The organism is Methanobrevibacter boviskoreani JH1 (genome assembly GCF_000320505.1).
In the GTDB taxonomy this organism is placed as follows: domain Archaea; phylum Methanobacteriota; class Methanobacteria; order Methanobacteriales; family Methanobacteriaceae; genus Methanarmilla; species Methanarmilla boviskoreani.
Map to the genome: position 1 here is coordinate 1 of NZ_BAGX02000020.1, position 57671 is coordinate 57671.

General features: G+C 29.0%; 56 protein-coding genes and 2 tRNA genes (1 of these 58 running past the window's edge). 26 read left to right on the forward strand and 32 right to left on the reverse strand.

The genetic code is table 11. The features are described from left to right. Positions 1–184 precede the first annotated feature (184 nt). Together ON24_RS04020 and ON24_RS04025 are read right to left on the reverse strand one after the other, a co-directional pair. Positions 185–257, reverse strand: a tRNA-Thr gene (locus ON24_RS04020). 31 nt (positions 258–288) lie between these two features. Next, positions 289–371: transfer RNA gene (locus ON24_RS04025), tRNA-Leu, on the reverse strand. Positions 372–640: 269 nt separating this feature from the next. On the opposite strand from ON24_RS04025, the gene ON24_RS04030 reads away from it, so the two are divergent. The 3 genes from ON24_RS04030 to ON24_RS04040 are packed head-to-tail and all read left to right on the forward strand — an operon-like array spanning position 641 to position 2952. Next, a complete protein-coding gene (locus ON24_RS04030) occupies positions 641–817 on the forward strand; it encodes a 4Fe-4S binding protein (RefSeq protein WP_016359018.1) in 177 nt (58 codons plus the stop codon). Between the two features lie 11 nt (positions 818–828). After that, complete coding sequence (locus ON24_RS04035) at positions 829–1614, forward strand: hypothetical protein (protein ID WP_040682041.1); 786 nt, start codon at positions 829–831, stop codon at positions 1612–1614. 51 nt (positions 1615–1665) lie between these two features. After that, on the forward strand, positions 1666–2952 hold the full coding sequence (locus ON24_RS04040) for an oligosaccharide repeat unit polymerase family protein (protein ID WP_040682042.1): 1287 nt from the start codon (positions 1666–1668) through the stop codon (positions 2950–2952). A gap of 157 nt (positions 2953–3109) precedes the next feature. On the opposite strand, the gene ON24_RS04045 is transcribed toward ON24_RS04040, so the two are convergent. Then, on the reverse strand, positions 3110–4195 hold the full coding sequence (locus tag ON24_RS04045) for a metallophosphoesterase (RefSeq protein ID WP_040682043.1): 1086 nt from the start codon (positions 4193–4195) through the stop codon (positions 3110–3112). 257 nt (positions 4196–4452) lie between these two features. Here ON24_RS04045 and ON24_RS04050 point away from each other — a divergent pair, with 257 nt between their 5' ends. From ON24_RS04050 to ON24_RS09210, 4 genes are all read left to right on the forward strand, one after another. After that, positions 4453–5646 carry a pyridoxal phosphate-dependent aminotransferase gene (locus ON24_RS04050; RefSeq protein WP_016359022.1) on the forward strand — a complete coding sequence of 398 codons (1194 nt, stop codon included), beginning with the start codon at positions 4453–4455 and terminating at the stop codon, positions 5644–5646. Positions 5647–6011: 365 nt separating this feature from the next. Continuing rightward, positions 6012–6545: a YIP1 family protein gene (locus ON24_RS04055; protein ID WP_040682044.1), complete on the forward strand. Its 534-nt coding sequence runs from the start codon at positions 6012–6014 to the stop codon at positions 6543–6545. Beyond that, entirely contained in the window at positions 6542–7288 is a 747-nt protein-coding gene (locus ON24_RS04060) for a hypothetical protein (protein ID WP_040682045.1), read from the forward strand. Before ON24_RS04055 ends, ON24_RS04060 begins: the two co-directional genes overlap by 4 nt. A 258-nt stretch (positions 7289–7546) precedes the next feature. Then, entirely contained in the window at positions 7547–8281 is a 735-nt protein-coding gene (locus tag ON24_RS09210; protein ID WP_040682046.1) for a hypothetical protein, read from the forward strand. 219 nt (positions 8282–8500) lie between these two features. Here the strand turns inward: ON24_RS09210 and ON24_RS04070 are convergent, their stop codons facing one another. Then, entirely contained in the window at positions 8501–10276 is a 1776-nt protein-coding gene (locus ON24_RS04070; protein ID WP_040682047.1) for a ribosome biogenesis/translation initiation ATPase RLI, read from the reverse strand. A gap of 276 nt (positions 10277–10552) precedes the next feature. On the opposite strand from ON24_RS04070, the gene pth2 reads away from it, so the two are divergent. From pth2 to ON24_RS04095, 5 genes are all read left to right on the forward strand, one after another. Then, complete coding sequence (gene pth2, locus ON24_RS04075; protein ID WP_040682048.1) at positions 10553–10891, forward strand: aminoacyl-tRNA hydrolase; 339 nt, start codon at positions 10553–10555, stop codon at positions 10889–10891. Between the two features lie 26 nt (positions 10892–10917). Further along, positions 10918–11589 (forward strand): amino acid kinase family protein, encoded by a 672-nt coding sequence (locus ON24_RS04080; RefSeq protein WP_016359028.1) that lies wholly within the window; start codon positions 10918–10920, stop codon positions 11587–11589. 2 nt (positions 11590–11591) lie between these two features. Further along, entirely contained in the window at positions 11592–11753 is a 162-nt protein-coding gene (locus ON24_RS04085; RefSeq protein ID WP_016359029.1) for a zinc finger domain-containing protein, read from the forward strand. A 60-nt stretch (positions 11754–11813) separates the two neighbouring features. After that, the gene (locus tag ON24_RS04090) at positions 11814–12080 is read left to right on the forward strand and encodes an elongation factor 1-beta (RefSeq protein ID WP_016359030.1); all 267 of its coding nucleotides are present in this window, start codon (positions 11814–11816) and stop codon (positions 12078–12080) included. Positions 12081–12595: 515 nt separating this feature from the next. Beyond that, complete coding sequence (locus tag ON24_RS04095; RefSeq protein WP_016359031.1) at positions 12596–13384, forward strand: sulfide-dependent adenosine diphosphate thiazole synthase; 789 nt, start codon at positions 12596–12598, stop codon at positions 13382–13384. A 251-nt stretch (positions 13385–13635) separates the two neighbouring features. Here the strand turns inward: ON24_RS04095 and ON24_RS04100 are convergent, their stop codons facing one another. From ON24_RS04100 to ON24_RS04130, 7 genes are all read right to left on the reverse strand, one after another. After that, positions 13636–14391: a carboxymuconolactone decarboxylase family protein gene (locus ON24_RS04100; protein WP_040682049.1), complete on the reverse strand. Its 756-nt coding sequence runs from the start codon at positions 14389–14391 to the stop codon at positions 13636–13638. A gap of 21 nt (positions 14392–14412) precedes the next feature. Next, positions 14413–14946, reverse strand: a complete 534-nt coding sequence (locus ON24_RS04105; protein ID WP_040682050.1) for a flavodoxin family protein — start codon at positions 14944–14946, stop codon at positions 14413–14415. A gap of 124 nt (positions 14947–15070) precedes the next feature. After that, the gene (locus ON24_RS04110; RefSeq protein ID WP_040682051.1) at positions 15071–15607 is read right to left on the reverse strand and encodes a flavodoxin family protein; all 537 of its coding nucleotides are present in this window, start codon (positions 15605–15607) and stop codon (positions 15071–15073) included. Between the two features lie 173 nt (positions 15608–15780). Then, positions 15781–17166, reverse strand: a complete 1386-nt coding sequence (locus ON24_RS04115) for an MFS transporter (RefSeq protein ID WP_016359035.1) — start codon at positions 17164–17166, stop codon at positions 15781–15783. Positions 17167–17544: 378 nt separating this feature from the next. Next, positions 17545–18474: a CPBP family intramembrane glutamic endopeptidase gene (locus tag ON24_RS04120; protein ID WP_040682052.1), complete on the reverse strand. Its 930-nt coding sequence runs from the start codon at positions 18472–18474 to the stop codon at positions 17545–17547. Between the two features lie 298 nt (positions 18475–18772). Further along, the gene (locus tag ON24_RS04125; protein WP_016359037.1) at positions 18773–19228 is read right to left on the reverse strand and encodes a GyrI-like domain-containing protein; all 456 of its coding nucleotides are present in this window, start codon (positions 19226–19228) and stop codon (positions 18773–18775) included. Positions 19229–19246: 18 nt separating this feature from the next. Further along, positions 19247–20467 carry a molybdenum cofactor synthesis domain-containing protein gene (locus ON24_RS04130; protein WP_040682053.1) on the reverse strand — a complete coding sequence of 407 codons (1221 nt, stop codon included), beginning with the start codon at positions 20465–20467 and terminating at the stop codon, positions 19247–19249. Positions 20468–20783: 316 nt separating this feature from the next. Between ON24_RS04130 and eif1A the strand changes: the two genes are divergently transcribed. The 8 genes from eif1A (at position 20784) to ON24_RS04170 (ending at position 29957) form a co-directional block, all read left to right on the forward strand. Continuing rightward, on the forward strand, positions 20784–21098 hold the full coding sequence (gene eif1A, locus ON24_RS04135; RefSeq protein ID WP_016359039.1) for a translation initiation factor eIF-1A: 315 nt from the start codon (positions 20784–20786) through the stop codon (positions 21096–21098). Positions 21099–21168: 70 nt separating this feature from the next. Next, positions 21169–21963 (forward strand): serine protein kinase RIO, encoded by a 795-nt coding sequence (locus ON24_RS04140; protein WP_040682054.1) that lies wholly within the window; start codon positions 21169–21171, stop codon positions 21961–21963. Between the two features lie 265 nt (positions 21964–22228). Then, positions 22229–22828 carry a KH domain-containing protein gene (locus ON24_RS04145; protein ID WP_040682055.1) on the forward strand — a complete coding sequence of 200 codons (600 nt, stop codon included), beginning with the start codon at positions 22229–22231 and terminating at the stop codon, positions 22826–22828. A 555-nt stretch (positions 22829–23383) separates the two neighbouring features. After that, the gene (top6B, locus tag ON24_RS04150; protein WP_040682056.1) at positions 23384–25180 is read left to right on the forward strand and encodes a DNA topoisomerase VI subunit B; all 1797 of its coding nucleotides are present in this window, start codon (positions 23384–23386) and stop codon (positions 25178–25180) included. Between the two features lie 2 nt (positions 25181–25182). Continuing rightward, entirely contained in the window at positions 25183–26298 is a 1116-nt protein-coding gene (locus ON24_RS04155) for a DNA topoisomerase IV subunit A (protein WP_016359043.1), read from the forward strand. A 291-nt stretch (positions 26299–26589) separates the two neighbouring features. Further along, positions 26590–27603: a phosphorylating glyceraldehyde-3-phosphate dehydrogenase gene (locus ON24_RS04160; RefSeq protein WP_040682057.1), complete on the forward strand. Its 1014-nt coding sequence runs from the start codon at positions 26590–26592 to the stop codon at positions 27601–27603. A 66-nt stretch (positions 27604–27669) separates the two neighbouring features. Continuing rightward, a complete protein-coding gene (locus ON24_RS04165; RefSeq protein WP_040682058.1) occupies positions 27670–28503 on the forward strand; it encodes a TIM barrel protein in 834 nt (277 codons plus the stop codon). A 326-nt stretch (positions 28504–28829) separates the two neighbouring features. Then, on the forward strand, positions 28830–29957 hold the full coding sequence (locus ON24_RS04170; RefSeq protein WP_050553547.1) for an AAA family ATPase: 1128 nt from the start codon (positions 28830–28832) through the stop codon (positions 29955–29957). Between the two features lie 242 nt (positions 29958–30199). On the opposite strand, the gene hemA is transcribed toward ON24_RS04170, so the two are convergent. The 16 genes from hemA to ON24_RS04250 form a co-directional block, all read right to left on the reverse strand. Next, positions 30200–31438, reverse strand: coding sequence for a glutamyl-tRNA reductase (gene hemA / locus ON24_RS04175; RefSeq protein WP_040682059.1), 1239 nt, complete (start codon positions 31436–31438; stop codon positions 30200–30202). A 114-nt stretch (positions 31439–31552) separates the two neighbouring features. After that, positions 31553–32224 carry a precorrin-2 dehydrogenase/sirohydrochlorin ferrochelatase family protein gene (locus ON24_RS04180; protein WP_040682060.1) on the reverse strand — a complete coding sequence of 224 codons (672 nt, stop codon included), beginning with the start codon at positions 32222–32224 and terminating at the stop codon, positions 31553–31555. A 53-nt stretch (positions 32225–32277) separates the two neighbouring features. Beyond that, complete coding sequence (locus tag ON24_RS04185; RefSeq protein WP_016359049.1) at positions 32278–32769, reverse strand: methanogenesis marker 9 domain-containing protein; 492 nt, start codon at positions 32767–32769, stop codon at positions 32278–32280. A 320-nt stretch (positions 32770–33089) separates the two neighbouring features. Next, a complete protein-coding gene (atwA, locus tag ON24_RS04190) occupies positions 33090–34700 on the reverse strand; it encodes a methyl coenzyme M reductase system, component A2 (protein WP_016359050.1) in 1611 nt (536 codons plus the stop codon). Between the two features lie 502 nt (positions 34701–35202). Beyond that, positions 35203–35913 carry an MJ0144 family RNA dihydrouridine synthase-like protein gene (locus ON24_RS04195; protein WP_040682061.1) on the reverse strand — a complete coding sequence of 237 codons (711 nt, stop codon included), beginning with the start codon at positions 35911–35913 and terminating at the stop codon, positions 35203–35205. A 130-nt stretch (positions 35914–36043) separates the two neighbouring features. Continuing rightward, the gene (locus ON24_RS04200; protein WP_016359052.1) at positions 36044–36805 is read right to left on the reverse strand and encodes a GTP cyclohydrolase III; all 762 of its coding nucleotides are present in this window, start codon (positions 36803–36805) and stop codon (positions 36044–36046) included. A gap of 165 nt (positions 36806–36970) precedes the next feature. Then, a complete protein-coding gene (cofD, locus tag ON24_RS04205) occupies positions 36971–37882 on the reverse strand; it encodes a 2-phospho-L-lactate transferase (RefSeq protein ID WP_040682062.1) in 912 nt (303 codons plus the stop codon). Positions 37883–38019: 137 nt separating this feature from the next. Beyond that, the gene (locus ON24_RS04210; RefSeq protein WP_040682063.1) at positions 38020–38514 is read right to left on the reverse strand and encodes a hypothetical protein; all 495 of its coding nucleotides are present in this window, start codon (positions 38512–38514) and stop codon (positions 38020–38022) included. 27 nt (positions 38515–38541) lie between these two features. Further along, positions 38542–39012 (reverse strand): hypothetical protein, encoded by a 471-nt coding sequence (locus ON24_RS04215; RefSeq protein ID WP_040682064.1) that lies wholly within the window; start codon positions 39010–39012, stop codon positions 38542–38544. 146 nt (positions 39013–39158) lie between these two features. Beyond that, entirely contained in the window at positions 39159–39923 is a 765-nt protein-coding gene (locus ON24_RS04220; protein ID WP_040682065.1) for a coenzyme F420-0:L-glutamate ligase, read from the reverse strand. Positions 39924–40120: 197 nt separating this feature from the next. Then, on the reverse strand, positions 40121–40753 hold the full coding sequence (locus ON24_RS04225) for an IMP cyclohydrolase (RefSeq protein WP_040682066.1): 633 nt from the start codon (positions 40751–40753) through the stop codon (positions 40121–40123). Between the two features lie 260 nt (positions 40754–41013). Further along, entirely contained in the window at positions 41014–41442 is a 429-nt protein-coding gene (locus ON24_RS04230; RefSeq protein WP_040682067.1) for a biopolymer transporter ExbD, read from the reverse strand. A gap of 27 nt (positions 41443–41469) precedes the next feature. Further along, on the reverse strand, positions 41470–42309 hold the full coding sequence (locus ON24_RS04235; RefSeq protein WP_016359059.1) for a MotA/TolQ/ExbB proton channel family protein: 840 nt from the start codon (positions 42307–42309) through the stop codon (positions 41470–41472). A 291-nt stretch (positions 42310–42600) separates the two neighbouring features. Beyond that, positions 42601–43224, reverse strand: coding sequence for a ribonuclease HII (gene rnhB / locus ON24_RS04240; protein ID WP_040682068.1), 624 nt, complete (start codon positions 43222–43224; stop codon positions 42601–42603). Between the two features lie 122 nt (positions 43225–43346). Then, on the reverse strand, positions 43347–44420 hold the full coding sequence (locus ON24_RS04245) for a rod shape-determining protein (protein WP_016359061.1): 1074 nt from the start codon (positions 44418–44420) through the stop codon (positions 43347–43349). A gap of 1 nt (position 44421) precedes the next feature. Continuing rightward, positions 44422–45072, reverse strand: coding sequence for a hypothetical protein (locus ON24_RS04250; protein ID WP_040682069.1), 651 nt, complete (start codon positions 45070–45072; stop codon positions 44422–44424). 564 nt (positions 45073–45636) lie between these two features. Between ON24_RS04250 and ON24_RS04255 the strand changes: the two genes are divergently transcribed. From ON24_RS04255 to ON24_RS04270, 4 genes are all read left to right on the forward strand, one after another. Continuing rightward, positions 45637–46323, forward strand: coding sequence for an archaetidylserine synthase (locus tag ON24_RS04255; protein ID WP_040682070.1), 687 nt, complete (start codon positions 45637–45639; stop codon positions 46321–46323). A gap of 58 nt (positions 46324–46381) precedes the next feature. Then, positions 46382–48031, forward strand: coding sequence for a hypothetical protein (locus ON24_RS04260; protein WP_050553548.1), 1650 nt, complete (start codon positions 46382–46384; stop codon positions 48029–48031). A gap of 81 nt (positions 48032–48112) precedes the next feature. Next, positions 48113–48835: a class E sortase gene (locus ON24_RS04265; RefSeq protein WP_040682071.1), complete on the forward strand. Its 723-nt coding sequence runs from the start codon at positions 48113–48115 to the stop codon at positions 48833–48835. A gap of 4 nt (positions 48836–48839) precedes the next feature. Continuing rightward, complete coding sequence (locus ON24_RS04270) at positions 48840–49214, forward strand: dihydroneopterin aldolase family protein (protein WP_016359066.1); 375 nt, start codon at positions 48840–48842, stop codon at positions 49212–49214. Positions 49215–49514: 300 nt separating this feature from the next. On the opposite strand, the gene mfnA is transcribed toward ON24_RS04270, so the two are convergent. From mfnA to rplJ, 3 genes are all read right to left on the reverse strand, one after another. Further along, positions 49515–50678, reverse strand: a complete 1164-nt coding sequence (gene mfnA, locus ON24_RS04275) for a tyrosine decarboxylase MfnA (RefSeq protein ID WP_040682072.1) — start codon at positions 50676–50678, stop codon at positions 49515–49517. 210 nt (positions 50679–50888) lie between these two features. Next, positions 50889–53171: a phosphoenolpyruvate synthase gene (ppsA, locus tag ON24_RS04280; RefSeq protein WP_016359068.1), complete on the reverse strand. Its 2283-nt coding sequence runs from the start codon at positions 53169–53171 to the stop codon at positions 50889–50891. 170 nt (positions 53172–53341) lie between these two features. Beyond that, positions 53342–53830, reverse strand: coding sequence for a 50S ribosomal protein L16 (gene rplJ / locus ON24_RS04285; RefSeq protein WP_304412215.1), 489 nt, complete (start codon positions 53828–53830; stop codon positions 53342–53344). Positions 53831–54258: 428 nt separating this feature from the next. Between rplJ and ON24_RS04290 the strand changes: the two genes are divergently transcribed. Together ON24_RS04290 and ON24_RS04295 are read left to right on the forward strand one after the other, a co-directional pair. Further along, positions 54259–54492, forward strand: coding sequence for a KEOPS complex subunit Pcc1 (locus ON24_RS04290; RefSeq protein ID WP_016359070.1), 234 nt, complete (start codon positions 54259–54261; stop codon positions 54490–54492). A 380-nt stretch (positions 54493–54872) separates the two neighbouring features. Next, entirely contained in the window at positions 54873–55847 is a 975-nt protein-coding gene (locus ON24_RS04295) for an LIM domain-containing protein (protein ID WP_040682073.1), read from the forward strand. Positions 55848–56281: 434 nt separating this feature from the next. On the opposite strand, the gene ON24_RS04300 is transcribed toward ON24_RS04295, so the two are convergent. Then, on the reverse strand, positions 56282–57019 hold the full coding sequence (locus ON24_RS04300; RefSeq protein ID WP_016359072.1) for a peptidylprolyl isomerase: 738 nt from the start codon (positions 57017–57019) through the stop codon (positions 56282–56284). After that, positions 57010–57671, reverse strand: the 3' portion of a protein-coding gene (locus tag ON24_RS04305) for a nucleotidyltransferase family protein (protein ID WP_040682074.1). 478 nt of this gene lie beyond the right edge of the window; the window shows 662 of its 1140 coding nt (coding positions 479–1140); the start codon falls outside the window, past its right edge — the gene reads right to left on this strand; it ends in the stop codon at positions 57010–57012. The genes ON24_RS04300 and ON24_RS04305 overlap by 10 nt, the downstream gene beginning before the upstream one ends.

A 57671-nucleotide genomic window follows, 5' to 3' on the forward strand; every position in this document is an offset into this window, starting at 1 on the left:
ATTTTATTAATAATATTATTATTGTATAAAAATTTAACCTAACTAAAAACAAACCAAAATTTCTAAAAATAAAAAATTAAAATAAACTAAGACAGATGTTAATAAAATTAAAATCTAACAATACTTTTAAAAATAGACAATATGAACTAAATTTTATAAAAAACAAGAAAAATAGTATAGACAAAGCTTTAGGGGGGATTCGGACCCCCGACTTCCACCTTACCAAGGTGGCGCTCTACCAGCTGAGCCACTAAAGCATGAAAAAAAATAATAATATAAAATAGATAGTGCAGGGGAAGGGATTCGAACCCTCGAAGGCCTACACCAGAGGATCTTAAGTCCTCCCCCTTTGGCCACTCGGGCACCCCTGCATACAACATAATTATTTTTGTTTTCATAGTATATAAAGGTTACGGAAAAACTATGAAAAATTTTGAAAAAATTAAAAATTTTAAAAAATAATTCTTATAATAAAATATATTGTCAAAAACACTATATAAATTTAAAGATAATTTAATAAATATATTTTACAAATATTATATAATATATTATAATGTAATATTATTTAAAACTATAAGGAATAATAAAAACTCATTTTAAAAAGATTGATATGAGATTATGAATTAGTGGTAGTGTTAATTTGAAAATAGATTCTGAAGAGTGCGGAGTTTGCTTAGATTGTATTGATGTTTGCCCAAACGAGGCAATTGAAAAAATAGCATACACAATTAAAATCCATGAAGACTTATGTGATGATTGTGAAGAGTGTATGCTTGTATGCCCTACCGGTGCAATCTATAATGAAAAAGACGAATAAAGGTTATAAATATGAAAAAACCGGATTTTCTAAATAAGATAACTTGGATTGATATAATAATAATCATAGTTATTATATTAGTCGCATGTGTTGCAGTTCTACATATTTCACCAGGAACTAATCAGGAGGATTCCTCTTCATTTGATTCATCAACACTTGATAAGGTTTATCAAAAATATATTGATTTTTACAATGAAGGAGAAATTGTAAGTACTGACATACAAGGTACGAATGCTAGCACTGGAGAGAATGTAAGTATTTCAGGTAACGTTTTATGGTGTTATGATGATAATACTAAAAATCTGTTAGTGTTAGTTAATGATAGTGGAAATACACTACTTGCAGGAACATATAAAGACAATCCTAATGCAGAGATTTACATTGATCAAATGACCTTAAAAGTTGACGGACAAAAATATGGAAACGTTACAGAGCTTACTATAGACCCGATAGAGATTAATAGCTTCTCATCCCTATATAAAGGTCTTGAAAAATACAATAATTACGAGGTTTCCACAATTATATCTTTAAATAGCCTTGATGGTATTTCCCTTGAAAACATTAATAACGATTTATTTAAGATCACAAAAAGGCCATCTATAAAAATGGATGGAAATAAATTCCAAATCAAAGTTTCAAGGTCAAAATATGAGGATTTAAAAATAGCTAATCATGATTATAAATCTTTCAGTGGTAAAACAGAACCAATCAAAATAAGAATCTATAACTGTACCGATGACGAATTAAATATTATTAAGAACAATTACAATGTTACCAACATTAAACACATTAATTAAACAATATACAGAAGTAGTAATAAAGGATTATTTAAAGAATGAGGATTTGAAATGAGTTATATCTATTCTATCATATGTAAAATATGTAGAACAATTGAAAGGGAATTTAAAGAATCATTATTCTTTACAATTATCCATACCATTTTTTTATTTTTCGACAGACAATGGACCAATTCATATTTATTTAAATTCTATCCATCAAATCATAGGATTAATCTTAAAAGCAGAATCTTAAATGAGGATTTATTTAATCCAATGATTATAATCCTTTTGTTTAGTCTATTTTTAATATTTGGACTTAAAGCGGCATCTAATTCCCTAGTTATAACCATCATCATTGGTTTGATTGCATTTACAATAGGCGCACTTTATCTTCCGAAATTCTTTTTAAACAATCAAAACAACAATAAGAGGATTATTGATTTTAATCCCAAGGACATTTATTCTGTAGGGTTCACACTATTTTTAATTGGATTAATATTCTTTTTTATAAATATAGGATATGTTAAAGGAATTCCTTTATTTACCCCCTCATTAAGATATAAATTAATAGCTGCACTTACAATGCCTGTATTTTTAATGATACCTGGAATAGGAATTATGGAATCCTATTATGTTTGTTTAATGAAGAAAGGAAAATTAACAAGAAGCCAAGTAAGATTTAGATTCCTTTCATTAAGTTTAACTGGGATTGTTCTCTTATTGTTTTTAGCCTATAGAACTCCAATACTTGCAATATTACTTTTAATGATCATTATAGGTTATTATGGAGATAGTGTTTCTATTGGAGAGGTAATTGTCCTTGCGTTAATAGGTTTGGCAGGCATTATAGGAATCGGATATTTAAGATCAGTAAATGAGATGTTAATTACAACAAGTACAAATCCATTTTACACATTACAAAGTAGAGCGGATTTTACAATCCATGTTCTTGATTTATTAAATGCATTATCAGGAAATCTTGGATTAATGCATGGAGGATTTATACTTAAAAGTATTCCAGGTAGTGATTATGGTCCTAGAATGATGGTGGGAAAATTAATTTCATGGAGAAGCGGAGTTACAATTACACCGACAATAATCGGACCTATGTTAATAGACTTTGGAAGGATAGGTGTTGCAGTTGGCATGTGTTTAATTGGTTTTATTCTTGGAATAGGATATAAGCTATTAAAAATCACTGGAAATTATTTCTACATAGGCCTTTACAGTTTACTTTTAACTTACACAATCTTAGGAATTGAAACTGGAATATTGGATATTCAAGTATTGATATATTTCTTTGTAGGGGTTTTAGTTTATCTTGCAAATATCGTATATACTAGAAAAAATAGCTAATGATTATTAAATATTATAAAAAACAATGAAAAACCCCATTTTCTTTTTAAATCTTTAAAATAAATAAAATCATAATTTATCTTACAGATATCATGTATAATAGAAAAATAGCCAAAATTATTGAAATAGAAAAATATTGATTACTTCAAAAAAAAAATTAATTAGAATTTCTCAATTTTAATACAACTATTTCCGAGTCGGTTCCCCATCTTCCGGGATAATCCATTACACCGACACCAGTACTAACTGATAGATAATGATTACCTTGAGGAGTTTCTTTTGTAAATAAACCTTTATTATATTTAAAAATCAATTCAGCAGAGAGGATTATTGGATAGAATTGACCCCCATGGGTATGACCAGATAGTTGAATATCGAAACCTAGATTAGAAAATTCCTCAAAATAATAAGGGGTATGATAAACAATTAAATTAAGCTTATTAAGATTAATCATATTATCTAATTCCTCAAAAGTTAAATTAGGAATATCACCAAAACTAAATGAATTGCCTACAATATTTAAATCACCAATTTCAATATTTTCATTATCTAAGACAATTAAGCCTGCCTTATTAGCTGCCCTGTATACATTCTCAATTCCAGGATAATAATCATGATTACCTGGTGTAAATATTATTGGAATATTAACATCCTTTAATGGTAAAAAGTCATCTTCCTCAATTAAACAGGATCCATCTGCCAAATCACCAGAGATTATAACTAAATCACAGGTATTGGATAATTCTTTTAATTTGTCTGCAAGCTTATTTAAATATCCCTTATTATTTAAAAATCCAAAATGAATATCTGAAATATGTATAATATTTAAATCATGGGTTATCTTATTAACATCTAACTCATATTCTTTAACCTTAAGTTGATGGGCATGATAGTAAGCATATATTCCAATCATTGGCACCAATAAAATTAGGATACATTTAATTGTATAGGGAACCCTAATAAAAACACCTAAGAAATAAATGATTATAATATCCATCAGTAGGAACAATGAACAGAAAGCCCAAAAACCATAGAGTTTAGCCAATATCCTTACGGATTTTCTTGATTTTTTCTCCTCCAATAAAGTAGGCACACAAGCAAGCAAACCTAATATAACTGTAATAGACAAGGTATAAAAGTCATTTAATCCACCAAATAATAAAAATGTATATTTCAAAAGGAAAAAGTAAAATAACATGTAAAATGGTGTAAAAAACAACACTCTTCTAGTTCTAAAACTCAAAAAACATCACCATTTTCAAAAAGATATTAAAACTATCTTTGAGGTTCATATAATATAAATACAACTAAAAAAACAATAATTCCCAGATTTTTAACTTTAATTTTAATACTTTAAAAAACATAAGTTAATAGAAAAACCAATTTATAAATAATTTTATTAATAACTAAAAATAAATATTAAAAAGTTGAATTATATACTTTATAATTATTATTAAACTTATTCATAATTATTATTTAAAAAGCTAATTTTGTGGTAAAATGAGGAATAAAACAAAGATCAAAAAGGAACATAAGATTAATATTCCTGAGAAAAAATATAACAAGAGACCTAAAATCCCACCAAAAGGATTTAAATCATCAAATGATTTTTTTAACTACACCTTTGAAAATAAGGATCTTATTTGGATGGGCCAAAACACAAACCATTTACATGATGAGGACGACATTTCCGATGCAATGATAGAGTGTCTCAAGGAGAAAGAATATTGTAAATATCCTGCTCCAGATGGTTTTCCAGAATTAAAAGAACTTATCTTAAAGGATTTAGACCTTGAAGATATGTCTGTATATGTTACAGCAGGAGCAACCGAATCCTTACATTTATGTATGCACAGTATTTTAGAACCTAAAGACAATGTAATTACATGTGATCCTGGTTATTTAATCATTGGTTCATTTGCTGAAAGATTTGCAAAAGAAGTGAAATATGTTCCAATTTATAACAAAGAGTGTAACTATAAATTAACACCGGAACTTATTAGGGAAAACATCGATGAAAACACAAAAATCATTGTATTGATAGATCCGCTTAATCCACTTGGAACCGCATATACTGAAGAGGAAATTAAAGAAATTGCTCAAATTGCAATAGAAAATGATATCTATTTAATTCACGATGTAACCTATAAAGACTTTGCAAGAAAACACACACTTGTAGCTAAATATGCACCAAACAACACCTTAACAATATTTAGTTTCTCAAAAATATTTGGAATGGCAGGAGTTAGACTTGGGGCAGTAGTTGCACCGGAGCCACTTATTGCAACCATTAAAAATGTGGTTGTTAATGACTTAGGAGTAAACATTATTGCACAGAAAGGTGGAATAGCTGCACTTAAATCCAAACCAAAATGGATTAAGAAAATAAGAGAAACAACCTTCCATAATCAGGAATTAATTAAAGATATGGTTGATACTGTTGATGGTGTTTACCTACCTGTCTATCCTGTAGATGCGAATATGATGGTGATAGACTTAACCGGCGCAGGTATTAAAGCCAAGGACATGTCCAGTTATCTTCTAAAAAAGGACATATTCACAAGGGAGGGAAACTATACAAGTAAATTATATGGAGACGATTATTTACGTATAAGTTTCTCAATACCTACCGAAGAGATAGAAGTATTTTGCCAAGAGTTCCCAAAAGCGGTCGAAGCTTTAAGAACCAAATAAATACTTAAAACATACCAACAATAGGTGAAAACTTTTTATTCCTTTTTTTATACTTTTTTCAATTTTTAACATTTAATACCCTTTTTTTTACAACAATCAAATATCAAAGACCAGATTTTAAAAAACAGCTATTTCTAAATCAATCAGATAATATATCTACAATATTTTATTTTCAAAATATGGAACAAGCTCCAAAACAGTTATAACTAACTAATAACAATTGAAAATTCTATTTTTCAACTTTACAGATATATTTATCTAGAAAATTAAAAACAATCTCCCAATATTTGTTTGTTAATTTACTAATTAAGTTTAGCTAGAAAAAAATAGATAAACATAAATATAAAAGTGTTTAAAATAAGCATATGAAATCCAGAATTGAAAATTTTTTTATAAATTCTGCTAAAGTATTAATAGATCCAGATACTTTATTTAAAGAGAAAGAGGATGGACAAAAAGATTATGAGGGAATTGTCTCTTTAATCTTTTATGTGGCTATCTTGGGACTATTAATAGGAATGGAAACACAAAGTGCAGTGATAACAATATTGCTTATCCTGGTTTCCATAATAGGTTTGATGGTTTTTAAATTAATTCATTGTGGATTAACATATCTATTTGCAATGATTTTTAAAGGAAAAGGGAAATTCAGCACATTATACAATTTAATGTGTTATGGATATGTGACAGACATAATCCTAATTATTGGAATAGGACTCTTTGCTGCTACAGGTAAATTTTTAATATTAATACCTATTTTATTACTTGTATTTTTAATGAAAACAATCATTACAGTCTCTGCAGTAAACAATGTTTATAAATTTGGTTATGGTAAATCATTCCTAAGCGCATATGGTATTCTTATTCTAATTGGAATTGTAGTGGGGTTATTATTATGAACAACTATAAAATATTAGGTATAATCATAGTAATTGGGATAATTCTATCTATCTGTGCAGTTACGATTAGCGCAAACATTTCAAGTAATGATAATGATGACAATGAAAAATATAATATTGCCACATTAAATGCCAAAGATTTAAACCACAGTACAAACACCACACATATAGTGAATTTAAATATCAATCAAATCAGTGGTGGAACAAACATTAAATTTGCAAATACAGACAGTTATTACAACGTTTCAAGTAGCATGCAGAACAATACGAAAGTAAGTTATGACAACAACAATGATTCCGTTAATGTGAATGTTAGTTCAAACAACACCGATAACAGCATTGTGTTAAGTGACAAATACACTTATATCATTAACAGTAATATTACTGCAGGTGGAATTAATATTAATGCAACAGACGGAAACATTCTAAGATTTAATAATCACATAGTGGCTGGTGGAGCGAATATTGATTTGAATAATGGAAGTGTTTATCTAATAAACAATAATATAAACACTGGTGGAATGAATGTTATGGGAACACCTTCAGGTATCACAGATATCGATTCGAACATTAATGTAGGCGGATTAAATATCCAGACAGACAGTCTCGAGGTAAAATCCAATAATATTGAATTAGGCGGAACTAGTTTGAGAAACATAAGCTCCAATGACACACATAATAAAATTAGATTAAATAGTGATATTCAGGTAGGCGGAGCAAATTTAATATCCACCGATCATTAAACTATTCCCTTAAAATTAAACTTTCTTATTATAATTTTTAATTATGCTTCTACTTTTTTTTAACAGATTCAAACATGATAGTTATTTATACAATTTAAAACACTCTTTACCATTTATGAAACTAAATTTTAGGTTGAAAATAGTATAGATAATATTTTAAATAAAAAATAAATTATATGAAAGATATAGTAGTACTAATTGTGATAAGTAAATATTTAGATAATAAATTTTTTTAAAAGAATTTAAAGATCTGAGATTATGTTTGGAAACTTGAATATTGAAGATAAATCAGAAGTGGAAAATCCCGAAGGGTTTAAAAGTGAAATAAGCGACGAACTATTTGAAAAGTTTGATGAATATAGAAAAGAGTTAAATTTCAATGGAATCAGTTATGGCCTTATTCACTATAGACTTAAAGACAAATTTCCTGAAAATGCAAAGGATATAATTCTACTTAGAACACCAATGGACCCTGAATTTCTAAGATTAAATCCAGAATACTATGAATCTGAAGGTTTACTTGATAAATTTGACGAAATTATTACAAGGGTTTACAAATTATCCGATTTTTTAAGGAAAAACGGTTTCTTTAGTGAAGTGGTGGATCCATTAGAACTTGAGGAAGAGATCAAAAAATGTGCAGAGGATTCAAAAACCGGAAGGATTGGAAGAAATAAAGCGGTAATTTTCAAGGAAGGACCTGCACCTAAAATCTTTGCAATAGCTACCTCAATTACCAATTTTCCTAAAGTAAGAGCTGATGATTTTAAATGGATTGTGGAATACTGTCTAACCTGTGGTAAATGTAATATGCATTGTCCTGAGAAAGCATTTGACCATAAAGGCAATCTTATTGAGGAAAAGTGTACCGGATACCATGACGGCTGCGAAATATGTATTGAAAAATGTCCCTTCTTTAGTAAGGATTATTCAACCATTAAAAGAAAGTATGACTTAAAAATAGATAAGATGACTAGAAAATCCATTTTCTAAATAACATCCATTTTCAATCAATAAATAAACTATAATATAAAAATAGAAAATCTATTTTTATTAATTATTTTACTTAAAAATTTATAACATTTATTTAAAAAATACATAATTTTTAAAATCAGATAAATTATAAGACCCTTCTAAAAAAATAATTATTATTAAATTAAAAATTGAATTTTAATAAGTTTCAATAAATAAAAAAAAGAAGATTAAAGGCAATTAATCTTTTAAGTAATAATATTCCCCAGCTTCTTTTTGTTCACGGTCAAGATAACTGTCCAACTTATTAACACGTGGACGTTTAGTTTCCTTATCACGTCTAAATGTAATATTTAAATCGGATAGGAAGGTATTCATTGAAGTTCTTAAATCCGCAGGGGATGTTGCATGACCTTCAATACCCGGTTTTCCTTTAAATACCATAGCCCTATCAGATATATAATCAATAAATACAATATCGTGATCTATTATTAAACTTGCAGCATTTCTACTTTCCACTATTTTCCTTATAACTTTACCTGCAACCAGTCTTTGCTCCACATCCAAAAATGCAGTAGGCTCATCGAAAAGGTATAACTCTGCATCCTGTGCTAAAGTAGTTGCAATAGCTAAACGTTGGAGTTCCCCACCACTTAAGTTTTTAACATCCTTATCAAGTAAATCTTTTAATTGTAAAGGTTCACCAATTTCGCTTTCAAAGATATTTGAGCCAAAGTTAGGGGCATTCATATATAGATAATCCTGAACCCTACCTTCAAAGTCGGTTACAATATACTGTGGTTTATATGCAATTTCCACCTCGGTATCCACTTGACCCTCGGTAGGCTTAATTTCACCTGCAAGCATCTTTGCAAAGGTTGTTTTACCAATACCATTAGAACCAAATGCAGTTACAATCTCATCATTAAATATTTCACCTGCCTCTGCCTCTACTTTAAAACCACCATAATCCTTTTTAATAGTTTCATATCCTGTCAATACATCACCGTCGTCCTCAGGAGTAGGCGGACGAATTGTAAATTCGATAGGTGTTTTTCTCATTCTGACATTTTCTTCTTTCAAGTAACCATTAATATAGGCATTTATTCCGACCCTTACACCTTTCATACCAGATACAACACCATATCCTCCAGGTTTACCATATAAGATGTGGATATTATCAGATAATGCATCAAGTGTTGCTAAATCGTGTTCAATTACAAGAACGGATTTGCCCTCCTCTGCAAGTGAACGGATAACCTTAACAGCATTTAATCTTTGTCTTACATCCAACCATGATGTAGGTTCATCGAAATAATAGAAATCCCCTTCACGGAGTATTGACGCTGCAATAGCTACTCTTTGAAGTTCACCACCACTTAATTTAGACATTTCCCTATCAATAACAGATTCTAAATTAAGATTTTCAATTGCATAATCTAGTTTACCTCTCTCATCAACATTAGTAAGCAAATCGCGAACATTTCCCTTCACAACTTTAGGAAGTACATCTACGGCCTGAGGTTTATGGATAACCTTTATATCACCTGCAGCCAACTTCTTAAAATAGGATTGAAGTGCAGAACCACTATAATAATCAATGACCTTATCCCAACTTGCTTCACTTTCCCAGTCACCAAGGTTAGGAATAAGTTCACCAGATAGAATTCTCATTATTGTGGATTTTCCAATACCATTCTGTCCAAGTAAACCAACCACACTACCTTCCTTCAAGGTTGGAAGATGGAATAATTCGAACATGTTCTGACCATATCTGTGAATAGGATCATCTAATTTCTCAGGTAAATTGATTACTGAAATAGCATCAAATGGACATCTATTGGTACAAATTCCACATCCTTCACATAATTCCTCTGAAATAAGTGGTTTTTTAGTATCCTCATCAATAATTATAGTATCCTCTTCCATTCTTACTCCAGGACAATAATCAATACAAACATAATTACATTTTTTAGGTTGACATTTCTCCTTATCTAATATAGAAATACGGCTCATACTATCTCCTTAATATAAAAATAATTCTAAATAAAATAATAATCATTTAATCAAATAATTATAATTAGATTAATAAAAAAGATTTTAATAAATTAAAATTTTTTAAAATAATTTAAGAAACAACTTAAATATAATATATTATTTATATCAATCATCATATAAAAAATTTATAAAAGATAAATTAAAAGCACATTAAAAATTCATAAGATTAATTAAATAATAATTAAGATATATTATAATAACTATTTTTCAAATATAAGAATTGGACGAATATAAATGAAACAAGCAATTGTAGTTAGAAATGATTTAAAAATGGGAAAAGGAAAGATTGCCGCACAATGTTGCCATGCAGCAATTGGATCCTATAAAAAAACAGACAAAGAAAAGATTAGAAAATGGGAAAATTCCGGTAGTGCCAAGGTAGTTTTAAAGGTTCAATCCCTTGAGGAATTATATGAACTTAAGGAAATAGCTAAAATAAACAATATCCCAAATTGTTTAATTACCGATGCTGGAAGAACACAGATACCCTCCTCAACAATTACCTGTTTAGGCATCGGTCCTGATGAGGATGAGATAATTGATAAAATAACTGGAGATTTAAAACTACTTTAGATTTACTAATAAAATCAAAAAACAAGATGGGTGATATTATTATTGAATGGGTAGTGAAGATTGGGGGTAGCCTTTTTCCAACTGATGCCATAAAGGTTGCAGAAAAAATAAAGGGTACTAAATCACTTATTGTTACAGGTGGGGGAGAATTTGCCAATTTAATTCGAAGATATGATAAAAATAAAGGATTTTCTGCCGATGTAACCGATGAAACAGCTATAGAATGTATGACAATAATATCAAAATTATTAAACGATAAAATAGAACATACAGAAATTGCATACACTCTTGAGGAAGCTAACAAAATATCAGATTTAGGAAAAATCCCCATATTAATATGTAGTGAAATATTAAAAGAAAATGAACCATTCAAACACTCATGGGAAGTAACCTCCGACTCAATTTCAGCATACATATCACACCTTCTAAATGCAAAGCTTTTAATAGTTACAAATGTAAATGGTATATATACCCGAAAACCAAATACGAAAGGTTCAAAATTTATTAATGAAATTGATGCAAAAAAACTACTAACTTTTGATGAAACATCAGTTGACTTAATGCTGCCTTCGTTGCTTATAAAATTCGGGACTGATTGTTTTATTGTAAATGGGAAATATCCTAATAGAGTATACTCTATAATTCAAGATAAAGACCATAATTACAATTTTAAATATACATTAATTAAAGGTGTTTAAAGATGGAAAAAGTAATATGTCAATCTTGTAAACAAGAAATTCCACTTACTGAACCATATGTACAATTCAAATGTCCAGTATGTGGTAAAGTAATCGCAAGATGCGAAAAATGTCGTACCTTTGGTCACACTTACACATGTGATTGTGGTTTCCAAGGACCATAAGATTAAAATATTAAAAAATCAATACTAAAATTAAAATTTATTATTAAAGAGGAGATTATAATGGGAGAAGTTTTAGCAACTTTAAAAGTAATGCCTGAAAGTCCGGAAGTAGATTTAGAAGAATTAAAAACCAACATCACTAATGTTATTCCTAAAGAAGCAAAATTACATGCTATTGAAGAAGAACCAATTGCTTTTGGATTAGTAGCATTAAATGTAAAATTTATTGTTGATGATAGTGAAGGTGGAACTGAACCTACCGAAGAAGCTATCAGAAACCTTGACAATATTAACAGTGCTGAAATTACAGATGTTGGATTAATTTAAATTCCTTAACTGGAATTTAATTACTCTTTTTTAAATTTTATTTTTATTTTTAAAAGCTTTCTACTGTTTTTCAATGACATGATTTATTAAAAATACTGTTTTTTAAAAAATACCTTGTTTTAAAAAAAAAACTTATAGCTTATTGAACTAATTTAAGACTTGTTTTTCAGGATTTTATCAATCAATAACAAAAGTATTTTGAATTTTGATAAATGATAATTTAAAGTTTATTTTTAAAATAATCAGTTTCAAACTAATTTAAAGTTAATTATAATGAATTAAATTCGTTTTTTAAAAATCAATTTCTAAAAACATTTCAAAAAACCATTAAACAAAATAGAATTAATTGTTAAAATTAAATTAATTTAAAAAATTAAGGTTATTTTAGAGCGTAGATTTAAATTATTAAATAAATTCTAAGATAAAAAGGGAATAATAGAAAAAAGCTTTAACTATTAAAATTAAATAACTATTGTGAAACAATTGATTCACAAAAATTTAAAGGTTTTAAAAAAATGGTAAAACTAGATGATATAACAGTTACAAAAGGAATTGTTAAAGAATATATGGAAGATCTATTAGACTATACAGATATGGACGTAGCTATTGGTGGAGGAGGTCCATCAGGAATTGTAGCAGGATATTATCTTGCAAAAGCAGGATATAAAGTAGCATTATTCGAACGTAAGCTCAGCATTGGTGGCGGAATGTGGGGTGGCGGAATGATGTTCAACAAAGTCGTCGTTCAAGAAGAAGGAAAAAGAATCCTTGATGAATTTGGAATCAGATCCAAAGAATATGAGGAAGGATATTATATAGTAGATTCCATTGAATCAACCTCAACCCTAACATCAAAAGCTACACAAGCAGGTCTTAAAATATTTAACTTAATGTCTATTGAAGATGTTTTAATTAGAGAAAACGGAATCAATGGAGTAGTATTAAACTGGAGTTCTGTTGAAATGGCAGGATTACATATTGACCCATTGACCATGAGATCAAAAGCTTTAATTGATGCTACAGGACATCCAACCGAAGTAACTAAAATCGTTACCGAAAAATTAGGTAGGAAAATTAAAACCCAGACTGGAACCGTCATGGGAGAAGGTTCTATGTGGGCTGACCGTGCTGAGGGTAATATTTTAAAGAATGTTACTGAAATTTACCCTGGATTATATGTTACAGGAATGGCTGCAAATGCTGTACATGGTTCTCCACGTATGGGTCCAATATTTGGTGGAATGTTACTTTCAGGAGAATATGTAGCTAAAAAAGTTGCGGAGGATCTTGAAAATAGAGAATAGATAATAATATAGTTAAAGATAATCTCTTTAACTATTCTAAAATATCTATTAAAAAAAGAAAAAATATACCAATTTTTAAAATATACTATTTTAAGCCATTAAAAATAAAAAATAGTCAATAATAAAACTTATAAAATAAACTACTTTTAAAACAATTAATTAAAAATAAAAAAAGTATCATAAGATTTAATAAAATTAAGAATGTAAAAAAGAACTTTAAAAGCATACTTTTTTTATTAATCCGGAAAAGATTAATCTGAGCAAATCTCATTGACAATAGCTACAGCATTTAAAGTTCTTGGAAAACCTATAAATGGTAACATAATTGTTATAGCCGAAATTAATTTATCCTTATCATTACCAACAGCCAAATTACCAGCAGTATGACCTCTCAATTGATTTTCACAACCACGTAAATTGGCAATGAAAGTGAAGGTTATTAATTCCCTATCCTGATCTGATAAACCTTTACGGGTATAGAAATCTCCAAAACAGTAATCTGCTAAAAATTCATTAAAATGTTCTTGACCTTCAACAGCATTATTAAACATAGCATCAATGTTTTCCTTTCCAAAATAATCACATTGAATCCTATAACCTTCATCTCTTCTGTTTTCAAAATTAGTTGTTGATTGACTTTCTAAGGGCAAGCTAATATTTTCATCTTTAAATATTTTATTGGTCAAATCTAAAAAATCATAGACTTTTGACATACCTATATACGCGGTGGATTGATATAACACTTCTTTAATTTCAACAGGTTTAATTCCATTATTCAATGCTGTTTTAACTACTTTCAAATAAAGTTTATATGATTGGTTTGTAATAAGTGTAGCAAGTATTACAAGAAATTTACTTCTTTTATCCAATTTACTTTCAACATTAGCCTCACCAAATAAAAAATTTCTAAAAAGTTCAATGAATTCCGGATCTGTGGTTTCCAGTTCTAAATTAAAATCAGGATTTAACTCTTTAATGCTTTCCAAAGCTTTTTCATTATAATTCATATAATTACCTCCAAACAATATTTATAAATTTTTTCCCAACTCATAAGCCTGATTAGGATAATCAGTCATCTCAATATCACTTCTTACATTACATCCTGTTGCAAGAATAATTCCCTTATTTTCATATCCCAGATATTTACATATAGTCTCATAATGATACTCAAGTGAACTCATGGTCCAATCAAGATTATCTGCCGCAGTTGCTAATAGAACAGCTTTTTTATCATTCATTAGTTTTAAATTATTAGCATAAAATCTATCTATGACCATTTTAATCTGTGCAGTCATTCCAAAATAGTATAACGGAGTACAGAATACAATCAAATCTGCCCCTATAAGTTTCGGGTTAAGTTCCCTCATATCATCCTCATGTATACATATAGAGTTATGGCGTAAACAATGATTACAACCAAGACAAGGATTTAAATCTTTAAATGCTGAATCAAATCTATATACCTCATGACCAGATTCCTCTGCGCCCTCAATGAATTTATCTGCAAGAAGAAAACTTGTACCATTTTTATGTGGACTACCTGTTAACACAACTATCTTCATGTACTCACCTCAAAGACATTATATTTTTTAAAATTATAAAGACCATAAAGATTTTCTCAAATAAGTTGATGATTAATGTATTTAATAAAGTTATTTAAATTCTTTAACTTTTTAACTTTTTAAACTACACATTTTTGCCAATTTCATAAATTTCATCATATACAGGACTATTTAACACAGCACCTTTCTCGGTAATGCCAGTTGCTGCGATTTTATCCTTAGGGATTGAACCAGGCAAACAATCAGTAAATGCCCTAAGGGGCCTAAATGTATTTTTTAAATATTTCTCATCCTCAATAGATGCAGTTACAATATAGTAAAATTCTTTATTAGTGATTTCATCATATCTTGTAATTGTTCTATCAATCAATGTCTTCATAATGCTATTCATACTAAAGAAATAAACCGGAGTTGAAAGTACAATTACATCTGATGCAATCATTCTATCTAATATCTTAGATACATCATCGTCTATTATACATTCCCCATTTTTTACACACTCCATACAACCACGACAATAACCCATATTTTTATCTACAAGATATAATTTGTCTACAGTATTACCAGATTCCTCCGCACCTTTTATAAATTGATCTGCCAATAAATCCGAATTTCCTCCTTTACGAGGACTTGATATAATATATAAAATATCCTTTCCCATATCTACACCACACTTAAGCCATTAATTATAATTATGTAATAAATATATATAAATTTTTATTTATTTTAATATATATATATTAAGTTTTGTAAAAAAAAATAGAAAACCCCACTAGGATTTTCCACATCTAAAGAAACCCATACTTCCCCATAAAAAAAATAGAAAAGATCCCGTTAAGGATTTTTCATATTTAAAGAATATTTATATCCGATTAAAGATGCAAACAAAGCAAATATACAAAGGATAGTACCTATTATACATGTCCAGTGAATACTTAAAGATAATAAACCATAGTATTTAGGAATAATCTCCACACTTCCCATTATCATAGTAAATATAATAATTAGCAGTGAAGAACTTGTTGATTGACCTATAACCCTAATAATCGTTACTGAAACAGATGCTGTTGGAGTATCCTCCGGTTTTACAGAACTCATTATCACATTCGTATTCGGTGATGTGTAAACTCCCATACCTACACCTAAAAAGATCATGGATAAAACTATAATAACAAGTGAATCAGGCAATCGTATTAGGAGGTCAAGTGTTACTAATGAGAACACTATTAATATTATACCTAATGATGCAATTTTTAAAGGATTTGCTTTATCAGAAAGTCTACCCATGTATGGGGAAATAACAATCTGTATAATTGGAGTAACCATTAGCAACAATCCTGCCATCTCCGAATTCCATCCTAAGATATACTGTAAATGATAACTTAAGACATAGGTTACAAAGTATGAACCGATATAAATTAGAAATGAGGATAAATTTGCATATTTAAATCTTTTATCTTCAAAAACTTTTACATCATATACTGGATTTTTAACACGTAATTCTAAATAATTCCATAGAACTAAAAGAAAGATACCTGAAATTAACATTACAATTCCATCAATATGGTTAATTGAAGTAAATCCATAGATTAAAAGAAATATTGTAATCATCCAAAGGATTCCGCCCCTAACATCAAATTTATCATTTTCCCCTATTTTCCACTCTTCGGAAATAAGAAGGTAAGTTATAGGAATGATTAATAAAAGAAATGGAACTGTAAATAAGAATATACTTTCCCAGCCTAAGTTATAAGTTAATATACCGCCTAAAGTTGGAGCAAGCACCAAACCTAAATTAACACCAGCAACAACAATACCAATTGCCTTTCCCCTATTTTCCTCAGGAATGGCTACAGCAACAATATTCATAACGGTATTATAAATAAGTGCTGCACCAACACCTTGAAAAGCCCTAAATAAAATCAATGACATTGGTGAAAATGCAAAGGACGTGATTACAGCACCAATTAAGAAAATGATGTTTCCCAATAAAAATGATTTTTTAAGACCCCACTTTCCAGCCAAATTACCTGTCGGAACTGCAAAAATAGCTACAGAAAATAAAAACGCATTAATTACCCAGTTTTGCATAAAGTTATTTAAATTAAATGCCTTTGCAATTGAAGGTAACGCAAGTGCTGGAACAACTGAGGTATAAGCCACAATAAATGAAGCCATGGTAGTAGTTAAAACCACAGTTATAAACTTTCTGGATTCCATTTTAAACCCCTTTAAAAATTATAATCTTAATTGAATATAAGTAATATTAATAATTAATACTTTCTATCATAAAAATAAAACCATATACCCTAAATTGATTGAGAAATTATTTTTTTAAATAAAAGGGAATTAAAAGTGAAATGGGACAATAAAAACCAAACATTAAAAAATATCCTCAAATAAAAACTATAACCCATGTTTTAAATTTGATTAATACTTAATAAAATTAAAAAAAAGAAAAAATAAGATATTAAAATCTTATTTTGATAGAAAATATTCCAAAATTAGTTAAAATTTAATAGGAATGTTAAAATCCTATAAAAGTTTTATCAAACCTTAGGATCTAGAATGTTTACTATAAATTATAAGAATTTGAAATTAGGCAAAAACGCCTAAATTCAAAACTCCTATAAACAACCCAAATATAATAAAAGCACATACAGATGCATTTTTAAAGAAAAACCCAAATGTTTTATTTTCAGGTATCTCGATATCCCCAGAATCATATTTAACTGTTAAAATTAAATATGCAGATAATATAACAGCTAAAAACATTATAGCAATACAGAAATAATTAAATATTCCTGCGTAAACACTTGTTCCAATTAACATCGGAACAAACAATCCGAAGAAGTTAGCTAATTGGTGTAAAGTAATTGTATATTCAATTCTTCTAGTTTTAACATAAACATGTCCTAAAACTACCCCCATTAAGAACACGCCAATAAACTGATAGAAATTCATATGGTAGATCATAAACATAAATGCAGATACTAAAACTGCAAACAATTCCCCATATCTACTTATTTTGTCAATTAAAACCTTTCTAAAGAAATATTCTTCAAATATTGGTCCAAGTAATATTGCATATAAAAAGGTTACAAGCATATTTGAAGATTCGAAAGTTTGAATTGGATTAACGGCATTATTAATAAACAATCCTTGAATAAAACCTGAGATGCTATATCCTAAAATCATTAATCCATAACCCATAACAAAATATGCAAGATATTTCAATAGACTTAAATCATGCTTTTTAGAATTTTTTGAATTAGGAATACCTTTACTTGAATAATGTAAAACAATTGCCCCTACAATAAATCCAATGAAATTATAAGCTAAAACTAAATCATTGCTGGGATTATATGTAAAAGACAATAATATTGATGGAATAAAGAACATTATCAAAAGTAAGAAGAAATAACTAAATCCAACTTTTGATAATATCCCCTTTTCCCCCTTGTAGTCAAAAGCTTCTTGATTGTCATTTTCAGTAAAGACATTATCTAAATTCGAGTCATTTATCAAAATAATCCTCCTTCAATCTAATGTAAAAAATATCTTACAACTAATTTAGATTCTTATCATATATAATATTTATTAGAAAATTTATAATAATGAAATCTTAAAACCTGATTAAAAAGCATATTTCCAATAAAAATATAAACAAAATATCAATCTATAGAATTGAGGTTTAAAAAACCAATAAGAAAAAATGAGAGCGAAGATTAGAAATCCGTGAATCAAAAAAATGTATGTTGAAATAAAAATAAGTTTAAAAAGGCAATAAAAACTAAAAAAAGGAAAAAAGATATTTAAAATAAATTTACATTTTAATTACTGGAAGCTGAATTTCAGTAAGTTTATCATCAGTTTTTTCAAGAAAACCCTTAATATAAACTTCTTTAGGTGAACCAATAATATCATAATTATTATCCACCGCATATTGAGCTAAAGCAGTATATGTTTCCTTGATATTCTCCCTTCCACCTTTATGAATAGTAGTTAATACCTTATGACCAATCATATTTGCAGTATTTATTAAATCATTACCTTTAACTAATTCCTTAATAGGTACTCCAACATCATATACAACCTTATCAGGTTCCGTATTTTCAGGAAGTTTATAGAATATCATGAAAGGATCTCCGGCAGTTTCAACTTCCTCTTCCTCTAACCATCCTGCTAATTTTGCAAATAATACTTCCGCAGCCTCAAGTGTTCCTTTATTACTGATTACTGCTATAAATTGATCGTCAATTGTCTTTTCCTCAAATTCCATAGTTTATTCTCCATTGATTTAATTAAATAAATTTACCTCAACTATTTCTCCCTCTTCAACAAGTTCAGTATTTTTAGATACATTTACATATCCATCTGCACGGGCAAGAGAGAAAATAGCTCCAGAATCTTTAAATATAGGTTCTACTTTACCCTCATCATATTTAACTAGTTGATATTGTTCCCTTCCAATGGCAGAGTGAATTCTTTTAGTAAGTTTGCCTTCCACCTTTTTAAGAGAAGATTCTTTTAAACCTAATAAAGAACGAATCGCAGGTGCAACAAATACATTAAATATTACAAGTGAAGATACCGGATTTCCTGGAAGTCCAATAACTAGTTTCTCACCTATAACCCCTAAGATAGTAGGCTTACCTGGCTGAACTGCAATACCGTGAAGTTTAACCTCACCGATCTCATCTAAAACATGTTTTAAAACATCCCCAACACCTGCAGATGTTCCTCCAGAACATATTAAAATATCATATTCCTCTAAACATTCCAAGATTTTAGACTTTAACTGATCATAATCATCTTTTACTATACCTTTTATGGTTCCATTAGCGCCAATAGATTCAACAGCATTTTTAATCATATAACTGTTAACATCATATATTTTAGAAGGTTTTAATTCCTCTCCTAATTCAGTTAATTCATTGCCTGTTGAAATGATTGAAATATTAGGTTTCTTATAAACCTTAACAGTTGTAAATCCCTGAGCTGCTAAAACCCCAATTTTACTAGCAGAAAGAACAGTGTCTTTTTTAATAAGTAGATTACCATCTTTAACATCAGACCCTTTCTTACCAACATCCTGAGTAGGTGTTACACTAGTATACAACTCTACCTCATCACCATTTTTTAGTGAATATTCAAACATCAGAACAGAATCTGCACCTTCAGGTAAAGGTGATCCTGTACTTATCTCTACAGCCAAACCATTTTCAACAGTTTTTTTAGAATAAGAACCTGCCTCAAGAGCATCTATTACCTTGAGTACCTTAGGATTTTCCTCAGAAGCACCGAAACTATCCTCTGATTTAATTGCAAACCCGTCTTTTAATGCCCTGTCAAATGGAGGAAAGTCAATTTTAGCATAGATATCCTCAAATACCACACGGCCATTACTATTTTCAATAGGAATTTCCTCCCCTTCTGGTTCATAATACTTATTAAAATACTCTTGAATCAAATTTTTAGCATCTACTGAATCTTTAATATTTAAAAACTCAGTTCCCATTATCACACCTCTAAAAGATTATCCAAAATAATTAATAGATTTATTATTTAATATAGACTTATAAAAATAAAACTTCTAAATAAATTATTTACACTACATACATATTATTAAGAATTAATTAATAAATTTTTATATATAAAAACAAATTCGAAACATGATTAAATTTCAATTAATTGGATATTTTAATTAATTAAAATATTTATATAATAACTTTTTATAATATAAAGAACATAATATTAATACTATATATTTAAAATTAAAATTGATTTTTATATGAATTATTAGGAAAAATTATATTTGAAATGGAGGAAAATACTTGGCAAATAAAAAGAACAATAACAATAATCAGCAACAAAGTTACAGAAGGGTTAGAACACCTAAAAATGGAGAAATAGCTGGTGTTGTTGAACAGATTATGGGACATGGAAAACTTAAAGTTAGATGTGCAGACGGTTTTATACGTACCACACGTATTCCTGGAAAAATGAAAAAAAGAATATGGATTCGTGAAGGTGACGTTATCCTTGTAAAACCATGGGATTTCCAAAGTGAAGAAAAGGCTGATGTTATTTGGAGATATACCAAAACCGAATCCAATTGGCTTGAAAGAAAAGGATATTTAAAAATGTAAATATCTCTTTTACTCTTTTTTATAAAAATATTTTTCAAACTACCTAACTATTTTTAAATTATGTGATTATATGAAAGATAAAATAGCCAAAGCCGACGATGAAGTCCAGAAAATCATCTCCAGAAAACGTAAAAAGGGAGATGAAGATAGAAAAGTAGGTAGTGACATATTTGATAAAAGAACCCTTGAGACCTTATACAAACTAGCCAATCAAAATTATCTTGATATTTTAAATGGTGAGATAAGCACTGGAAAGGAGGCTAATGTATTAAAAGGCATTAAAGGTGATGAATTTTACGCTGTAAAAATCTATCGTATTGCAACTTCTGATTTTAAAAAAATGAATTTCTATGTGGATGGGGATCCTAGATTTAAAATAAGACTTAATAATAAACATCAATTAATCACAGCATGGGTAAATAAAGAATATAAGAACCTTGAAAGATTATACAAGGCAAAGGTCAATGTTCCAAAACCGATAACTTCCTTAAATAATGTGCTTATTTTAGAATTTATTGGAGATGAGGAAGGAAATCCCGCTAAAACTGTAAAATACCAAAAACCTAAAGATGTAGATAAATTTCTAGATGACCTGCTTAAAGAAACCTACAAATTTATCAATGATGCGAAACTAGTTCATGGAGATTTATCTGTATATAATGTAATGAATTTTAATGAAAAACCAGTTATAATAGATGTTTCACAGTCTGTAACATCAGACAATCCCATAGCAAATGAACTATTAAAAAGAGATATTGGAAACCTATATAATGATTTCAGGAAATTAGGTTCACAGATGAGCAAAGAAGAGATTGAAACTGCTATTGGAGTTGAAGACGGTAAATTACTATCCCTAAAAAAATGATTTTTTTAAACTATAAAATATTATCATTGAAGATGTTTTTTACTTAAGTTACTTATTCTCAAATAATTTAGAATCATATTTAAAATTAAAATCCGATTAAAGAATTTTAAAATTCCAAATATGATTAGCATTTTAAAAATGAAACTTTAAACCCATATTAGATTGATAAATTTAATAGATGGATTTTGAAACAATTAGAAATTAATAAATATAACAATAAATAAATCTAGATTTGATTAATTTTATATTAGAAGAGGTGTATTAAATGGCAGAAACTGATTATTTAAAAATCCCACAGGAACGTGTTGGAGTTTTAATTGGAAAAGATGGTTCTGTTAAAAAAACAATCGAAGATACATTAAACACAATACTCGATATCAATAGTGATGAAGGTACAGTGACCATATATCCCCAGGAAAGTATGGAAGATCCTTTAGGTGTTTGGAAAACCAACTATGTTGTTAAAGCTATTGGACGTGGTTTTAACCCAGAAACAGCATTAAAACTTAAAGAAGACGACATGTATTTAGAAGTTTTAAAATTAACTGAGGCTGTTGGAAAAAATAAGAAGGCATTGGCAAGACAAAAAGGAAGAATAATTGGTAGAGGGGGAGTTACCAAAGATATTATTGTTGATATGGCTGATGTCGATATGGCTGTTTATGGCAAGACCGTTTCACTAATTGGTAAACTTGAAAATATTATGATTGCAAAAGAAGCGATCGAAATGATATTAAACGGTTCAAGACATAAGTCCGTTTACAGTTTCCTTGAAAATAAGAAACGTGAAAGAAAAGTCAAAGAGTTCAAGGAATCAATAGGTATTAGCCAAGATAAAATTGAACTTAGAGACGATTTAGACTGAATATAATATTTTTATATTCACTATTTTTTTAAAGTTAATCAACAAGAATTAGATTTTTTAAATTAAAACAAATAAACCTACTATTTTTAAAAACAGCGAAATCTCAACTCTAAAAACAATTTTAACAGGAATTATCGATTTAAATATTAGTTTTCATATACTCTTGGAAATATTCTTTATATATAAAAGTTGATAGAATATTTTATCTAAAAACTAATAAAAAAAATCTAAACATACACAAGAGTAATAATTTTTATTATAAATAAATTCGATACCATAATTAAAATAGTAATAGTAATATCATCTATTATTTTTAATAATTATAAAACTAAAAATATTAAAAATATATGAAAAATATTATATATAAAAATCAATATATGTATATGTAAGAGTAAAATAACACAATTTTTCATAATTTTTTAATGATTTTTTTTAGATTTTATTTAAATTTAATTTTTTTAAATAAAAAGATTACTTTTTTATTGGATTTTATGACTTATCGAAAAATTAGATACTCTTTTGTTTAGATAAATAATTTTTAAAAGGAGGTTCAATTTGTCTCAACAAGCATCAGAACTCTTTGAAAACTTTCAAGAATTAACTCCATCAGAGTTCTTTAGGAAAAATAAACAGATGTTAGGATTTTCTGGAAAAATCAGATCTTTAACCATAGTTTTCCACGAATTAATTACTAACAGTTTTGACGCAGCTGAGGAAGCAGGTATATTACCTGAAATCAATATTGACTTAAAAAGAGTCAGCAAAGAACATTATATTTTAAGACATGCAGATAATGGTCCAGGTATTCCGGAACCATTTATTATGAAGGTATATTGTACCATGTTTGCAGGTTCTAAATTCAGAAACATCCAATCCAGAGGTCAGCAAGGTTTAGGATGTAGTGGTTGTGTACTTTTATCACAAATGACTACAGGTAAACCTGCAAGAGTTATCTCAGGATATATGGAAGACGGTGAACTTAAAGGAGTTAAACTTAAATTTAAAATGGATGTTAAAAAGAACGTTGGTCTTTTAATGGACAGGGAAGAAGTGAAATTAGATCATACTGGTGTATGTATTGAACTTCAATTTAAGGATGTTTCCTATTCTATGGCCGAACAAGGAGCATTTGAATATATTCGTAGAACAATGATTGCAAACCCACATGCAAAGATTACATTTAGGGATCCATCTGGACACAAATACATATTCAATAGGGCAGCGGATGTTGTTCCTGTACTTCCAAAAGAGGTATTACCACATCCAAAAGGAGTAACTGCAGATGATATTCATTTCATGGCAAAACATACCGACAAAAGAAGTTACAAAAGTATGTTAACCAGTTCCCTTTCAAGAATGTCAAGTAAAAGAGTTAAAGAAATTGGAGAAATGACTGGAATTGACATGAAGAAACGTCCGAAAGATATGAAATGGGAAGAAGCAGAAGCTATTGTAAAATGCTTCGATAAAATGAAATTCATGGCTCCTCCAAGTAATGGACTTATACCTATTGGAAGTGAACAGATTGAAAAGGGTATTAGACAAATCTTAAAGCCGGAATTTGTAGAAACCATTACAAGAAAACCTGTAACTTATAAGGGTGGTGTAGCATTCATCATTGAAGCAGGTATTGCTTATGGTGGAGAAGCTGGACGTCTAGTTAATGATCAGAGAAAATCCGAAATTATGAGATTTGCAAATAGAGTACCTTTAACCTTTGATCAGGGAAGCTGTGCTATTACAGAAGCATTAAAAAGTATTGATTGGAAACGTTACGGAATTAAGGATTTTGAAAATTCACCAATTACATTATTTGTAAACATGATTTCCACACAGATTCCATACCTATCAACTGGAAAACAAAGTATTGCCCCTGAGCCAGAAATTTTACACGAGGTAAGACAGGCTACAATGACTCTTGCACGTAAGTTACAAAAACATATTAAACGTAAAAAGGCAGATAAGGAAAAAGCAATGCGTTCAAAAATATTTGAAGAGATTGTACCTGTTATCATTGAAGAATCCGCTGCGCTTGGTGAGGTCGAGGTTCCAGACTACACCAAGGTTCTATCAAAAGTTACTAAAAGAGCTATTGCAGAGTTACTTGGTGAAGTTCCTGAAGAGGAAGAAGAGGAAGAGGAAGACGAAGCTCTTATCATGGAGGAACTTGACGAATACGGATATGCAGTAGATGAGGAGCAATCAAACCTCAAAAAAGAAAAATCTTCCCAAAGATTTGCAGTTTCAGAAGATGATTTAATCTATGAAGAAAGAATGAGAGAACAGGAAGAAGCTAAAGAAGCAGCAAAACAAGCTAAAAAAGCTAAAAAAGCTAAAGAAGAAGGTGAATAAATATGGCTGATGAGGAAAGACAACCACTAAAAAAACACATGCCTAAAGAAAAACGTAAAGAATACACCTATAACAAACTCAAATATCTTGGTCAGGATATTATCGATGATGTTACAAAGGATAAGATTCCTACATTAAAAGTACCTTCCAGAGGAACCGGTAATATCCACTATGACCCTGATAAAAGATACTATGTATTAGGCGATAGATACAGTAAAAGATCTATGGGTAATGTTAAGCAACTTAGAAAATTAGGCCAGATGGTTTGTACTGCTAATTTCTGTAAGGATCTTGTTCAAAGAGAAAAGACTGCTACCATCAGGGAAATGTATTATATTAGTGAAGGTTGGGGTGTTGAATTTAACACACAACAAGAATCCAACACTGTTGGAGAAGATTTGGAAGTTATGTTAGGTACCACCCGTGAAGAGTTAGGGCTTATGCCAGAAGAGGACGGTGCATCAGTTTATGGAGACATTACCTTAGAAGATGATGGCGTAGAGATTAACGCACTTAGAGCTGGAAAATCTGGTTATACAATTTCACCTACCATTGATGAAGTTGAATTTACAGCTTTAGGAGACAATGTGAAAAGGGTAATGGCTGTAGAAACCATGGGAATGTTCCACCGTATGGTCCAGGAACATGCATATGATAAATTTGATACATTAATCATAGGACTTAAAGGTCAAGCGGCTCGTGCTACAAGAAGATTCATTAAAAGGGTTAATGAGGAATTAGGTCTTCCAGTCTATATCTGTAACGATGGAGATCCATGGGGTTTCCACATTGGACAGGTAATTATCTCAGGTAGTGCTAAGCTTGCACATGTAAACCATGAACTTGCAACACCTAATGCTAAATTCATGGGAGTAACTGCCAGTGATATTATTAAATATGATCTTCCAAGTGATCCTTTAAAAGATGTGGATGTAATGAGACTTAAGGAATTAGCAAAAGATCCAAGATATCAAACTGATTTCTGGCAGACTGAAATCAAAAAGATGCTTAAAATCGGGAAAAAAGCAGAGCAGCAATCTTTCTCCAAGTATGGTCTTGAATATGTTATTGATGAGTATTTCCCAACAAAACTTAGAGAAATGGGTGCAGATTTATAATTGTAGGATTACAGCATAAATACAATATTAAACCAACTAATAAGTTTATAATTTAGCAAATAGCTAAAGAACAAATAAAAACACGATTTTTAAATCCATAATAATTTATATTATTATGGAATACTATTTTTTAAAGATGATAATCTTCATTTAAAAGCAATCTAATTTTTCTACAATATTATCAAAAAATATTTTAACTAATTTATTAATAAAATATAATATTATTAATTAATTTTTAAAGCTTTTTTAATACAATATTAAAAATAGTTTATAATTTAGGACTGATTAAAAATGAAATCAATTGCTGTAAATGGAATTGGAACAATTGGAAAAAGAGTAGCTGATGCAGTTTCAGCTCAAGATGATATGAAAATTGTTGGTGTATGTAAAACAAAACCTGATTTTGAAGCTCGTGCTGCTATAGAAAAGGGTTATGATTTATATATGGCCATACCTGAAAGAGAACAATTATTTAAAGATGCAGGAATAGAAGTTGCAGGTACTGTTGATGATATGATTGAGGAGGCAGATCTTGTAGTTGACTGTACACCAGGTAAGGTCGGAAGAACCAATCTTGAAAAATATAAGAAAGCAGGTACAAAGGCAATATATCAAGGTGGAGAAGACCATGATCTAACTGGAATATCATTTAATTCATTCTCTAATTATGATGAGTCATATGGTGCAGATTACTCACGTGTTGTATCTTGTAACACCACCGGTCTCACACGTACATTATATCCGATAAGCCAAATTGCAGATATTAAAAAGGTTAGAGCAGTTATGGTAAGACGTGGAGCAGATCCAAATGAAGTTAAAAAAGGACCTATTAATTCCATAGTACCAAACCCACCTAAAGTTCCTTCACACCATGGCCCTGATGTTGGAACTGTAATGAAAGGCATCGATATTACCACCATGGCCCTTCTTGTACCAACAACATTAATGCATGAACATAATATTATGGTGGAGTTAAATAATGAGGTTTCCACCGATGATATTATTGATGTTCTTGATAAAAGATCAAGAGTTATTCTTGCAGAGGCAAGTATGGGACTTGGCTCCACTGCAGAATTAATGGAATATGCAAAAGAACTTGGAAGAAGTAGAAATGATTTATATGAGATTCCAGTATGGAAAGAATCAATTAATGTAGTTGATAACGAGCTTTACTATATGCAAGCAGTACACCAAGAATCAGATGTTGTTCCTGAGAATGTTGATTGTATACGTGCAATGCTTGAGATGGAATCAGATAATGAAAAATCTATTAAGAAAACCAATGAAGCTATGGGGATTCTATAGATTTTTTAGTTTTTTAATTTTTAATTAATTCTTTTTTTTCAATTTTTAAACAATTTAGTGATTTTTATGGATAAAGTAATATTTGGACCTGCAGGAAAACCTAAAGGATATAAAGGCAAGGCATATGAGCCATGCGGTTATCTTAATGAGCGAAGACTATATGCATATGAATATCAATCAGGCCGCGGACTTAGAATTGGCGAGGAGAGTTCTAAAAAACTTAAAGCAGACTCTAAAAGAAATAAAGTAAAAGTTTCCATGCATTGTCCTTATTACATAAACATGTGTGCTAAAGAGGATGATAAAATCCGAAAATCCATTGAAAGTCTATTTAAATGTGGACAAGTTGGGGAATGGATGGGAGCATATAGATTAGTTTTTCATCCAGGATACTATACAAAACAAAGTCCTAGTTTAGCTCTTGAAAAGGCAGAAAATGGGTATAAAGGATTACTTAAAAAATGCGAAGAGGAAGGACTTGAAGATTACACATTTGCTCCAGAAACAACTGGAAAGAAATCACAGCTTGGAAATGTTGATGAGATAATCCACATGTGTGAAAATCTCGAGCATTTCGAACCAACTATAGACTTTGCACATGTCCATGCAAGAGGTGAAGGAATATTAAATAGGAAAGAAGATTATAATTCAATCTTCTCAAAATTAGAGGACCATCTCAATATTGAAAGATTACATTGTCATTTTACAACAATTGAATATACAAACAAGGGAGAAAAAAGACACCACACTCTAGAGGAGAATGACGAATATGGTCCTAATATTGAGGATTTGCTTCAAAACCTAATTGACTATGGATGGAAAGCTACAATAATATGTGAAACACCCAAACTAGATGAGGATGCAATTAAAATGAGAGAAATCTATGAAAGTTTACTATAAACTTTCCACATCCCTATTTAAACAGATTTTAAATATAAATCCCATAATTAATAATAGATAGCTAAAATAATAGATAATTCAAATTTTTTAATTTTAAATAACCTGATAAACAATCTATTTAATATAAATATTTTAATAAACCCCTAATTTTTCAAATTTAATCCTTTTTATGGATTATTAAAAAAAATTTAAGAATACTAAACCATTAAGTTTAATAGATAAATAGCATAAATAATAATTTTTATAAAAATATTTTAAATCATACAGAAATTAAAATAGAATTTTTTGATTTAAAATTTAAAAATAGAAATGAGTAGGTGTATTTTTTGAAATCAAAAAGTAAATCACAAGAGATAAAGGTTACTAATGTTAAAAAAGTTAACACCCCTACATTAGATGAAATTGAAGCAGAAAAAATTAAAATACAACCTGTAGGATACCCATTTAACTTTAATTTACTTGATGCTACACCACTTGAAATTTCTGATGAAAAATTATTTGAGGAATACGCTAAAGAGCAGTGGTTAGGTTTAGAAGTTAAAAAGAATTCATATTTATTTGATCAAAAAATAATACCAGATTATGGATTTAAAATTATAGAAGCTCAGCCAGACAATTCAATTATTACTGAAAAAACTCATATTAAAGTAATTGATGAGATAAAAACTTCACAGGAAATTAAACCTCAAAAGTACCATATAGATTTTAATGACATCATAGGCCAGGAAAATGCTAAGAACAAAGTGAAGATTATTAAGAAATATGTTGAAGAACCTGAGAAATTTGGTCAATGGGCACCAAGAAACATATTATTTTATGGACTTCCAGGTACTGGTAAAACGATGCTTGCAAAGGCACTTGCATCAAATCTTAATATTCCATTATATCTAGTTAAAGCGACAAGTTTAATTGGTGATCATGTTGGAGATGGTGCACATCAAATACATGATTTATTTGAAAATGCTTCAAAACATGCTCCCTCATTAATATTTATTGATGAGATAGATGCAATAGCACTTCACAGACAATACCAATCATTAAGAGGAGATGTTTCTGAGATTGTTAATTCATTGCTTACTGAATTAGACGGAATTAATCCAAATACAGGTGTAGTTACAATTGGTGCCACCAACAATATTCAATTTATTGATAATGCGGTAAGAAGCAGATTTGAAGAGGAAATTGAATTTAAATTACCTAATCTAAATGAAAGGAAAAGAATTCTGGAAAACAATATTACAAGCATTCCTATCAACATAGATATTGACATAGACAAAGTTGCTAAAATGAGTAAAGGAATGTCTGGAAGAGATTTGAAACAAAAAATCTTAAAAACCGCATTACACCATGCAATTGCAAATGACAAAACCACAATTGACATGAGGGATATTGAATATGCATTTAAACAATCAAAAATAAAAACAGTAAATGAAGTTAAGAATATGTATGAATAAATACATATTTTATCCTTTTTTTAATAATGTCTATTAAATTAAAAACGTTAATAATTAACTCATCTTTTTTTTTAACCCACAGTATTTTAATAATAGGAATCTTTTAAAATTATGATAGTATCCCATAATTAAAATTATACTTTTTTTTAAAATTATAAAGTTTAATATAATAAATAAAATATAAAATTAGAGGCTTTATAATAAATACAATTATTTTAAAATTAATAAAAAAAGAGTAATAACTACTGATTCTCTTTTAAAAAGAATATTTCCGCAGCCCTTATTAAATCTTCATCACCATTACGGGCAGCTTGTTTAATATTCTTTGAAATATCAAAAAATATTTTATTAACTATTGAATTTGTTAAATTATCAATGATTTTTACACTACCATCTACATCAGCCAACTTAACAATAGCTTTTTCAGATTCACGTTGACGTATCTCTTCCATAGATGACCTTAAATCGGCAAGAATATTGTCAACTTCCATTAACTTAAATGAATTTTTAAGTAAATCAAATTCATAATCGATTATCTTTTCCGCTTCTTCAACTTCTTTTTTCCTCTCAAGTTTAGTCCTTTCAGCAATTCCCCTTAAGTCATCGATATTAAATAGTTTAACTCCGATGTCCTTTACATCTTCTGAAACATCACGAGGATTAGCAATATCAATAATTACCGTTTTATGATTAGAATAATCCTTACCAATATCTTCTTTAATCTTATTTGTAGCATCAATAATTCTTTTCTTATCAATCAAGGTATGAGGTGAACCTGTTGCACTTATAATTACATCAGAAATAGGAAGATATTGATATAAATCATCAAAGAAGATAGCATTTCCACCTAATTCTTTAGCTAATTTAGTGGCACTGTAATAAGTCCTATTTGCAACAACAATGGCTTTTAGGCTCTTTTCAGCTAATGCCTTAGCTACAAGTGAACCCATCTTACCTGCACCAACTATAAGAACAATTTTATCCTGAAGATCTCCCAGATTTTCCTCTGCAAGATCAACTGCAGCGGAACCCATTGAGATATGGCCTTTATTGATGTTTGTCTTCTGCCTTACTTCCTGGCCTACGTGTATTGCCTTTGTAAACAAGGTATCTAAAACCTTACCTAAGTGACCTTCCTTCTCTGCTTTCTTTTTAGAATCTTTGATTTGACCTAAAATCTGATCTTCACCAACAATCATAGATTCTAAAGAGGAACTTAACCTAAATAAATGAAAAACTGAATCTTCACCAGTTTCAATTATAAGATTATCATTTACAGAATTTGAATCAATTATATCTTCAATACCAAAAGCATCGGAGTGTATATAAAATTCATGTCTATTACAAGTAGAGATTTCAACATATTCTGTAATAACAAATCTGTCTTTGAATTTATTGAAAAGTTCTTTTAAATCAGTATAAACACTTTCCATTGTTTGAATATCGGTTAACTTATAATCCACACGAATATTAATAATCAATAAAATTCCCCATAAAATTGATTTTAGAATAAAATAAAAAATATAATTCTATTTTTGAAAAAATATATTAAAAAACTTTATTATTTTAGTTAATAAATAAAAAGGATAAAAATATTATAAATCATCTATAAAAGATTTAACCTCGATTTTAGCGTTGTTCAGTTCTTTATTCTTTAACAAATCCCTGATTTTAGGATCATCCAAAATTTCATACAATATTTTCCTACGTTTTTTTGAATCACTTACCTTAGATTTAAGAAGCTTTCTTGCAAAATCTTGAAGTTCAATCTCCATTATATCCTCGTCACTGACAATAGATTGAATCTTTTTACGTAATGTTTTAGCCATAAGAGGACTTTTACCACTGGTATAGATAGAAAATTCAATATCCCCAATGAAAAAACTAGTGGGAACTATAACATTTCCAGAACTTGGATTGTCTGCCCTATTAAGAAGTTTGTTCTGTGATATTGAGGAGGTATAATCTGCAAGGGCATAATCACCAGTTGCGATAATTACAAAATCAGCTTTATTAACCTCAGACAATACAATATTCTTATTTTCCAAAAAATATTTATCATAATTCTCGTCATCATCAATATTTGTATGAATCTTAACAAGTCGAGCCCCTTTATCAAGAATTTCGGAATTTAAACTGTCACCTGCCAAAACAACATTAGCATTTTTATCCAAAAAACTATTAGCCCTACGGCAAGCCACCTCACCAGTTCCTAAAATAAAAACATTCTTATCAGAAACATCAAAATAAAGACTTAAATAAGCCATAACAAACACTTAATATAAAATTTTTCTAAAAAAAATAAAAAAAATTAATACAATTAATCTTCAACCTCATCCTTTAACTCTTTAACCCTTAAAACTTTAACGGCCATTCTTAAATCATTGTTACAATCATTTAATACTTTTTCAGCCTGATTAGAATCTATGTTAAAAGCATGAACGAGAGCCTCTACATTTTCATTATCATTGGATTTATTGCCCTTTCCAACAATTTCCTCTGCCATCTGTTTTTTCAATGTAAGATATTCATCTACACTCATGTCAATGCTACGCATAGACATATCCCTTAAAGGACATGGTTTAGAAGGTTTACAACACCAGACTAAAGAACCGAAACAGGTTCCCGGTCCTTCCCCCAATCTAGTTTCCTTTGCATATTTATTTTTTATCTCAATATATTCCTGTGGTGTAATACCTACCTCATTTAATGCATTTAAAATTGGGCATGGTTTAACTGGAGGACAACAAAAAGCTAATCCTCTTACATCTCCTCCCCTACAAATATGTGACGGTGCATTTTCCCAAGTCATTTAATTCCTCCAAAAAACTCTTAACAATCATTAAGATAAGATTTATTTAATTAATTTAAATTAATTCATCATATATTTTATAATTTATTAAAACAATAAACAATCCACTAAAAGATTACCTAGATAAACTCCATTTATCTTTATTAAAATTTCTAATAAATAATCTACCAAGCAATCATTCATAATATTAAAAACATAATTAATTATATTTTAAACTTATTTATAAAATTATTGTTAAATTTCAAATTATTAATTAATTTTAAAAGAATATAAAAAATAGTAATAGATTAAAAAAAAGTAAAAGTTAAAAATTAAACATTCTATTCTTGATTTCTTAACATGTCCTCTTTTTCAGATGAAGTAAGTTCTCCGACAATTTCTTTAGGAGTTCCTTCACTTATTATTTGACCATTTCTCATTAAAACCGCACGGTCACATACATCTAAAACAAAGTCCATATCGTGAGAAACAATTACAAATGTTTGTTTAAGTTCATCTCTTGCTTTTAATATAGAATCAGTTACAATAACCCTTGTAATTGGATCCATAGTACCTGTAGGCTCATCAAGAATAATTATATTAGGTTCCTTAATAAGTACCTGAGCAATTGCCACCCTGTGCTTTTCACCGGCACTTAATTCATCTGGATATTTATTTAATATTTCTGCAGATTGCTCCTGTGAGAATCCTACAGATTCAAGTACATGAAGTGCTTGCATCTTAGCAAACTCTGCAGGCAATTCTAAACTAATAGCATCGGACAAGTTTCCAAGAACATCCCTATAAGGGTATAATGAAAACTCCTGATGTAACAAACCGATATATGGAACAGCACGACCTCTAGCCATTGGACCTGGTTGACTCATATCTACCCAATCATCACCAACTTTGATCTCGACTTTACCTGAACTTGGATCAGTTAAACCAGCAATCATTTTGGTCAAAGTAGTTTTTCCAGAACCACTTAATCCTACAATACCCATAATTTCTTCCTGGTTAACTTCCAAAGTCACTCCGTCAACAGATTTAACTATACCTCTATCAATTGAATAATAATGTTTTTTAATATCATCAATCTTTATAATTGGACCGCCAATTTCATGATCCTCGACTTTTTGAGGTAAAGGCACAATCTTTAAGAATTCCTCAACAATTTCTGTAGGTTCTCCGGATTTATAGATTTCTCCGTTTTCTAGCCAGATAACTTTATCTGCTAATTTTTCCATAACTTCCGGCCAGTGAGAAGTAATTACCATAGTAATTCCATTTTCTTTAACGGATTCCTTTAAGTTTTCATGGAGTGTTTCTGCTGTTTGTGGATCAAGAGTACCTGTAGGTTCATCAGCCAAGAACAACATAGGATTTTTAGCAATCTGTCTTGATAATACTACCCTTTGTTTTTCTCCACCACTTAAATCACGTGCAATATGGGTGATTCTGTGACTCATTTCAACTTTATCTAAGATATCTATAGCCCTGTATAAATTCTCCTCATAATGTTCATTGTCATCATCATCCATAGCCTTAAGTACATTTTCGATAACTGTTGCCTCATCATATAAAGCAAAGTTTCTTTGTAACATAATAGCTATACGTCTTTTAAGGGCATGATATTGTAACCTATCAGTATCCCACATATTAATGTCTTTTGATTCAAGTGTTTTTCCACATTTTGGACATTTTTCACCGGCTTTTGAAGGGGATTCGACATGTAAACAATCAGGACATACTGCAACATGGAAAATTACATCTCCATCATCTGGAGCATATTCTTTGGTACCACGTAACATATTAATTAAAACAGATTTACCTGAACCACTACGTCCCAAAATTCCAAGTGTTTCACCTTCATCTATTTCAACATTAATGTTTTTAAGAACTTGAACACCATTAAAGGATTTGTTTATATTTTTAAGAGTAATAAACTTCATTGATTCACCTTTTAATACCTATAATTATTAAAATAATCATCACTAGAAAAAAATATATATAATCTATAATAATTTCTCTTACATATACTTTAAATATTCTTATTTATAAAAATTTCTAAAAATCGAAAAAATTAAAATTTCTAAAAATTGAAAAAAATAGGAAATACAAAATATACATCAAGATATAATTAAATTAAAGAATTTAAAATATCTTATAAAAGATTTACAATAGTATTATTAAAATTTAAAAAAATCAATTTAATATAACCCCGTTATAAAATTTTGAAAATTGACAAATTAATAAAAATTTTAATTATTTTTAAAAAAAAGTTCGTTAAATATCAAATAAATAAATTTAAAATAATAAATCAAAGATTAAATAAAAACAATAATTCTTAAGAAAAATAAACAAAACAAAGCAAATAAAAAGATATCAAAATAAAATAGAGTCGAATTTATAAAAAGATGTTAAAGTTAGAATATAATAGTGAATCGAAAAACCTTAAAGATCTTTTAGATTAAAATCCATTTTACCACTAATAGCTGCACGAGCAATAGAAAAACCATCGGCACCTGCATTTAACATTTCCCTTGCTTTTTCTAGACTATTAATAGAATTATTTCCAATTAGATAAATATTAGTATTTTCTGATATATTTTTGACCAAATCTAAATCTGCCTTGAAAACACCATTTTTCATAGCATCCAAATGAAGATAATCAGCACCTGCATCTTCTATTAACTGAGCAATTTCTAGATTATTTACCCCATCAACATTTCCCCTCATTTTTACAGATACTTCTGATTTACTTTTAGATGAGATCTCTTTAATATAATCCTTTAAATCTGGTCTTTTAAGCATTGCTTGACCACAATCAATATTCTGCAATTCCTCTTGTCTGCAATGACAGTTTATTTCCACTATATCAACGGAAGGTATTTTACTAATATCTATAATATTCTTAGTCTGAGTAGATCTAAGATTAACGGAAACCTTGACGTTATCATCATATTGTTTAATCTTTAAACTCTCTTTTTCAATATACTGATAAACTTGATTAAGAGGTATATTAAATTCAGCCCTTCCCCTTTGAATTATTTTATAACCTGCATCAATCGTTTTCTCGTCAACATTAAATCCACCTAATGTTACCGTATCAAATCCATAGGGGATTAATTTTAATGCAAAGTCACCATCATTAATTCCTGCCATCGGTGCTAGAACCTTAATAAATAAAACGCTCCTAAAAAAAATTAGTTTATTAATTGAATTTAAAAATTATTTAAAAAAAAGCCATATGAAAAAAATAATAATATAATGGAATAATATGACATAGGTTTAATTAGCAACCTTTTTCAATAACTTCAGTCCATTTTGCATTATTACCTTTTCTAATTTTTCTTAAACCTAAATCAGCCATATATGCTGCATCTTCAGCATTTTTACCTCGACCAATTCCTGCTTTAAGTGTAATTCCTATTTCTTCATCAATCTCTTTTAATATATCAATAATATCTTGTTCAGATAATCCATTACATGGAGCCATAAAATTATCTCCACCAATGAAGAACAATAAAGATCCCCTTTTAATTAACTTAGTCATTAAATAATGTTGTGCTTTATTTACCATAAAATTAGTGTCAAAAGCAGATTCCTTATCTGTTAAGGTTTCAGTGACACTATTAATATCAACATGTGCAACTTGAACATAACCCTCATCCTCATTAGCAAGGGAATCGATAGCCAATATCTCTTTTCTATCGGAAGACTGTGCCCCACCTTCTTTTTGTAAAGCCATAGTTGCTAATCTTTGTGCTTCATGAGGTGTTTTTGCTGCACCAACACCCATACTAATTGTTATAGGATATCTATTTCTAATAGATCTTTGGATTCTTAAATGGTCTTCTTTATTAATACCATTTGTAATAGCCAACATATTGTCAAACCTTGTAAAGAATACAAGACCTTTTTTAGTTGCAAATTGTCTTTGTACATCTGCAAATAACTCTGACTGTAAAATTTGAAGGTCAGATTCATTACGAGGTCTTGGAGTTACTGTCCAAGGACCATAATTATCAATTTGTATCAATGTCATTTGAATCATATTATTCACCGTTAATAATTATATAATATTTATAGTATATAATTATTTTAGTTAAAGCTAAATTCATAAAGTTTATATTTAATAAATGATTTTGTAAAATCTAGAAATGTTATTAATAAAAATAAAATATTTTTAAATAAACCTAAGTTCTATAAAATTTTTGATTTAATCATTTCTAGACTTTAATATAAAATTAGCTAAATCCTTTTTAATATCTAAAGACTTCATCATAGTGTTAGTTACTCCAACATCCCCCACAATATCTTTAATTTTTAAAGACAAGTCCTTATCCTCATTATCTATGATTAACTTATCTACAAAGTCCTTATACATCTCCGCAACACCAATTGCAGATACATCATAACCTAATGCATTCATAAATTTACCTGCAGGACCACTGACAGGTTCAGTGCCTACAATAGGAGATACTGCCACAACATATTTGTCCCTTAAAGCTTCCCTAACACCATCAATAGATACAATAGGCATGATTGAAGTAATTGGATTAGATGGTCCAATAATAACCATCTCGGATTTTTCAATAGTTTCAATAAGTTCTGGAGCGGGAGGAACATCAGAGTAAACCACATCTTTAACTATAGGTTTACATTGTTTCTCTATTAAGAACTCATGAAAATCAAGTTGACCAATATCTGTTTCAATAACAATGTCAGAATCAACATCACTCATAGGAATGACCTTAGATTCAATACCCAAATATTTTCTTTGAATATCGACTATCTCAGATAAGCTGTAACCCTCTTCCAACATTAATGTTTTCTGAATCATAGTAGCCCTATCTCTATCTCCTATCCTAATCTTCTCAGGGGTTCCCATTTTCTCAAGATATTCGCTTGTGATATAGGTATCTCCCTTAATGCCATACCAGAATTCCTCGTCAATCATGTCTTTTAAAGTATAAAGAACAACATCAATGTCACCACTTACATATACCCCTGAGAAATAATTATTCTCCACAGTATTTACAATAATACTTAAATCCTTTAAATCTACAACTTCTTTCAAACCTTGAATCAATTTTGGAGTTCCGGTTCCTCCAGACAATACACAAATCATACTTTCACTTTTTATTTAATTTAAACACAAAATTAAAAATTTATTAAATATAAACTATAATAAAATAAAATCCATACAATCCCAGTAATTTAAATTTTAATGAAAAACATTTACTAAACTATTTAAATAACAAAGCTTTAGTCAAAAAGCACTGAGGATCTTATTATAAAATCTTTACTTCCACATTTTGGACAGTTTTTAAATCTTGAAAAGGAACTAGGGATATTTTTACCACAATTAGGACATTCAATAAGATCACCATATTTTTTAGATTTTAATTGACCATTCAAATTATCAGAAATTTGATATTCTTCAAAAGAATCACCATTTATGAAAGACACTGTTATAAGCTCATTTCCCTCATAGTTATCTAAAATAAAATTAGCTATTTCCCCTTCATTTATTCCAAATTCATTTTCAGAGATAACAAATCTTTTAACCATAGATTGACAGTTATTACAATAAGTAATATAAACATGTCCATTGACCTTACCTGCAATAAAATTAGAGGCCCACATACCTAAAGATAATTCCTCTACTTTCATAGATTCAAAATCCAAACAGAATATGGTACTAGTTTCTGTTACTTCAAATCCACAATCCTCACAAAAATAAACCGTAGATTGACCCATTCCATCACCCTCTTGGAAAATCAATAATTAGTCTTTAAAAATACATGGTATAAATTTATCTAAAGCATTACTTCCACATTTAGGACAATATTCCAATTGAGATATTCTTATTGGAATTTCTCCATTACATTTAGGACATTCTATTTTAGAATCCTTATCATAAACTTCCTTAAAAAATCCATATTCATTAGTTTTTATAAATGGATTGTTTTCTATTGTAAAAACCTTAGAAGGTTTATCTGATAAATCATTGATTAAACTGAGTAGATCATCTGAATTTTCATTGGATTTTTCAATAATATAAAATTTAACAATACTTTTACAGCTATTACAATAAGATGTGAAAACCCTTCCATGAATTTCATACTTTAAGATATTAGGATAGAAATTAATACTTGTTTCTACAAGTTTATCCGGATTATTTTCTATATAGAAAATTTTATCGGAATCATTAATCCCATATCCACAATCGTTACATGTAATCTGAACATTGCTCACAAGAATACCCTAAGTTATATTTGATAGATAAAAATAGACATTTAACAGAATAATAAAAAAATTCCTTTCATTCGATAAATAAGAAAAGTTAAATTTGAATTGGATTAATAAAATTAAAAAGTATTTGAGAAAATCAAATACCTATCTTAATTTCTAAATACATCGAATTCTTTTGGACGAAGTAATGGATGAATGTCACTATCCTCATTTCTTAAGGTATCAAATGCACTAAAACCTCTAATTATAACAACAGGTAAACCCTCATCAGCCTGACCTTGGATTAGAGATGCTGAGGCAGCAAGTTCATCAGCTGTAGCAACCTCGGTTGTTTGAAGTTCACGGCCATAAAGATCCTTTTCACCTTTTCTTTTCCATAATGGATCTATTCCTGAGCATCCGAGAGCCACTCCAACAGCACCTACCCTAAATGCCCTGCCTTGAGTATCGGTAACTATCACAGCTAACTCTTCACCAGTTTCCTTTTCCAATTGTTCCCTAATTTTTTTTGCAGACAAATCTGCATTTTCAGGAACAGGAGTTGCAAGACCATCACCAACATTTGATTCATCAATACCTGAATTTGCACATACAAAACCTTGTTTTGTTTCGGTTATAACAAAGTCAGGACCTACTTCAACTACCTCTCTTGCTTCCTGTATAATTGCCTCAACCAATTTAGAATCTTTTTTAGATTTTTTAGCAATCAATATCGCATCTTCAGATGGTAGGATATCACCTAATTTAATAACATTACCTTCGGATTTAGAGACCAATGTTTCAGCAACTAAAATAATATCCCCATGTTGAAGTGTTTCACCTTGTTCTTTTAAAGCATTTAAGATTAAATCCGCAATATTATCTCCTTCTTTAACTAAAGGAATTCCTTTTAAACCAAATAATTCTATGCTCATAATATCATCACTTTAAAATTAATAGATTATTTATAAATTCTATTTTTTAAAAGTTTCTATTTATTCTGATTTATAAAATAGCTAGAATCAACTATTAATGAAATGTTATTTTAAAAAACTAGTTTAAATATAAAATTATAAAAAACAAGGAAAAAATAAAAATAAGTTTTATTCATTTGCTAAGCAAATAAATCAGTCTAAAGTTTAGGTGACAATGCAACAGTATCCCATTTACCGTCATAGACAGAGGCAACAGAACTTACCGGATGTTCAAAGTCAGCGAATACTCCCTGATTGAAAATGTATTGTGCAGCCTCTTTGCTTGTAGATGCATCATATTCAACCATATGAGGTTCTTGATGTTCATAGACAGAAATATATGCTGCCTTACCATATTCCAATTTTTCAACACGGATTTTAGAATCGGTGACAATTCCAACATATGCCTCATACTTATCCTCATCTGTAGTGTTTTTTACGACACCAGCAATTCTTGGAGTATGATAATCATCCTTTTCATAGTCCATAGTTAAAAGAGAATATGCAAGGCTATCGCGGATATTCATACCTAGGGCTAACTTGTCTGCAATTACATCTGTCTGTGAACCATTTGAGACAATAGCCAAATCATCTACAATTCTAATACAATTATATGTTATATATGGATTTTCAAAAATATCCTTCTCAAAACCTTCTTTTGGAACAATAGCTGCTTCCTGACCAAATACCTTAGCCTCTCTATTTGGAAAATGGCGGCTTGATAATCTATATGCAACAAAAGGTTTTCCATCAACATTCATACCTAAAGATAAGATTCTTCCTAAATACATTAAATACCTCCAGATTAAAAAGTAATAATCAAGGTTAGATTTATTCTATAAAATATTTATTATTTTCTTTAAAAAAAACTTATTTATAAAATTTAGAAAACCGTTTTCATAATAAGATACTTACTTTTAAAAAAAATAGATAAATAAAAAATTTAATTCCGAAATCATACAATGAAACTAAAATTAGCTAAAATAGTCATTTATAAAAAAAATATAACAAAAATTAAAAAAAAAGATAAAGATAATTGATTAATAATCAATCAACCTGAATTCTGCTCTGAAGGGTTTCTTACAGCTTTATCAGGAGAAAAACCTGCAGGAGTAGTAATGTAAATTGTTTTAGCCTTGTTATCTACGTTAATATTTCCTTCATCGATTACCTTCGCATGAATAGCGATCGAATCATCCTGAATATCTGCAGACATATCCTGACCATTAACCACTACCTTTTGAAGTCCATTAACTGGAAAAATATAATATTCGGAATTTCCACTTGTATCTGTTACATTTGGTTTACCAGTAGCATCGGAAGCTTGTTGAGAATCTGATACATCAGCTGTACCTGCAAAACTACTGGTAACGATCACAAATATTAAAATGGTAAATAAAATATCAATAAAAGGAACTAAGTTAATATTAAGTTTATCTTCTTTCAATCTTTCCTTCCTTGATTTAATATCTAAACTCATCTTATCACGACTTTTAAGTCCAATCAATTATTGTTTAAGTTTACTTTCAACTATCTCAGAACCAACATTACACATCTCTAAGATAATATTACTAATACTTTTCTCTAACATACTTGGTTTAAAGGAGATTTGAATGTTAGCATCAGGTTCAGATATTTCACGGACATTAACAATACCTTCACCTTCCTGTAATGATTGAATTACACAAGGTAAATTCTCGGTTACCCTGATTTTTGCTACGGCATAATTCCAATTAGTCATTTTAGTAGCCAATTCAATCTTATCCATTTCCCTTTCAATCAATATTTTAATATAAGTATATAAAGGAGTTAAAACAATAGCTACAGTCAAACCTGCAATAGTAGTAATCAGTGCAGTATAGATACCTCTAGCCATAGCAGTTGGATCAGGATTTACCCCCAATGATCCAAATGTCATCCAAATACCGATAACAGTACCTATTAAACCTAAAAATGGAGCAAGTTCAATAATAGTCTTTATAGTATCTAACCCTTTAGTCATTTTACTGGTTTCTACAATAAAAATCTGTTCCATACTTTCTTCAACTTCGGTTTTGTTTTTATAACCAATCTTCAAAGCTTCAGAAATAATTCTAGAAACAGGGTTTTTGTATGGACTAATTTCCTTTAAAGCTTCAATAGCTCCTCCTCTTTCCATGGCAACAGACACTACCCCCATAATCTCAGTAGCATCTATATCACTAATCTTCCTAAGATAATTGACCTTTTGAAGTGAAGTGATAAATCCCCAAATTCCTATAAAAGTAATAATATAGGTAATGATACCTCCTTGTTGGAAGAAATCAACAAAACCAGATATTAAACCAGTAATTGCTTCTATTATCATTATTTTCCTCTCTAAAATTAAATGTTATAATTTAAATTATAAAATTAAATTAAATTAATTAAAAAAATATAATACAGATATAAATATCTCATTATTTATTTAAATAGATTTTCTTTACACTCAACAAAATAACAGAATAGAACAAAGCAAATTAGAATATTCAAAGACTAGGACAAAATTCAATCTTTAGATTTGAAGAGACACTTAAATATCAAATCAATTATTATCATTTATAAAAACATAATTTCATCCAAATCCCGTCAAAATAAAAAAAACATGTTAAAAAATTTATTACTCTTTCATTTTTCTAACAGTATTCCAGGATCTTCTTACAAAATCTGGAAGATTATCATATTCAAAATTAGATAAAAATTTCTTTGTATTAGGATCACTTGGATAACCAGAGCCAATTCCCCCTATATCAACATAATCCCTATTGATTTCTTCAATAATCTGATCCCTTTTAAATTTAGCAATTATTGACGCTGCTGCAACCTGAATATGATTGGTATCTGCCTTATGCTCCGCAATAACCTTCGTATCCTCTCCAACTTTCTCTTGAACTTCCCTTTGAAAACGCAATGGTTTTACATCAACCGCATCTATGATAACCTCTTCGGGTTTTAATCTTTCAATAAGCTTTATCATTCCAATTTTTTCAATTTCATTAAGATTTACATCTTTAGCCCTTAGATTATCAATATCCTTAGCACTTATAACCACAGTATCATATTCAAACATTTTAGATAGTTTACGAGCCAATACCTGCCTTCTTTTAGGTGTAAGTTTTTTAGAATCTTTGACACCCATTCTTTCAAGTACATGGTTCATTTTTTCCGGAACTATAACCCCTGCAATTACCATAGGACCTAATACCGGACCTCTTCCTGCTTCATCAACACCCATTATATCCATATAAATACCTTAATACATGATAGAAAATTAATAAAAAAAATAAAAAATCTAGTTAAAACTAGTTAAAATAAAATAAAAAGTAGAATTAAAAAAATAAAGAATAAGAAAAATAGATAAAAAATCTATTTCATAGCTCGAAGACGTACTTCAGGTTCTAATGCTAATGGTTCTGCTGCAACAATAGCTGTACCTTTAGCAACTACAGTCATTGGATCATCTGAAATGGTAATAGGTACTCCAACTTCATCATAAATCCTTTCTTTAAGACCACGTAATCTTGAAGTTCCCCCAACAGCTACTGAATTTTTATAAACACCCATAATTAATTCTGGAGATAATCTTTCAAAGATTAAATTTAATCCGTCAACAATATTTTGAATTACAGGTTCTACAGCATCTGCAACAAGCATGGAATCAATAACGATTTTTTTAGGTCTGTTTGTTTCTAATGATTTACCTACAACCTCAACAGATAAGTTTTCTAAGGTTTCACTACAGTGAATCATACCAACTTCCATTTTAGCAGCTTCTGCATCATGAATACCAATAGCGACATTGTATTTTTCAGCAATTAAATCCACGATTCTGTTATCAATATCGTCTCCACCAAACCTTACGGTTTCAATATCTGTAATTCCACCAAGTGAAATTACTACTAAATCGGTGGATCCTGCACCAATATCAATAATCATAATACCATTAGGTTCAGCAATAGGTAATCCTGCACCAATAGCTGCTGCTAATCCTTCACTAATAACAATAACTTCATCAGCACCAGCTTTTCTTCCAATTTCTTCTGCTGCGTTTTTTTCTACTTCTGAGGAATCCCCTGGAATACCAATAACAATTCTTCCAACATTTTCTCCCTCATTAATACCTATTTCAATTGCTTTAATAAGTAAAGATTGAGCTTGAACAATATTTTCAATAACTCCTTTTTTAAGAGGTCTTACTGCAACAATATCCCCTGGTGTTCTTCCTAACATCCTTTTAGCTTCTTCTCCAACAGCTAAAACTGATGTATTATCATCTTTTTTAACAGCGACAACAGATGGAATTTGATATAAATCAAATTTATCGCCAGCAGGTTTTGCAATTACAGTATTTAATGTACCTAAATCTATACCTAAACAATTATTAACGGTTGATTCAACTGGGGAATCTTTAACATCATCATTATTTCCAAAAATGCTCATATTAAGCCTCCATGTCAATATCTTTAAAATCTATTACAAATATTTTATTTGAAGTGGCAATATCTTGAACTGTATCTACATCTTTATCTTTATCAACAGATATAAGAATTGTTTTTAAAACAACTTCACTTACATTAAACAGTGGGTTAAATGCCTCCTTTAGGAACTTAGGTAATTTAACTTTGGAATTTATATCTGTTTCAATAAAACCAGTAGTTTGATCATCTAATAATATACCAAATTGAACTCTAGCTCTTTCTATCTTAGCTACAGATTGACGGACAGTATCCTCAGGACCTACCATGACCATAAGGTTAGGTTTTTGCTTAACATAATCTGGAGTAATTTTAATATATGCCCCTCCACCTTCTTTACAATCTGCAGAAAGCTTTTCTATAATATAAGAATTACCATACAACATGATAAAATCAAATTTTTTGTTGACTCTCTCATCTTCTAAAGTTACATGCTCTCTAAATAGAATCTTAACTCTATCCCTAGAAGATATAGCATCATATGCAATGTCATCTATTAACTTATCATTACCAGCCATTACACACCATAACTTTTCGGAAGCAACTTTTTCCTCTGATTCCTCATCATTGGTTATTCTTGCAGCTCTTCTTAAGGCTTGAATACTATCTTCAATCATCGTATACACACAGAAAACTATTTTTTCAGTAATTATATTGTAAATCTAATAATTAAACATTAAAACTTACTTAAATTCATTTTCCTGCAATTTAAACAAAATATAAAAACTACAAAAAAATAAAAAATCATTTATTAATAGACTATTATATTATTATAATGTTAATACATTATATATATTTAATGATTTAAAAAATTAATCAAATAAATATATATTATTAATCTTTATAAATTAAAATTTAAATCTAGAAAATACTAAAAAATAGGAAAAATAAAAGGGATATTTCAGTAAATAACCTACTAATTTTTATAAAACTAAGAAAATAAATATAAATTAAGTATTTTATCCATTTTTTTATAATTTTACAATAATGAAAATCAGGATTTTAAAAAAAATTTACATCAAATAATTTTAAAAAATGATAAAAAAATTATAAAGATAAAATAGAAATTAAATTGAATATAAATCAAATATTTATTACTAAATTTAAAACATGACAAAGATTTAAAAATCTAATAAAAAAGATTAATAACCGATTTTTAAAATATTTAAGAAGGAGTCATAATGAAAACTAATGAAACAGGAATGAGACATTTTATTTCAATACCTGATTTTATTTCATTATTGAATATGTCATCAGGTTTTCTATCTATAATCTGTGCATTAAATAATAATTTAACCTTATCAGGATTATTAATTATTTTAGCAATGTTTTTTGACTCAATAGATGGTTGGATAGCTAGAAAAATAGGTAGAAATGATAGTTATGGATTTGGAAAAAACATTGATTCCCTATCCGATGCTATTTCATTTGGTGCAGCTCCTGCAATATTATTCTATTCAATAAACTCAAATATCAACCTGAAATTATCCATCATTACACTATGTATAAGTTTATTTATGGTAATCTGTGGAGTTCTTAGACTAACCAGATATAATGTAATAGCAGATAAAACAGACTTTAAAGGATTTATAGGTTTTCCTATCCCCGGAATAGGATTCATTTTAGCCACATTCTATTTAAGTGGATTATACAATATTTACATTGGAATGGTTCTAATGATTATTGTATCAGTCCTTATGATTAGTAATGTAAGATATCCTAAATTTGGAAACATACCGGTTTTATCAATTGCATTAATATTAGTCATATTAATGATATTTAAACTACCACTAATTTATGGAATAAATATACCTGCATTGATTTTACTTTTAATAACATTATCCTATCTTATTAGAAATATTTTCTAAATTCAATATTTTTTTATATTTACCTATAAAATGTTTCATTCCCTAAGGGTTTGGTAACATGGGTAAATTAAATAAACAGCAATCATTAAAACCATTAAAGAAAAAGAAAAAGAAAAAGAAAGGTTTACTTAATAGGATTACTGATTTTATAAATGATTTTTTCTCAATAAATAATGATGAAAATCTGGAAAAATCACATGAAAATTCAAACTATGATACTTTTTTTGAATATAGTGACTTTAACAATAGATTAAGTTATGAGGAATATTTAGAAAATGAATTTCTTAGAAAATATAATGATAAAACTAAAAGGCATAAAAATAAAGAAGTCCCAACAAGAAGCACCACTGAAAAAAATGATATGGAATATCTAAATAAACCTAAAAATAGAGAAGTCCCCACATTAAACACTACTGAAAAAAATGATATGGAATATCTAAATAAACCTAAAAATAGAGAAGTCCCCACATTAAACACTACTGAAAAAAATGATATGGAATATCTAAATAAACCTCAAAAGAAAAGTCAAAAGTCGAAAAGTTTTAAGGATTCCCTAATGTCAAGGATTAATGAATATGAAAAAACAGGACATTTCGGATTCGATCTAAAAAATGATGAGAAAAAAATCATCGGAATACTAATTTTTACAATAATCTTCTGTGTAATCCTAGGTGGGGCATACTATTTCTTCATATTTGAACCAATGAACGAAGAGCTGAATAATGAGAAAATTGCCAAAATAGATCAAATTCACTCATTATTTAAAGGGCCCCTAGCAGATGCAAAAGAGGTGGAAGTTTTAGAGGACAGTATAAATAATTGTAATACCAGTTACCAGGTAAAGAATGTTGATGTTTTAAGGCCAGCTACTGCCCTGTGGAGAGATTATCAATATAAGAATATTAATGAAAGCAAAGACGTTGCAAATAGAGTAATTTTAAGTTATGAAAATAATAAAACAGAACATAGTATAATTAGTGCAGATGAAGCCATTAAAATAGTTCAAGACAATGACGGAACCGTTCTATCCAATATCAAATTTAAAAAACCAGATACAGTTGCAGTGCCTATTGAAATTTCAAGGCTCCAGGCAGGAAACGGTTTGATAAAAACAGGTAGTAAAATTGATATTTATTCAATAAATTCAAGTGACTATTCAAATAATGAGGGATATAATGAAAGCTATAATGAAAATACAAATAGCAGCCCTAATTTGACAGATGAAAATACAAATCAATCTACCACTATTACTACAGATAATATAAATTCAGAAAATAGTGAAATTTCAGATAAAAATCCTAAAATAAGCGGTTGTACAGTACTTGCAATAATGAGGTCCAAAGATAGTGGTACAATAAATAGGAAGAATGAGGAATTAAAGACCATCAATACAAATAACAAAAATTTATCTAATGAAAGATCATACACATACACCCAAGATGTAGAGGAAACTTTAAAAGAAGAGGCAAGTGGAGAGTATAGTGATGAGGAAACAGATTATGCATTAAATAATTACGGACTTAAATTATCAGATTATGAGAGAATATCAAATATTGGGGAATTAGACTGCCAATACTTAATATTAGTTGAAGTCCCACGTGAAGATGTGCAATTCATATTAGATAATATGGACCATTTGGTTTTAACAATCCCAGTAGATAACGGACCAAATTGGATGATTGAAGAGATTAAACAATCCGACAATTAAATAAAAAATATAGAAATAAATTAGAAATGTTTATAAAAAAAATAAGATATAAATTAATTTAAAAATTCAGGATTAAATAATATGAAAAAAACAACAATTATAGTGATAATTGCTTTATTGATTATTGGATTATATGCTGCAACTGAGACCACATATTATTCCAGTAAAGTTATATTAGAATCTAACGTAGATTCTCCTGTTATTCTAATCCCCAAAATAGGTGTAAATGAAAAGATTAATAATCATTCAATTTCTGAAGGGGTTTATCATGAAAATCTTTCAAGTGATCCGACATATGGTGATGTATTGCTATTTGGTCATAGAACATTGTTAGGTTCCCCATTTTTACGTTTAAATGAACTTAAAAAAGGAGACATTGTTACATTAGAGTGGCCGGGAATTGGTGAGGCGAATTATACCATCTATAATCAAACAATAGTTCCTGCCGATGCAAAGATAGACATTAGCAATAATACTCAAAGGATAATCCTCGTAACATGTAACCCAATTGGTTCTACATCAGAAAGATTAATCTGTGAAGGTAATTTAACAAGTAAAGGCCCACTAAAAGAAGAGACTATAAAAGATAACCCCCATAAAGATTATGGAATCTATATTACACTCGGATTTTTACTATTTGGTTTATTAATATCATTTGTATATAAAGATGATAGAAAGTACATATTAACTACTGTGTTAATCATAACGGCATTTTTAGTTTATTGTATTATACAGCCACAATCTGTAAATATATTTACCTCACAGATTGAATTTATTAATCAGATATTTACATTAGGAGTTTAATAATATGGACGTTAATGAAAAGTATTTCTCAAATATTACTTCAAGAGAAAGAGCTATATTTGAGGGAGCAATTACAATGGGTGCATTGTTTCATCAATTTGTAGGAACACCTGTTAACAAAGATTCCAAAGAAAGCTTAGAGAATGCAATCAAAGAATCTTTAGAACTACAACCTGCAATAGAAAAGGTTGATGCAAAAATTGATTTAAATAGATTAAATGACGCGTTAAGTGATTTTGAATATACCTCATTAAGTGGGGATATGTTAGATATTAGAATACATACCAGAGTGGACAATGTCAAAGCAATCATTAGAATAGAGTTTATTGAAGAGTTAAATTATCCATTAATGTATGTTGAGGATATTGAAGAATTATAATAAATATCAATTTATTTAATTCTTTACCATTATCCATTAAATCATAGATTGTAAAATATCATATTTCCAATTAATTCTAACTTTAAATAACACTTGTTTTATTTCCTAACTATTTTATAAAAAATGTAAATACTTATTTTTTAAAATTAGATAAAATTAGATTAAATAAACTTATTTTTAATATAAAATATTTTAATAAGAAGATTTGAAATTTTTTCAATAAAAATAGAAACAATAGAAAAGATTAATAAGACTTATTTTCAAAAAAGTGAAAAAAAATTTAATAAAAAGCAAAAATAGTTAGATATTATAGGAGATAGCTTTTAAATCAACAAGCAAATCCCTAATATTATCACGGCTAATATGTTTCATTACAATAACACGAATAGCTTTAGGATAGAATGAAGTTGAAACTCTCCAACCCCTTTGTTCAAGTAAATCTGCCAAATAGTCAGTGTCAATATCTTTATGATAAAAAGCAACAATATTTAACTGAGGTTCAACTACAAGATCATAGCCAATATCTTCAAGACCTTCTTTTAACATCATAGTTTTATCCATAACATCTAATGCTAATTTTCTATAACCTTCCCGACCTAAAGATTCCATTACTGCAAGTGTGGCAGCGGAAGATGCTCCACTACGAGTTCCAACAATAGTAGATTGCTCTTTTTTAGTAAGATATGGGGCTTTTACAGCCATGACATCCAAATATTTTTTATCCCTAAATAGAATACATCCTGAAGGGATTACAGAAAGACCCATCTTATGTGGATCAATAGTCATAGAACAGACAGCATCTAAAGAGAAATCAAATTTAGGAAAATCATATCCTTCTTCTTTTAAAAACGGAATTACAAAGCCACCGAATGCTGCATCAACATGTAAATATATATCATGTTTTTTAGCAATCTCAGCAATCTCTTCAACATTATCTATCAAACCCAATTCGGTAGTACCTGCAATAGCCACAATAACTGCAGTATTCTTATTGATCTTGTTTTCTAAAGAATTAACATCAATCAAATAACCATCCATATCTGCTTCAACTACTTTCATACCAAACATGTCTGCAGCTTTTTTAAATGAAAAATGAGCAGACTTAGGCACTATCATTTCCGGTTCTGTAATATTTTTATAACGTCTTGCATAATTACGGGCAGCCCTCATAGCCATAAGATTTGCTTCGGTACCACCAGTAACTATATGACCATATGGATCATCAATAGAAACTAATGAACCAATCATTTTTATAGCTTTATCTTCAATAGCTTTTGTACCTGGAAATAGACCAGGATCACCTAAATTAGAATTAATAAATTTATAAAATACTTCTTTAGCAATAGGTTCGGCCTCGGTACACATTGAACCAAGAATTCTACCATCGGAATATTTCATATCCTTTTCCTGATATTGTTCTAATTCTTCAAATATTTCCTCTTTAGATTTAGGTTTTCTATCCATAAAATTACCTTAAAAATAATTAATTAAAAAAAGTTAAAATGAGCCCTACAAAAATCCCATACCACTAACAGTAGACCCAAATTGAATAAATAACTAATTTTTACAAAATTAAATAAAAAAAATAAATAATTGTTTAAGATAATTAAAAAAATTAAGATAAATAATTATTATTTAAATAAAAAAAATAAGAATCAGATGATTCTTACCAAATTATAATTTTTTTCTTGCAGCATCAAGAATGATTTTTTTCTCAGCTTTAGCAACAGTACGTCTTACATCAGCAATAGCATCGGTATTAGATGAAACACTAGTAATTCCAAATCCTACTAATTTTTCAACTATATGAGGTACACTACCCGCTTGACCGCAAATACTACAAGTTACACCGTTTTCAACACAGATTTTAATTGTTCTTTCAATTAATTTCATTACTGCAGGATGCTCTTCAGTATAGTTTTTAGCAACAAATTCATTGTTACGATCAATAGCTAAAGTATATTGAGTTAAGTCATTAGTTCCTAAACTTACAAAGTCAATTCCTTCTTCAATATAATCTTCAATAGTTAATGCTGCTGCAGGGGTTTCAACCATCATTCCAAATGCAACATCCTTCTGAGGAATAAGACCTACTTCAGCACATAATTCCTTAGCCTTTCTAAGTTCTGAAACACTTTGTGACAATGGAATCATAATACCTAGATTAGTGTAACCCTTTTCATGAAGTTTTTTAATAGCCTTAAACTCACATTTAATAATCTCAGGTTCATCTAATTCTCTTCTAATTCCTCTCCAACCTAACATTGGGTTATGTTCCACTGGTTCGTTTTCTCCACCCTCTAATGTTACAAACTCATCAGTAGGTGCATCCATGGTCCTATACCAAACCGGCTTAGGATAAAACTCATCAGCTACTTTAACAATATCATTTACTAGTTTATCAACAAGTTCATCCTCTTTTCCATCAGTAATGAATTTTTTAGGATGGACTCCAAGACCTAACATCATATGTTCAGCTCTAAGCAAACCTACACCATCTGCGCCGGTAGCTGCAGCTCTTTTAGCAGCTTCAGGCATACTTACATTTACTTTTACATCAGTAACAGTAATTATTGGAGCAGTTACATTTTGAACTGTTTGGTTTGATACATTTGAGGATGCCTCTTCCTCTGCCTCAAGAAGTCCTTCATAAACTAAACCTTTTTTACCGTCTATAGTGACTTCCTGTTTATCATTTAATACATTGGTAGCTTCACCTGTACCTACTACACAAGGAATTCCAAGTTCCCTTGATATGATGGATGCATGGCATGTTACTCCTCCCTCATCAGTAATAATTCCAGAGGATTTTCTCATTGCAGGAACCATATCAGGAGTGGTCATGGTAGTTACCATTATGTCTCCATCTTCAATTTTATCTAATTCATCTAAATCAAGAATGATCTTTACAGAACCAGATGCCATTCCAGGACTTGCACCTAATCCCTTAATAATAACATCTAAATCAGCAGTAGAATCTGATTTTTCAATGTTATTATCTAATGTTGTAATAGGACGAGCTTGTAATAAGTAAAGTCTTCCTTTTTCAATTGCCCATTCGGTATCCATAGGTTGACCATAATGGTTTTCAATTGTTTTACCCATTTCAACTAGATTGTTTAAATCTTCATCGGATAAAACTCTTTCATTACGTTTTTCTTCAGGAACATTTACTCTAATACTTGTACCATTCTCATCATTTGTATACATGTATTTCTTATCACTAACAATGAGATTTTCAATCTTGTTATTAGCCTTATTTACATCATAATGATCAGGGGTGACATCACCAGATACAACTGCCTCACCAAGTCCCCATGAACTTTCAATCATAGCGACTTGTTCACCGGTAGATGGATTTACAGTAAACATGACTCCGGATTTCTCTGCTTGAACCATTTGTTGGACGCATACTGCAATATATACCTTATCATGGTCAAAATTATTTTCTTCTCTGTAAAAAATAGCTCTTGCTTCAAATAAAGAAGCCCATACTTTTTGAACATATTCCACTACTTCATCTACACCTTTAACATGTAAATAAGTATCTTGTTGACCTGCAAAAGAAGCATCAGGTAAATCCTCTGCAGTAGCAGATGAACGTACAGCAACATCTGCCTCTTCCTCACCAACACTTTCAGATAATTGATTATAAGCTTCAATAATTAAAGTTTTAATATCCATAGGCATTGGAGTATTAACAATGATAGATTTAATTTCATCAGCAGCTTCTTGAAGAGCTTTAGTATCATTAACATCTACATTATCAAGTATATCCATAATAGTTGTATTAATTTCAGTGTCATTCATAAATTTTTCATAAGTTTCAGATGTAATAACAAAACCCGGTGGTACTGGAATACCTGCTTGGGTTAATTCACCTAAGTTTGCACCTTTCCCTCCAGCAATATCAATGTCATCTTTACTTATTTTTTCAAACTTTGCAACATAAACCATCTTTTTGCCTCAAATTGTATTATTATATGAAAATAATATATAAATATTCAATAAAGTTTAAAAATTGTAAAATAACAAGAATTAAGTGGAAATAGGCTTGAATTCTTAATCTCTGAAATTATACAAATTTTAACTGAATGAATAATACTAAATTAAGAATCTTAATAAATTTATAAAACTAACTCTTGACCTTTATCAACAGTAATTCTAGTTCTTGCAGGTAATTTCATAGAAGCCCTTTTTAAAGCTTTTTTAGCAGCTACAAAATTAGCTTTGTTACAGTCAATAGTAATGATTTTTTGACCACGTTTAACAATAGCTTCAACACTAACTGCTTTACCAAATGCATTTCTCATACCACTTTGTACCCTATCTGCACCTGCACCAGTTGCCATAGGATTTTCTCTTACAATTTGATGTGGGTATGTTCTAATTTTTAAGTGGTAACCGAATCTACCAGCTTCTCTAATCATTAATCTGTTAGCTGCAATCCTAGCAGCTTCTAATGAATTATGTGTAATTTCAGCACCTTCTTTAACAGATAAAGTTACTGAAATTGGGAATTCGTCAGTTAAGTTACCCATATCATATTGAACAATTCTTGAATTTGGGGTTTTTCTAATATATTCTCTTCTTGTATAAGCGCGAACCATAATAATCCTCCGATAAAAAATTTGTTAAAAATAACTTCTAATTATTAATGATAAATAGCTAAAAATAAGCTATATAAAATTTAGTAAAATTATAAAAAAATAACATTTACCTTCATTAATTAGATAAGATAATTATTTATATTTACATAACCATTAATAAATGTTATCATAAAATAAGATTATAAGGAAATTTTAATATAAATTTCTACAATATAGATTATTATATTTTATAGTATATTAAGATTTTTACTAATAGGAAATATTTAAAATAATTCTAAAATAATAAAAATTATAAAACAAAAACCAATTAAATTAAAATGATAATAAAAAATATTAAAAATTATCTAAGCTTGTACAATCTTAATTAAAAAATATTAAATTTATTAAAATTAAACTCATAAAAAAGACGATAACAATAAAACATAAGTGATAATATGGAAATTAACTCAGAGTTAACAATCAAATATAAGGATAAAGAATCAGCCAAAATATCATTTGAAAGTTTAAAAGTTGATAATGAGGGATTTGTCAAATCTAAATTGAATAATGATACTGTTGAATTTGAAATAAACAGTGATTCATTAGGATCTTTTTTAAACACAAGTGATGATTTGATTGCATCTGAAATAGTTGTGGAAAAAATAATTACTACTTCTAAAAAAGATTAATTTGTTGCATGTCAAGAATTAGGTTTAATAAATACTTAATCCCTTAAAGATCAATCTTTAAAAATACCATTAAACAAGGGATTGCTTATTAAAATTTTAGATAATGATTAAAAAATAGGGATATTCAACAATATCTGATAACCTTAAACAAGATAAATGGTTTTTAATTAATAATAAAAATAACAGGACATGACAATTTTATTAAAAAAGGAATTATTTTTAAACAAACAATATAAAATTTAGATATTTTACAATAATTTTTTAAATAAAATAAAAAACATAATATTATATATTATCATTTATAAATTTATATAAACACTAAACATATTTATTAAAATATTATTTTTATTGAGCCTTAAAAAAATTAATGGAGATATATTATGAATTGTCATTATCATCCAGATAGAGAAAGTACAAATAAATGTTCTATCTGTGGAAAACCAATCTGTGCCGAATGTGGTATGGAAGTTGGGGGAAATATTCTTTGTAAAGACTGTGTTAACGATTTAATCATGGATAGTTTATCATCAAAAGCATCTGATAAAGTAAATCAGAAAAAAATTGAAGAAGAACCAAATGAAGTCGAAACAATTAAAGAGGAACCTGTAATTAACGATGAAGTTTCTGAAGTAGAGGCAGAACCTATCCAGGAAGATACACCTATTGAAGAGACCACACCACAAGTAGAACCTGACAATGAGGAGGAAATTATTACAAAAAATAATACAGAAGAGGTAAAAACCGATAATTTACAACAGGCTCAAATTAAAAAGGACAATACCATCCATCAAGAATCTCCATCAATGTTCAATAATGATGTAAATTATGAAAATACTGTTCCTTCACATCAGGAAAATTCCAAAAAACAAAAAGCATTAGAAGACAAATATGAGAAGTATCTGGAAGATCTTTATTTTGATGAACCTGAAAAACACGAATTAAGTTTAAAAGAACAACTTGCACAGGATAAAGAACTTGAAAAAATAGCTCCAATTGAAAAGGAAGAAAATAATTATGATAATGAGTTCAATTATTATGACGAGGAGCCATATGATGAGGAACCTGTATATGCACCAAAACCTAAAGTATCTAAAACCCATAATGATTGGGTTCCTGAGAAAGAAAGAAAACCAAGATCATATAAAAGAAATGACTTCCACAGATTACCTAAGAATAAAACTAAAGAACCCTACTCAGTTTTAGATATTCTATTAACCATAATATTAATTATCCTAATATTGTTCGTTGTATTCTATTTAGTTTACTTATTCCTATTATCTAGTACCTATCCAACATTTTTAGATGCATTGATTGGATTAGTTACTAACCCTGGAGAACTATTAGGAAGTTTATAAAAATCAATTCTTTTTTTATTTTTAATTAACTACTATTTTTTATACTATTTTTTAACCAAATCAAATCAAATTTTTAAATAATTATTTTATTGGCTTATCCATTGAGATTCAGATTTATATTAAAATCAATGATTAATGACTTATTTTACGATTACAATTTAATAAATTTAAGATTAAAAACAATAAAATCAGACATAATCGGATATAATTAAAAAAAACTTTAAAAACGGCTTTTTATGTGATTTAATTTAAGAAAAAGATATTTAAATAAAATTTATAAAAGAATCAGGTTAATTATTAAAATAAAACTTAAAAAGTAACCAGTAAAACATTAAACAATAATAAAACAGGTAGATGAAAAAATAGTAACCAAAATAAACATGAAAAAATAGCTGATAAAATAAGTGAATAAAAAAAGAAATTAAAGAATAGATCTATTCTTCAGCTTCTTCTTCCTCTTCGGAATCATTGGTCCTTTTTTCAAAGGTATCAACAAATTGAACTTTGTCTACATCCATGTTATCCCAGATATCTTTTGCTATTCTGAATCTAGCAAGGGTAACATCCATGTAAGATTTTTGATCAAATCTGGTAATTTCATCTAATTTTATGTTAACGGTTTTATCATCAAAGTCAACTTCGGTTTTATCAATATCCATGTTAGGATATGCATAGTGTAATTGAACCATACTTTTTACTTTATCCTCATCATCTTCAATAAGTTCTTCAACTTTAATGTTGTAGTCAAGATGTTTACCTGCTAATTCGTGATTGAAATCAACTTTTACTCTTCCACCACTTACAGTTAAGATTTTTCCGTTTTGACCTTCAGCGGTAATTCTCATACCAGGTACAGGATTCATACCTTGTTTTTTAAATTCCCTCATTGGAACTAATTGAACTAAACTAGGATCTCTTTGACCGAAACCGTTTTCAGGATCAACTTTTACTTCTTTTTCATCTCCAACTTCCATACCTACAACTGCTTCATCAATAGCAGGTAATAAATGATTTCCACCAACGACTATTGGAATTGGAGTGTATTCTTTATTTTGTTGAGCAATTCCTGCTTTTTCTGCAACTTCTTCATAAGTTGTATCAAAAACATCTCCAGTTTCTTCTATTTTTCCAGTAAAGTTAACTTTAATAAAATCTCCATTTTCTATTGCCATAACTCGATTCTCCTATTAGTAATTTTATTTTTAAATTGATCTAACACATCTTCATTCTTATAGTCTAAGATGCGTATAGTATAAGGATATTTTTCAATATAATTATAAATCATATCTTTATTTATTTTAGTTTCCAATATACTTAAAACCCTATGTTTATAATTTGATGAGAAGCCATAAAGTAAAGAATTTTCTAATTGCTCTAAGGTTTCAAAAGGATTTTTTTCACGGGTTTCAATTAATTTAGAAGCTAATTTCTCATTAAATAAGTTTAAAGAAGATAATTCATCAAATGACAAATTATTTGCATTATCTAAAATAGTCTCCCAATCACGAAGATTATGTAAAGGAGCATGACCTAACTTAACCTCTCTTTTTAATACAGAGATCGTTTCTTTAGGCATCATATTCTGAACTTTATCAAAATTATTCTCTTCAACAGATTGACGAATTAAGGTTCCACTTACACCTTCAATACGTTTTACAAAAATAAATTTATTTTTAAAGTCAAAACCTATTTTTTTTAAAGATTTAGAAAAGGACACTATAACATAATTATCCTCTTCCAATTTATCATGCATTATAACTTCGTTAGTATCCATATCAATAATTTTATAAGGTTTAGGTGAAATTCCATGACCTAAACTAATAC

Bases quoted from the DNA above. Each gene is read 5' to 3' on its own strand.
- ON24_RS04035 (WP_040682041.1), top strand. From the start codon at position 829: ATGAAAAAACCGGATTTTCTAAATAAGATAACTTGGATTGATATAATA.
- ON24_RS04040 (WP_040682042.1), top strand. From the start codon at position 1,666: ATGAGTTATATCTATTCTATCATATGTAAAATATGTAGAACAATTGAA.
- ON24_RS04050 (WP_016359022.1), top strand. From the start codon at position 4,453: ATGAGGAATAAAACAAAGATCAAAAAGGAACATAAGATTAATATTCCT.
- ON24_RS04055 (WP_040682044.1), top strand. From the start codon at position 6,012: ATGAAATCCAGAATTGAAAATTTTTTTATAAATTCTGCTAAAGTATTA.
- ON24_RS04060 (WP_040682045.1), top strand. From the start codon at position 6,542: ATGAACAACTATAAAATATTAGGTATAATCATAGTAATTGGGATAATT.
- ON24_RS09210 (WP_040682046.1), top strand. From the start codon at position 7,547: ATGTTTGGAAACTTGAATATTGAAGATAAATCAGAAGTGGAAAATCCC.
- ON24_RS04070 (WP_040682047.1), bottom strand. From the start codon at position 10,276: ATGAGCCGTATTTCTATATTAGATAAGGAGAAATGTCAACCTAAAAAA.
- pth2 (WP_040682048.1), top strand. From the start codon at position 10,553: ATGAAACAAGCAATTGTAGTTAGAAATGATTTAAAAATGGGAAAAGGA.
- ON24_RS04080 (WP_016359028.1), top strand. From the start codon at position 10,918: ATGGGTGATATTATTATTGAATGGGTAGTGAAGATTGGGGGTAGCCTT.
- ON24_RS04085 (WP_016359029.1), top strand. From the start codon at position 11,592: ATGGAAAAAGTAATATGTCAATCTTGTAAACAAGAAATTCCACTTACT.
- ON24_RS04090 (WP_016359030.1), top strand. From the start codon at position 11,814: ATGGGAGAAGTTTTAGCAACTTTAAAAGTAATGCCTGAAAGTCCGGAA.
- ON24_RS04095 (WP_016359031.1), top strand. From the start codon at position 12,596: ATGGTAAAACTAGATGATATAACAGTTACAAAAGGAATTGTTAAAGAA.
- ON24_RS04100 (WP_040682049.1), bottom strand. From the start codon at position 14,391: ATGAATTATAATGAAAAAGCTTTGGAAAGCATTAAAGAGTTAAATCCT.
- ON24_RS04105 (WP_040682050.1), bottom strand. From the start codon at position 14,946: ATGAAGATAGTTGTGTTAACAGGTAGTCCACATAAAAATGGTACAAGT.
- ON24_RS04110 (WP_040682051.1), bottom strand. From the start codon at position 15,607: ATGGGAAAGGATATTTTATATATTATATCAAGTCCTCGTAAAGGAGGA.
- ON24_RS04115 (WP_016359035.1), bottom strand. From the start codon at position 17,166: ATGGAATCCAGAAAGTTTATAACTGTGGTTTTAACTACTACCATGGCT.
- ON24_RS04125 (WP_016359037.1), bottom strand. From the start codon at position 19,228: ATGGAATTTGAGGAAAAGACAATTGACGATCAATTTATAGCAGTAATC.
- ON24_RS04130 (WP_040682053.1), bottom strand. From the start codon at position 20,467: ATGGGAACTGAGTTTTTAAATATTAAAGATTCAGTAGATGCTAAAAAT.
- ON24_RS04140 (WP_040682054.1), top strand. From the start codon at position 21,169: ATGAAAGATAAAATAGCCAAAGCCGACGATGAAGTCCAGAAAATCATC.
- ON24_RS04145 (WP_040682055.1), top strand. From the start codon at position 22,229: ATGGCAGAAACTGATTATTTAAAAATCCCACAGGAACGTGTTGGAGTT.
- ON24_RS04155 (WP_016359043.1), top strand. From the start codon at position 25,183: ATGGCTGATGAGGAAAGACAACCACTAAAAAAACACATGCCTAAAGAA.
- ON24_RS04160 (WP_040682057.1), top strand. From the start codon at position 26,590: ATGAAATCAATTGCTGTAAATGGAATTGGAACAATTGGAAAAAGAGTA.
- ON24_RS04165 (WP_040682058.1), top strand. From the start codon at position 27,670: ATGGATAAAGTAATATTTGGACCTGCAGGAAAACCTAAAGGATATAAA.
- ON24_RS04180 (WP_040682060.1), bottom strand. From the start codon at position 32,224: ATGGCTTATTTAAGTCTTTATTTTGATGTTTCTGATAAGAATGTTTTT.
- ON24_RS04185 (WP_016359049.1), bottom strand. From the start codon at position 32,769: ATGACTTGGGAAAATGCACCGTCACATATTTGTAGGGGAGGAGATGTA.
- atwA (WP_016359050.1), bottom strand. From the start codon at position 34,700: ATGAAGTTTATTACTCTTAAAAATATAAACAAATCCTTTAATGGTGTT.
- ON24_RS04195 (WP_040682061.1), bottom strand. From the start codon at position 35,913: ATGGCAGGAATTAATGATGGTGACTTTGCATTAAAATTAATCCCCTAT.
- ON24_RS04200 (WP_016359052.1), bottom strand. From the start codon at position 36,805: ATGATTCAAATGACATTGATACAAATTGATAATTATGGTCCTTGGACA.
- cofD (WP_040682062.1), bottom strand. From the start codon at position 37,882: ATGATTTGTGTATTGTCTGGAGGAACCGGAACTCCAAAATTGATTCAA.
- ON24_RS04210 (WP_040682063.1), bottom strand. From the start codon at position 38,514: ATGGGTCAATCTACGGTTTATTTTTGTGAGGATTGTGGATTTGAAGTA.
- ON24_RS04220 (WP_040682065.1), bottom strand. From the start codon at position 39,923: ATGAGCATAGAATTATTTGGTTTAAAAGGAATTCCTTTAGTTAAAGAA.
- ON24_RS04225 (WP_040682066.1), bottom strand. From the start codon at position 40,753: ATGTATTTAGGAAGAATCTTATCTTTAGGTATGAATGTTGATGGAAAA.
- ON24_RS04230 (WP_040682067.1), bottom strand. From the start codon at position 41,442: ATGAGTTTAGATATTAAATCAAGGAAGGAAAGATTGAAAGAAGATAAA.
- ON24_RS04235 (WP_016359059.1), bottom strand. From the start codon at position 42,309: ATGATAATAGAAGCAATTACTGGTTTAATATCTGGTTTTGTTGATTTC.
- rnhB (WP_040682068.1), bottom strand. From the start codon at position 43,224: ATGGATATAATGGGTGTTGATGAAGCAGGAAGAGGTCCGGTATTAGGT.
- ON24_RS04245 (WP_016359061.1), bottom strand. From the start codon at position 44,420: ATGAGCATTTTTGGAAATAATGATGATGTTAAAGATTCCCCAGTTGAA.
- ON24_RS04250 (WP_040682069.1), bottom strand. From the start codon at position 45,072: ATGATTGAAGATAGTATTCAAGCCTTAAGAAGAGCTGCAAGAATAACC.
- ON24_RS04255 (WP_040682070.1), top strand. From the start codon at position 45,637: ATGAAAACTAATGAAACAGGAATGAGACATTTTATTTCAATACCTGAT.
- ON24_RS04260 (WP_050553548.1), top strand. From the start codon at position 46,382: ATGGGTAAATTAAATAAACAGCAATCATTAAAACCATTAAAGAAAAAG.
- ON24_RS04265 (WP_040682071.1), top strand. From the start codon at position 48,113: ATGAAAAAAACAACAATTATAGTGATAATTGCTTTATTGATTATTGGA.
- ON24_RS04270 (WP_016359066.1), top strand. From the start codon at position 48,840: ATGGACGTTAATGAAAAGTATTTCTCAAATATTACTTCAAGAGAAAGA.
- mfnA (WP_040682072.1), bottom strand. From the start codon at position 50,678: ATGGATAGAAAACCTAAATCTAAAGAGGAAATATTTGAAGAATTAGAA.
- ppsA (WP_016359068.1), bottom strand. From the start codon at position 53,171: ATGGTTTATGTTGCAAAGTTTGAAAAAATAAGTAAAGATGACATTGAT.
- ON24_RS04290 (WP_016359070.1), top strand. From the start codon at position 54,259: ATGGAAATTAACTCAGAGTTAACAATCAAATATAAGGATAAAGAATCA.
- ON24_RS04295 (WP_040682073.1), top strand. From the start codon at position 54,873: ATGAATTGTCATTATCATCCAGATAGAGAAAGTACAAATAAATGTTCT.
- ON24_RS04300 (WP_016359072.1), bottom strand. From the start codon at position 57,019: ATGGCAATAGAAAATGGAGATTTTATTAAAGTTAACTTTACTGGAAAA.